A 50,154-nucleotide genomic window follows, 5' to 3' on the forward strand; every position below is an offset into this window, starting at 1 on the left:
CTCGATTTCTTCGATACCCAGATCCTGGCGCAGAACATGCTGTCCGGCGCCAACAGCTTCACGCTGATGGCGGTGCCGCTGTTCATGCTGGCCGGCGAACTGATGAACGCGGGCGGCATTTCGCGCCGCATCGTCAACCTGGCCAGCATGTTCGTCGGCCACATCCAGGGCGGACTGGGCTACGTCGCCATCTTCGCCAGCGTGCTGCTGGCGGCGCTGTCCGGCTCGGCCGTGGCCGACGCGGCCGCGCTCGGCTCGCTGCTGATTCCGATGCTGCGCGAAAAAGGCTACGACGCCGGCCAGGCCTCGGGCCTGATCGCCGCCGGCGGCATCATCGCTCCGATCATCCCGCCGTCGATCTCATTCATCATCTTCGGCGTCGCCACCAACGTCTCGATCACCAAGCTGTTCTTCGCCGGCATCGCGCCCGGCCTGATGATGGGCCTGACGCTGGTGGCGGTCTGGACCTGGGTGGCGCGCAAGCACGGCGCCATCAAGCCGATGCCGCGCCAGCCCTGGCGCGCCCGGCTGCGGGCGCTGCGCGAATCGGCCTGGGCGCTGATGCTGCCGGTCATCATCATCGGCGGCCTGCGCGGCGGCATCTTCACGCCGACCGAGGCGGCGGTGGTCGCCGCCGTCTACGCGCTCATCGTCAGCCTGTTCGTCTACCGCGAGATCGGTCTGCGCCACCTGCTGCCGCTGTTCATCAACGCCGCCCGCACCACCGCCGTGGTCATGTTCCTGGTGGCCGCCGCCATGGTGTCGTCCTACATGATCACGTTGGCCGATATGCCGCAGGACCTGATCGCGCTGCTGGAGCCGGTGCTGGACCAGCCCAAGCTGCTGATGTTCGCGCTGCTGGTGCTGCTGACGCTGGTCGGCACCGTCATGGACCTGACTCCCACCATCCTGATCCTGGCGCCGGTGCTGATGCCGGTGGTCACGCAGGCCGGCATCGACCCCGTCTATTTCGGCGTCATGTTCGTCATGGTGGGCTGCGTCGGGCTGCTGACGCCGCCAGTCGGCACGGTGCTCAACGTGGTCTGCGGCGTCGCCCGCATCAACATGGAAACCATCTGCAAGGGCGTCTGGCGCTATGTCGTGGCCTACACGCTGCTGCTGGTACTGCTGGTGATCTTCCCGGAACTGATCACCGTCCCCGCGAGCTGGATGCACTGAGGCCCGCCAACAGCGGCGTCGGCACGACGCCACACAGAAGAAGCCAAGGAGGAACACCATGAACAAGCCTTTCAAGACCCGCCTCATCCTGCTGGCCGCGGCCCTGTCCTGCGCCTTCGCCGGCGTGGCCGCGGCCGCCGACGTCAAGCCGCGGCTGATCCGCTTCGGCTACGGCCTGAACGACGACAGCGTGCAGGGCCGCGCCGCGCGCCACCTGGCGCAGGAGCTGGAGAAGCTCAGCGGCGGCAAGCTCAAAATGAAGACCTTCGGCTCGGCCAACCTCGGCTCCGACGAGCAGATGCAGAGCGCGCTGGTCGGCGGCGTGCAGGAAATGATGGTCGGGTCCACCGCGCCGCTGGCCGGCATGGTCAAGGAATTCGGCGTCTTCGACCTGCCGTTCCTGTTCAACAGCGAGAAGGAAGCCGACGCCGTGCTCGACGGCCAGCTCGGCCAGGACCTGCTCAAGAAGCTCGAAGCCCGGGGCCTGATCGGCCTGGTGTATTGGGAAAACGGCTTTCGCAACATGACCAACTCCAAGCGCCCCATCGTGCGCGCCGAGGACATGCAGGGCATCAAGCTGCGCGTGATGCAGAACCAGATCGCGCTGGGCGTGTTCAACACCCTGGGCGCGAATGCCGTGCCGATGCCGTTCTCGGAACTGTTCACGGCGCTCGAAACCCGCACCGTTGACGGCCAGGAGAATCCCATCACCACGATCCAGAGCAGCAAGTTCTATGAAGTGCAGCCCTATCTGACCATCACCCGCCACGTCTACACGCCCTGGGTGGTGCTGGCCTCCAAGAAGTGGTGGGACAAGCTCTCGCCCGACGAGCAGAAACTGGTGCGCCAGGCCGCCGAGGCCTCGCGCGACTTCGAACGCAAGGACAGCCGCGCCGACTCGCTCAAGGCCATGGGCACGCTGGAGCAAGCCGGCATGAAGATCAACACCGTCTCGCCCGAAGAGGTCGCCCGCATGCGCGAAAAAGTGCAACCCGTGGTCGACAAGTACACCCGGGAGCTGGGCCCGGAACTCATCCAGCAACTGAACGCCGAGATCGGCAAGGCACGCAATTAGGCCCGGCCAAGGCCGGCGGCGCGCCGCCGGCGGTCGAAGCACCGAGAGCACAGGAAGCACGAGAGGCACCCATGAGCGACACTCCCCGCAAGCTGCGCAGCCAGAAATGGTTCGACGATCCCGCCCACGCCGACATGACGGCGATCTACGTCGAGCGCTATCTCAACTACGGCCTGACGCGGCAGGAACTGCAATCGGGCCGCCCCATCATCGGCATCGCCCAGACCGGCAGCGACCTGGCGCCGTGCAACCGCCACCACCTGGCGCTGGCCGAGCGCATCAAGGCCGGCATCCGCGACGCCGGCGGCATCCCGATGGAGTTCCCGGTGCATCCGCTGGCCGAGCAGGGCCGGCGCCCCACCGCCGCGCTGGACCGCAACCTGGCCTATCTGGGACTGGTCGAGATCCTGCACGGCTATCCGCTGGACGGCGTGGTGCTGACCACCGGCTGTGACAAGACCACGCCCGCCTGCCTGATGGCGGCCGCCACCGTCGACATCCCCGCCATCGTGCTGTCGGGCGGGCCGATGCTGGACGGCTGGCACGACGGCCAGCGGGTCGGGTCGGGCACCGTCATCTGGCATGCCCGCAACCTCATGGCCGCGGGCAAGCTGGACTACGAAGGCTTCATGACGCTGGCCACGGCCTCCTCGCCCTCGGTGGGCCACTGCAACACCATGGGCACGGCGCTGTCCATGAATTCGCTGGCCGAGGCGCTCGGCATGTCGCTGCCCACCTGCGCCAGCATCCCCGCGCCCTACCGCGAGCGCGGACAGATGGCCTACGCCACCGGCATGCGCATCTGCGACATGGTGCGCGAGGACCTGCGACCGTCACGCATCCTGACGCGCGAGGCGTTCGAAAACGCCATCGTCGTCGCCTCGGCGCTGGGGGTCTCCAGCAACTGTCCGCCGCACCTGATCGCCATGGCCCGCCACGCCGGCATCGATCTCAGCCTGGACGATTGGCAGCGGCTGGGCGAGGACGTGCCGCTGCTGGTGAACTGCGTGCCCGCCGGCGAACACCTGGGCGAAGGCTTCCACCGCGCTGGCGGCGTCCCGGCCGTGATGCACGAACTGCTCGTCGCCGGCCGGCTGCACGCCGGCTGCGCCACCGTGTCCGGCAAGACCATCGGCGAGATCGCGGCCACCGCCAAGACCCGCGACGCGGATGTCATCCGCGGCTGCGACGCGCCGCTCAAGCACCGCGCCGGCTTCATCGTGCTGTCGGGCAACTTCTTCGACAGCGCGGTCATCAAGATGTCGGTGGTGGGCGAGGCGTTCCGCCGCGCCTATCTGTCGGCGCCCGGCGACGAGAACGCCTTCGAGGCGCGCGCCATCGTGTTCGAGGGCCCGGAGGACTACCATGCGCGCATCGAGGATCCCGCGCTGAACATCGACGAACACTGCATCCTGGTGATCCGCGGCGCCGGCACCGTCGGTTATCCGGGCAGCGCCGAGGTCGTCAACATGGCGCCGCCGTCGCACCTGATCAAGCGCGGCATCGACTCGCTGCCCTGCCTGGGCGACGGCCGCCAGAGCGGCACCTCGGCCAGCCCGTCGATCCTGAACATGTCGCCCGAGGCCGCGGTGGGCGGCGGCCTGGCGCTGCTGCGCACCGGCGACCGCATCCGCGTCGACCTGAACCAGCGCAGCGTGGTCGCGCTGGTGGACGAGGCCGAATTGGCGCGACGCCGCCTGGACCCGCCCTACCAGCCGCCACCGGCGCAGACCCCGTGGCAGGAACTCTACCGGCAACTGGTCGGACAGCTGTCCACCGGCGGCTGCCTGGAGCCCGCGACGCTGTACCTGAAGGTGGTCGAGACCCGCGGCGACCCGCGCCATTCGCACTGACCGCGAGGGGTCAGGCCTTGAAAAACTGATTGAAGGCGGCCCACTGCGTGAACAGGCCGGGCCACGCATGCACCAGCGAGTCCGGCTTGCCCATGCCCCAGCCATGCTTGCCGGCCGCGAAGATATGCATCTCGGCCGGCACGCCCAGGCGCCGCAGCGCGCCGAACATCAGCAGGCTGTTGTCCACCGGCGCGATCGGATCGTCCTGCGCCTGCGCCAGGAAGGTGGGCGGCATCTGCGCCGTCGCCAGATGGTCGACCGAGAACGCCGCGCTCTCCTCGGCGGAGGGGTGCTCGCCGACGATCGAACGGCGGGCATGGGTGTGATCGAACGGCGGCATGAACGTCAGCACCGGATAGATCAGCCCGGCGAAGTCGGGCCGCGACGACAGCTTGTCGGCCTCATCGACCGGCTGGTAGCGCGCCACGTCCGGGGTCGCGGCGGTCATGCCCGCCAGATGCCCGCCCGCGGAAAACCCCAGCACGCCGATATGCCCGGTGTCCAGGCCGAACGCCTGCGCCGACGCGCGGATCACGCGCATGGCGCGCTGGCCGTCCCGCAGCGGCGCCATCGCGGGCCAGTGCTCGCCCGGCAGGCGATACACCAGTTCGAACGCGGTCACGCCCTGCGACTGCAGCCACAGGCTGGCGGGCGTACTCTCGGTGCCGCGCTCGATATGGGCATAACCGCCGCCGGCGATCACCAGCATCGCGCTGCCGTTGGGACGCTCCGGCCGGTACACCACCAGCCGCGGCCGCGACACCCGCGTGACCGAGCCCTTGGCGCTGACCTTCTCGGCCTCTTGCGGACCGGGGCCGCCGGGCGCGCGATTGTCCGGCCACAGGTCGATGCTCTGCTGGCCGCTGGGCGCGGCGATGGCCATCGCCGGCTCGGTCATCATGCCCAGCGCGGCGCTCGAGAGGCCGGCGAACAGGAGTTCTCGTCGTTTGATATGCATGGTTGTTCCTCGCGGGCCCACAGCGCCGCGCGGGCGATACACCCGCCGGCCCAGCCGCGCTGCAGGCCATTTAAGCAGAGAAAGAGGCCCGCCAAGGCAAGCGGCAGAGTCACGTTGGTTTCGACGCGTTACGCGCGTCGCGGCCTTTCGATCAGGCTTCAGGCGCCTGCCGCCGGATCCTCCCGCTCCGCCCGGGTTTTCGTTTCGGAATCAAGCGGTTGCGGACTGGGACGCGTCAGCACATAAGCCGCGCTTGCAAGGAAAAACAGCCCCACCCCAGATGCAAGCAAAAGCGACGGCTTCGCGCCCCACCAGAACAGGCCATAGCCCACCGCCATGCCAAGCGACGCATAGCACTTGCCCTTGCGCGACACCGCGCCCTGCTCGCGCCAGGCGCGCAGCGACGGCCCGTAGGTCGGACTGTCCAGCAGCCAGCGCTCCAGCCGCGGCGACGAACGCGAAAAGCAGCCCACCGCCAGGATCAGGAAAATCGTCGTCGGCATCACCGGCAGGAAGGCGCCGATCACGCCCAGCGCCAGCATCGCGCAACCCAGGATCAGCCACAGTGCTCTCATCATGATGGGGTGCAGGATAGCAGTTGCGCGCGCGTACCGTGGATCCCACCGACGCGCGGCCCAGGCCGCCTTCCGGATACCAAGGCACCCGGAACATTTGCCGCCGCCTTCGGTCAGATCCCCTCGCGCCACGACCGGCATTGCCCCAGGAGACACCCTTGACCCAAGAAACGCCCCACGCCAAGCCGCCGCGGCCCGGCACCGCGCTCGTCGCCACGCCCGCCGCCCCGGAAATGACGCCGCTGACCCACATGAAAAAAGCCCTGGCCCAATTGCAGGCCGGCCGCCAGACGCCGGAACGCATCCAGGCCGCGGGCCTGCTGGCCAGCGCCATCGCCTGGATCAATATCCTGACCTGCAGCTAACGGCCTTTCCTTGGCGGGATGGAGCGGGACCAACTCACCTCACCTCAGTTCAGTTCGGCTGGCCGCGACGCGACGCAACGCGACACGCCACGACGCAAAGCGCCACAACGCGACGCCGTCAATGCTGCGCGGGCTCCGGCATCTTCGCCCGCAGCATCTCCAGGAATTGCGGACTGCCGCGCCCGCCGGCCTGACGCGCCTTGCCGATCATGGTCCAGGCATCCGCATACTGGCCGTTCCAGTAATACGCCGTGGCCCACGAGTTGTAGAGATAGGCCTTGTCCGGCTCCACCCGCTCGCCATTGCGATAGAGCGCGTCCGAACGCGCGATCATGGCCGCGCGCTCGGGGCCGGTCAGCGTCGCGTCCTGCGCCGCGCAACGCGCGGCGATGCGTCCGGCATCGGCATAGATGCCCTGGAACGACGGCGGCTTCAGGCTCAGCGCCTTCTCCATCATCTTCATCGCATCGCAGAATTTGTCCTGGTCGTGCAGCACCGCCGCGAAGCCCGTATAGACGCTTGGGTTGTCCGGGTTCAGCAGCCACGCCTGGTTGAACCGCCGCGTGGCCATGCCCAGCTGGTCGGCCTGGTAGAACCGGAAGCCCTGCTCCACCCACGCCTGCGCCGCATTGGCGCGCGAACCGAAGGCGCTCGTCGCCTCCGCGATCAGCTTGTCGTCCGCCGCCTGCACGGCCGGCACGGAACGGTCCGCGCCGCCATACATTGGAATCTCGTCCGCGCGCGGCCGCTGCTCGACCGGCGCGGTGGCCAGACATCCCGCCAGCGACAGGCAGGCGCTGACGACGGCAAGCTTGAACGGTAGGACGCGCATCGATTCTCCCAGGTGAGGCCCAAGACTATCACCGAAACCGGCACGCACGGATCGCGCTGAATATGCTCTAGTCATCTAGATGTCACCATGGGGCGATATCGTCGCTGACGGTCCCTGTCCACGAAGGCATCCCATGCTCACCCTGCCCACCATCGAGAACCTGTTCGCCCACCATGGCGCCGCCTACTACGGCGGCGAAGCCATCAGCCAGACCGAGCACGCGCTGCAATGCGCGCAGCTGGCCGAACAGGCCGGCGAGCCGGAAGCCGTGATCGTCGCCGCGCTGCTGCACGACATCGGCCACCTCATGCTCGCCGAAAGCATCACCACCGACATGCGTCACCAGGAAGTCGCCGCCGACGCCCTGGCCCACCTGTTCGGCGACGATGTCACCACCCCGGTGCGCCTGCACGTCGCCGCCAAGCGCTACCTGGGCGCGATCGAACCCGCCTATCTGGACACCTTGTCGCCCGCCTCGGTGCAAAGCCTGGAACTGCAAGGCGGCGTCTTCACGCCGGCGCAGGCCGACGCCTTCGCCACCCAGTCGCACGCGCTGGCGGCGGTGCGGCTGCGCCGCTATGACGACCTGGCCAAGGTGGTCGGTTTGTCGACGCCAGGGTTGGGACACTATATGGAAATGGCGGGGCGCTGCCTGCGGGCGGATTGAGCCCGCCGACTCCCCCGCTCAACGCCCACGTCGCCATCAAGAAGACAGGCAAGGAAAAAGCCACGCACGACGGCGGCCTTCTAGGCTAGTTAGCCCTTCTGGTCATGTCTACCCGCGCAGAAAAATGCGCCATATCTGCCTGTGTGCCCAGAAACTGGGCAAAGGCGTCTATACCGAAATCCGTGAGATGCTGGTTGTCCCAATATATCGGCATCTTGTACGAGTTTTCCTTCCAAAGCGCGCACTCTTGCGCCTTGCAGTAGAAAGACGAAGTGTTTGCAAATGCAACACTATGCCGATCCGCCATTAGCTTTGCTTGTTCGGCGATAGCGCTGTAGTCCCACTCCACCATACTCGCATCGCTTTTGCTGATCGCCCGCGGGACGGGCGTTCCCTTCGGAAGAGACTTGAGGAAACTGGCTACAGGTTGTGTAAAAACGGCCGACACCCCCAGCAGGATGACGTTCGGGCTGATCGTTTTTGCCATATCCAAGCCAGCCTCCACCTCGGCCCAGTCAGAGGGTCGATATCTGAATGCTACGATCACACCATCAATCTGAACCTTGTCACGGACACGGGCCAACAAGTCAGCCGCGCCCGTAAAACAGCCAATGGCATCGCCTGCTCGATGCCAATCACTCGGCGGACATCCGGACTGGTGCAGCATCAGGAAACTCTGTTCTGGATAGGCCCTCCGCAAGGCCCACAACGTATCACGCCCGATGCTGTCCCCAAGCACCAGTACATTATGCGTTTGGGCTTGCCCGACCAGGCAGTCATAGAGGCGTGAGATTGTATTGCCCTCGTCATAACTGCAAGTATGGCGTCCGGCAAATGCTTTGGCGTCGTAGGGTCCCGAACGCCCCGTGTAATTCAGATTGAGATTCTTCTGGTAGAACTCTTCTGCTGCTTTGAGAGTCGAAATGGCGGCCGATCGCCTCGTGTCATACATGGCCCCAAGTGCTTTCTCCGCCACCACAGCTCGTACCGGATTGAGCATTTCGCTGCTGGCGACGACTGCCACAATCGCCATCATGGCGATCGCAGTCGCCGCCGAGGCATAGACCACTCGTCGACTCGTGAAAACGCGCTTGCGACGAATTGGCGTTTCAATCAGGAAATAGGAAGCCGTGGCCAAGAGGAAGGTCGCGCCGAGTGCGATAGCCATCGCTTTCGGTCCCGCCACGGGATTCACAATCCTAAGGAAAACAATAATCGGCCAATGCCAAAGATACAATGCGTAGGAAATCAATCCGACGGCCACTGCGGCGTTCGATTTGAGCAGTGGCGAGACGATATGCCCCCCCGACCCGCGGCAACAATGAGCAGCACCGTACCCACAGTGGGTAACAGAGCAAAAATACCAGGAAAAGGCGTGGTCGGTGCATACAACAGCACTCCGGCGAAAATCATGCTGATGCCAATCAGTTCCAGCAAGTTGGCCAGAAGGCGCCGTGGCTCGGACCACTTTGCCAATGCCACAAAGGCACCCAGCAGCAGCTCCCAGAATCGACCGAAAGAGTTGTAGAACGCGGCATCTTTTTGATTCACGCGCAGCAGCATTTCCGATAGTCCTATGGAAAGCAGCAGCAGCACCCCGCACGCGAGCAACAACCATTGTCTCTTCCAATGACGGCTTAACACCAACAAGCAGGGAAATACCAGGTAGAACTGTTCCTCGATGGATAACGACCACATATGGAGCAACGGCGTGAATTCGCCAGGACCGTCGAAGTAGCCCACGCTCGAAAGAAAATACCAGTTGGAAGCCAGACCAAGAGAAGCCAGCAGGCTCTCGGTCATGTCAACGAACTGCTTACTGCCAAGGAGGATAAAGCCCGCCGTAGTGCTCAGCAGCAATACGGGCACCAGGGGCGGCAACAAGCGTCAAACCCTGCGTTCATAGAACGCCTTGAACGAGAACGCACCCGACCGGGCCTCCTCCGAGAGGATGGACGTTATCAGATAGCCAGACAATACGAAAAATATGTCGACACCGACAAAACCGCCCGGAAAAGCATGAAACCCCGCGTGAAACAGCAGCACGGCAAGTACCGCAATGGCGCGTATGCCATCAAGTTCACGTCTATAGCTAAACATCATCACCGCACGGTTGTCTTCTCAGGGCAGCGATTCTACATTGTGTCGTCAAGTAACGACACTCCCTTGCCGCAACCGTGTCTTGCAACGAATCGCTGATTCGTAGACTGGTGGCGAATGGTGTGCCAGATTCCAGCGTGTCACACATTGCGCGTGACACAAAGCAAAAAGCCGCGAAAGTCATAGACTGTCGCGGCTTTTCAGGTGATGCTTGATTAGCTCGATCAAGCACTCACTTTGCAGGAATTTGGTAGGCGGTATTGGAATCGAACCAACGACCTCCACGATGTCAACGTGGCGCTCTAACCAGCTGAGCTAACCGCCTGCAAAGAAGAAGAATTATATAGTGCTTTTTTAAACTCTGCAAATCGTCTTTTCAGATTTTTTGCTGTTTTTGTTGCGTTCCAGAATTTTGCGAACTTTTATTCACATTATTCTTTTGCCGCAACGACCGGGGCTGAAAACGCATTCCCCACACCGGCCAAGCACCACAAACTTCCCTATCTCTTCGCGTCTGCGGCTTGCACCGCAGCAACGAAGAACGAGATTCTATCAGAACTTTTTATTCCTTGCTCGACCTCGACGCCGCTGCTCACATCGACCGCCCACGGACGCACGGATTGCACCGCGCTGGCAACATTGTCCGGGGTCAGGCCGCCCGACAGGATGAGCGGGCGCGACACGGAATCGGCCTTCACGTCGGCGAGCAGGCTGTAGTCAAAGCCATGACCGCTGCCGCCGTAGCCCGCGCTGTAGCTGTCGAACAGCCAGCCGGCCGCCTCGCCATAGGCGCGGCAATACGAGGCCAGTTCTTCGGCCGTCGCCAGGCCCGGCGCACCCGCGCGGAATGCGCGCAGGTAGCGATGGCCATAGCGGGCGCAGGCCTGCGGCGTCTCATCGCCGTGGAACTGCAGCAACTCGGGACCAACCTCGTCCAGCACGGCCTGCACCTCCGCCGGCTCGGGGTTCACGAACAACGCCACCACGTCGACGAATGCCGGCACCGCGCGGCGCAATTGGGCGGCGCGGGTCGGCGTGACGTAGCGCTTGCTCTTGGGGTAGAAGACGAAGCCGATCGCATCGACGCCGGCCGAGACGGCGGCGTCGATGTCTTCTTCGCGGGTCAGGCCGCAGATCTTGATGCGTGTGCGCATGGAATTCATCGCTTGCGTCGCCCAGCGCGACGGATGCAATCAGTATAAGGCGAGCCCGCCCCGCGCTTGCGCCCCCCGGCGCGCGGCCGGCGAGGGCGACGCGCCAGGCTTCACGCCTGCGGCTGCCCCAGGTTGGCCATGAGCGAATCGAATCCGCCCTCGGCCACGCGGAACCAGGGGATTTCCTTGTCGCGAAAGGCGGTCATGCTCTCGTACAGCTTCTTGAACATGGGGTCTTTCGCGCTCAGTTCCTGGTAGAGCTTGAGCGCGGCCTCGTGCGCGGCCTGCAGCATCGGCCGGGGAAAGGCCTTGAGCTGCGCGCCGCGCTGCACCAGCCGGCGCAGCGCGTCGGGGTTGCCGGCGTCGTACTTGGCGATCATGTTGGCGGTGGCCATGCGCGCGGCCAGCCCGAGCGCCGCCTGGTAGGGCTTGGGCAACTCGTCGTGCGCGGCCTGGTTCACATAGAGCGACAGCTGCAGCGTGCCCGCCCACCAGCCGGGAAAGTAGTAGTTGCGCGCGACCTTGTAGAGCGCCAGGCTCTCATCGTCATGCGGCCCAATCCAGGCCACCGCGTCGACGCCGCCCTGCTCCAGCGCCGCGTAGGTATCGGCGATAGGCAGATCGACGGGCTCGGCGCCCATGCGGGCCAGCACCTGGCGGGCGAAGCCGCCGGCCTTGATCTTCAGGCCACGCAGGTCGTCCAGCGTCTTGACCTCGCCCCGGAACCAGCCGCCCATCTGCGCGCCCGTGAAGCCGCAGGGAAAGTTCAGGATGCCGTATTTGTCGAACAGCACGCGCGTCAGCGCCAGCCCTTCGCCCTGCAGCATCCAGGCATTCATCTGCCGGGTGTTCAGGCCGAACGGCACGCCGGCATCGAAGCACAGCGCGGGATCGGTATCGAAATAGCGCGTCGATGCGGTGTGGCCGCAATCGACGATGCGTTGCTGGACCGCGTCCAGCACCTGGCCGGCATCGACCAGGTCGCCGGCCGAGAAGATCTCGATGCGGAACTTGCCGTCGGTGACGTCGCTGACGTAGCGCGCCACGTCCTCGGCGCCGGCGAACAGGGTCGGCGATTCGTTCGGAAAACTGGAGGCCAGCCGCCATGAGACGGCCGGCGCTTCCTGCGCGTAGACCGGCGCGGCGATCGCGGCGCCGCTCGCGGCCCCCAGGGCGGTTCGTTTCAAAAACGCACGGCGTTGCATGAGACAGGCCTCCAGTGGGCGCCGGCAAGCGTCCGGCTAGGACGGGCTGCCCGGCGCTTGGGTGAAGGGCGCCAGCAGCACGGCCCCGCCATCCAATTCGTCCAGGCCGAATTCGTCCGGATAGTCGATGGCCGACAGATACAGGCCATCGGGAGAAAACGTGGGCGCGCCGCGTCGGCGGTCGCGCCATGACAACAACTGCGCCATCCAGTCCACCGACTCGCGGCCCTGCCCGATCTGCAGCAGCGCCCCCATGATGTTGCGCACCATGTGATGCAGGAACGCGTTGGCGCGCAGCGTGAACACCAGGAACGGGCCGCGCTCTTCGATATCGAGCCGGTGCATGACACGCACCGGATGCTTGGCCTGGCACTGCGAGGAACGGAAACTGGAGAAATCGTGCTCGCCCAGCAGCGCGCCCGCGGCCGCGCGCATCGCCTCGACATCCAGCGGGTGATGGCACCAACCGGCGCGGCCGGCCCACAGCGCGGGTCGCACGCGCCCGCGCCACAGCAGATAGACGTAGGTGCGGGCTCGTGCGGAGAAACGGGCGTGAAAATCGTCCGACACCGCCTTGGCCCATTGTACGGAAATGGTCGGCGGCAGGAACGCGTTGACGCCACGCACCCACGATTCCATGCGGCGTTCGAGGGGCGTGTCCAGATGAATCACCTGCATCGCGCCATGCACGCCGGTATCGGTGCGGCCGGCGCAGATGGTGGGTACCGCCTCCGCGACCCCGCAAAACTGCGCCAGCGCGGCTTCCAGCGTGTCCTGCACCGTCTGCCGGTGCGGCTGGGTCTGCCAACCCTGCCAGGCGGAGCCGTCATAGGCCAGCCCCAATGCAACTCTAGACATCGCTCAAACCCGAGGACCGCCGACCGGGCGCGGTTCGTCCGTGGGCGGTTCATCCAGGTCGAGGCTGATGGAATCGAGCTTGCGATTCAGCGCCGCCGTGTCCAGCGCCGGCTCGTTGTAGGCATAGGTTTCCTCATCGTCGTCGCCGCGCCGCGCGCCCGCGCGCCGCAGCACCCAGGCGATGGCGAAGGCGATCAGCGCCAGGACGGCGGTGACGATGACGAGTAGATTGTCGGCCAGCCAGGCCGGCATGGAAGAAGTCAAATCCTTATCCTTGGTGTTGCTCGCCGCCGCATCCGCGGCGGCCTTGTCTTGTTGCGTGGCGGCCGTCGAGGCGCCGGCGGCGCCGTTGGCACCCGGAGCGCCCGAGGCGCCGGGCATGCCCGCCGCTCCCGGGGCGCCTGCCGCACCCGTGGCACCGGTTGCGCCCGTGGCCCCTGTGGTTCCCGTGGCGCCAGTTGCCCCGGCGGCGCCGGTCGCACCCGCTGCACCCGTAACGCCCGCAGCGCCTGTTGCGCCTGTTGCGCCTGTTGCGCCTGCCGCACCCGAGGCACCTGCTACCCCGCTTGCGCCTGCCGCGCCCGAAGCACCTGCTGCCCCGCCTGCGCCTGCCGCGCCCGGGACGCCTGCCGCACCGCTTGCACCTGCTGCCCCCGGCGCACCGGCGGTACCCGTCGCGCCCGGCGTGCCGGTCGCGCCCGCAGCACCCGCTGCGCCTGTTGCACCCGGCGAACCCGCAGCGCCAGCCGCTCCGGCGCCACCCGCGGCCCCGGAAGCGCCGGTCGCCCCGGCGGCGCCCGATGCACCCGCAGCGCCAGAGGCCCCAGCTGCACCGGCGCCCGACCCGGACGCGCCCTGCCCGCCCACGGCCTTGTTCAATTCATCGACGTTGCTCTGCAACTGGTTCACGCGCCCTTCGGCATCCGCCATGGCGCGCTCGTTGGAGGTGCGTTGATCCGCCTGCGCGTCGGCCCGCGCCGCCGCGCCATCCTGGGCCTGGCCCGAGGACAGGCGCACCCGGTCCTGCGGCTGCGAGGCGCTGGCCACGCCGGCGTCGCCGGGCTTGGTCACCGTGCCGGACGCCGCGTCCTGACCCTTGACCACCGACGGATTGGCGCCGGCCGCCGCGCCGATGCGCGCGCGGTAGCGGGCAAACGCCTCGGCATGTTCGTTGAAGATGCGGCGCGCCTCGGCCGGATCCACCGCGCGGACCGTGGCCGCATCGGGAATCACCAGCTTCTGCCCGGAGCGCACCAGATTCATGTTGTTCTGGATGAAGGCCTCGGGGTTGGCGCGCCACAGCGCCACCAGCATCTGGTAGATCGAGGCGTTCGGCACGGCATTGCGCTGGGCGATGGCGAACAGCGTGTCGCCCGACTTGACGTTGACCGACCCGGCGACGCCTGCCGCGCGGCCGGGCGTGCCCACCGCGGCCGGCGTGACGTCGGCGCCCGCGCCGCGCAGCGGCACCAGGATGCTGACCTGCACCTGGCGCTGGCCCGAACTGGAACTGATATCGAGCAGCAAATCGACCGCGCCGCTGACCGGCGCCTGCGTCGACCGCACCCGCAGGTTCTTGCGGGTCGGATCCATGCCGTCCTCGACCCGCACCACCAGGCTGGCCAGCGGCGCCGGCGGTTTCAAGCCGGCGCGCTGCCAGGCGGCCTCGTCGGCCACCGACACGCGCAGCGACGACACTTCGTCGGGCGTGAGTTCCTGCAGCCCGACCAACGCCTGCAACGGCGTGCCCGGCGCCGACACCACGCGCGAATGCCCCACCCGCATCGCCAACGCCGGACTGCAAGCGCCCGCGCCGATCGCCAGCGCGATCGCCCATTGGAGGGCCTTCAAACGGCGGGCATGCTTCACTTGGCGCGAACGCTGGGTCATAAGCTGGAATTCCGTTCTTATCGTCGATTTTCGGGCGGGGGCCTGTTCGTGGCGATCGCGTGAGAACAAGCCTCAATTCACCGGAAAAGTGTAATGGATCGAGCGCGTTTCACAAACCTGAAAGGCGCATCGGCGTTGGCTGGCGGGCACATTGACGCCCAGTCCGACACGCTGCAAACGACAAAGGCACCCGCGGGTGCCTTTGTCGAACCTGCCTTCGCGACCGGGCGGCCTGCGCCGCCCGCCGGGCCTCAGGCTTCGGCCAGCGCGATGCGCAGCATGCGGCGCAGCGGCTCGGCGGCGCCCCACAGCAGTTGGTCACCGACGGTGAAGGCGCTGAGGTATTGCGGACCCATCGACATCTTGCGCAGGCGGCCCACCGGAATGTCCAGCGTGCCCGTGACCGCGACCGGGGTCAGTTCACGGATGGTCTCTTCCTTGGTGTTGGGGATCACCTTGGCCCATTGCGTGCCCTGCGCGATCAGCGCTTCGATCTCGTCCAGCGGCAGGTCGCGCTTGAGCTTGATGGTCAGCGCCTGGCTGTGGCAGCGCATCGCGCCGATACGCACGCACAGGCCGTCGATCGGGGTGGCGGCGGTGCCGAAGGCGGCGCCACGGCCGAGGATCTTGTTGGTCTCGACCTCGCCCTTCCACTCTTCCTTGGACATGCCGTTGCCCAGGTCCTTGTCGATCCAGGGGATCAGGCTGCCGCCCAGCGGCACGCCGAAGTGCTCGTGGGGCAGCGCCGCGTCCTTCTGCTTGGCCAGGATGCCGCGGTCGATTTCCAGGATGGCCGAGGCCGGATCGTCCAGCAGCGGCTTGACGGCGTGGTTCAGCTCGCCGAACTGGGTCAGCAGTTCGCGCATGTGCTGCGCGCCGCCGCCGGAAGCGGCCTGGTAGGTCATGGTGGTCATCCACTCGACCAGGTCGTTGTTGAACAGGCCGGCCAGGCCCATCAGCATGCAGCTGACCGTGCAATTGCCGCCGATGAAGTTGCGCACGCCGCGCTTGAGCGCCGCGTCGATCACGGGACGGTTGACCGGGTCCAGCACGATGATGGCGTCATCGGCCATGCGCAGCGTGCTGGCGACGTCGATCCAGATGCCGTTCCAGCCCGCGCCGCGCAGCTTCGGGTAGACCTCGGAGGTGTAGTCGCCCCCTTGCGCCGTCACGATGATCGGCAGTTTTTTCAGAGCGTCAATGTTGTAGGCGTCTTGCAGCGGGCCCGCGCCAGTCGCCCAAGTGGGGGCGGCGCCGCCAGCGTTGCTGGTGGAGAAAAACACCGGTTCGATCAGTGCGAAGTCGTTCTCGTCGCGCATGCGTTGCATGAGCACCGAGCCGACCATACCGCGCCAGCCGACAAGGCCTACTGCTTGATTCATTTCAATCGCTCTTTAAAGGTGGGGACAAGGTGTGGTGAAAAAACGTGCAAGAACCCAACAATTTATCAGAATGCACGCATAGATGTTGCGGCGCACCTTGAAAAAACGGGGCCACAATCAAAGCCGCCCCGCTTTCGCGGCGCCGCGGCAACATCGGCATGAAAAAGGGCCGCCCTGCGGGCGCCCCCCTGGAATCGGGACCGCGCCGCAAGGGCGCGTCCCTTGCAGGCATCAGGCCAGGGCTTTGAGGACGGCGTCGCCCATGCCCGAAGTGCTGACCTTGGTGGTGCCGGGTTCGAAGATGTCGGCGGTGCGCAGGCCATCGGCCAGCACGCGGCGCACGGCGGCTTCGATGCGGTCGGCCTGCGGCGCCAAATTCAGCGAGTAGCGCAGCAGCATGGCGGCCGACAGGATGGTCGCCAGCGGATTGGCGATGCCCTGGCCGGCGATGTCGGGAGCCGAACCGTGGCTGGGCTCGTACAGGCCCTGGCCGCCGGCGTTCAGCGAGGCCGACGGCAGCATGCCGATGGAACCCGTCAGCATGGCGGCTTCGTCCGACAGGATGTCGCCGAACAGGTTGCCGGTGACGATCACGTCGAACTGGCGCGGGTTGCGCACCAGCTGCATGGCGGCGTTGTCGACGTACATGTGCGACAGCTCGACGTCCGGGTACTCGCGCGCCACTTCGATGACGATGTCGCGCCAGAACTGCGAGGTCTCGAGCACGTTGGCCTTGTCGACGCTGCACAGCTTCTTGTTGCGCTTCTTGGCGGATTCGAAGCCGATGCGGGCGATGCGGCGCACTTCCGATTCGGCATAGCGCATCGTGTCGTAGCCTTCGCGTTCGCCGCTGAAGGCGCCGTCCGGCGACGAGCGCACGCCGCGCGGCGTGCCGAAATAGATGTCGCCGGTCAGTTCGCGGATGATCAGGATGTCCAGGCCGGACACGATCTCGGGCTTGAGCGACGAGGCGCTGGCCAGCTCGGGATAGAGAATCGCCGGACGCAGGTTGGCGAACAGGCCGAGCGCCTTGCGCAGGCCCAGGATGGCCTGCTCGGGGCGGAATTCGCGCGGCAGGCTGTCGTACTTCCAGTCGCCGACGGCGCCGAACAGCACGGCGTGCGATTCCTTGGCCAGCTTCAGCGTGGCCGGCGGCAGCGGATGCTCGAACGCGTCGAACGCGGCGCCGCCGACGGCGGCCTGCTTGATGTCGAACGGCACGTCCAGCGCCTTCAGGACGCGCACGGCCTGTTCGATGATTTCGGGGCCGATGCCGTCACCCGGCAAGACTGCGATGTTGTGAGTCATGGAAAAAACGGTCCTGTGGTCGATAGGAAAGGTCGGGTCAGGCGATCGGCCGGCTTTCCAGCCAGGGATGGCGGGCCAGGCGCTCGGCTTCAAAGGCGCGGATCTTGTCGGCGTGGCGCAGCGTCAGGCCGATGTCGTCGAAGCCGTTGAGCAGGCAGTACTTGCGGAACGGCTCGATGTCGAACTTCATGGCGCGGCCGTCGGCCGCCACCACCACCTGGCGGTCCAGGTCGATGTTGAGCTTGTAGGCCGGGAAGGCCTTCACTTCGTCGAACAGGCGCGCCACTTCGAGCTCGGACAGCACGATCGGCAGCAGACCGTTCTTGAAGCTGTTGTTGAAGAAGATGTCGGCGTAGGACGGCGCGATGATGGCGCGAAAGCCGAACTGCGTCAGCGCCCAGGGCGCGTGCTCGCGGCTCGAACCGCAGCCGAAGTTCTTGCGCGCCAGCAGCACCGAGGCGCCCTGGTAACGCGGCTGGTTCAGCACGAAATCGGGGTTGAGCGGACGCTTGCTGTTGTCCATGCCCGGTTCGCCGTGATCCAGGTAGCGCAGCTCGTCGAACAGGTTCGGGCCGAAGCCGGTGCGCTTGATGGACTTGAGGAACTGCTTGGGGATGATGAGGTCCGTGTCGACGTTTTCGCGGTCGAGCGGAGCCACCAGGCCTTCGTGAGTGGTGAATGCTTGCATGATGTCGGTACTCGATGGGCGCTTAACGGAACGTGCGGACGTCGACGAAATGGCCGGCCACGGCGGCGGCGGCGGCCATCGCCGGGCTCACCAGGTGGGTGCGGCCACCCTGGCCCTGGCGGCCTTCGAAGTTGCGGTTCGAGGTCGAGGCGCAACGCTCGCCCGGCTCGAGCCGGTCGGCGTTCATGGCCAGGCACATCGAGCAGCCCGGCTCGCGCCATTCGAAACCGGCCTCGATGAAGATCTTGTCCAGGCCTTCGCGCTCGGCCTGCTGCTTGACCAGGCCGGAGCCCGGCACCACCATGGCCTGGCGCACGTTGGAGGCCACGTGCTTGCCGCGCGCCACGACGGCGGCGGCGCGCAGGTCCTCGATGCGCGAGTTGGTGCAGGAGCCGATGAAGACGCGGTCCACGCGGATGTCGGTCAGCGGGGTGTTGGGCTTGAGGCCCATGTATTCCAGCGCGCGTTCCATGCCGCTGCGGCGCACGTCGTCTTTTTCGCGGTCGGGGTCCGGCACGCGCGAGTCGACCGGCAGCACCATTTCGGGCGAGGTGCCCCAGGTGACCTGCGGCTTGATATCGCGGGCATTGACTTCGACCACGGTGTCGAACTTGGCGCCTTCGTCGGTGCGCAGCGTGCGCCAGTAGGCCACGGCGTGGCCCCACAGCACGCCGGACGGCGCGAACGGACGGCCGCGGAAGTATTCGATGGTCTTGTCGTCAACCGCGACCATGCCGGAGCGGGCGCCGGCTTCGATGGCCATGTTGCAGACCGTCATGCGGCCTTCCACGGACAGCGCGCGGATGGTGCTGCCGGCGAATTCGATGGCGTGGCCGGTGCCGCCGGCGGTGCCGATGATGCCGATGATGTGCAGGACGACGTCCTTGGCCGTACAGCCGAACGGCAGTTCGCCTTCGACCTTGATCAGCATGCTCTTGGCTTTCTTCATGAGCAGCGTCTGCGTGGCCAGCACGTGTTCGACTTCCGAGGTGCCGATGCCGAATGCCAGCGCGCCCAGCGCGCCGTGCGTGCTGGTGTGCGAGTCGCCACAGACCACGGTCATGCCCGGCAGGGTCGCGCCCTGTTCCGGTCCGATCACGTGGACGATGCCCTGGCGCAGGTCGTTCATGCGGAATTCGGTGATGCCGTACTTGTCGCAGTTGGCGTCGAGCGTGTCGACCTGCAGGCGCGAGATCGGATCATCGATGCCCTGGGCGCGATTCATCGTCGGCACGTTGTGGTCGGCAACCGCCAGGTTGGCGCCGTTGCGCCACGGCTTGCGCTGGGCGATGGCCAGGCCTTCGAACGCCTGCGGGCTGGTCACTTCGTGCAGCAGGTGGCGGTCGATATAGAGCAGACAGGTGCCGTCTGATTCCTGGTGGACGATGTGGGCGTCCCAGAGTTTGTCGTAAAGGGTTTGGGCCATGGATGCGCTCTGCAAATAGACAATCCGGCTCGTGCCTCGCGTGGGGCGAATCCATCGCTTCCACGCCGGCCGCTGCGGCATGTGAAGGATTATGCCCAGCCTCTGAACCTAGTACAACTACACCCAATATACTAGTACTACCACTACCATGGTGAACGGCTGGAATGGCCGCAAGCGGCCGCGGCATCGAGGCAGGAAGACGGTCTCAAAAAGGGAGCTGCGCCACGGACGGCGTGCGGCTGGACCCGGGGCGGCCCCGCCTAGCGCGCCGCGCGGCCCTTGGATTGCTCGTACAGCGGCAGCACCTGTTGCGCCGCCGCCTGCAGGTCGGTGATGCGCGAGGCGGCCGACGGGTGGGTCGACAGGATCTCGGGCGGCGCGTTGCCGTTGTCGGCGGCCCCCATCTTCTGCCACAGCGTGACCGCGGCGCGCGGATCGAAGCCGGCGCGCGCGGCCAGTTCCACGCCCATGCGGTCGGCCTCGGTTTCGTGGGTGCGGCTGTTGGGCAGCGTGAACATCACGTCGCTGAGCTTGCCGCCCAGGTCCGACGCGGCGCTCGAACCGGTCGCGATCGACAGCACCTGCAGCCCCAGATTGGTGGCCATCTGCTGCGATACGCGTTCACGCGCGTGCTCGCGCAGCGCGTGGGAGATCTCGTGGCCCAGCACCGCCGCCAGCTCGTCATCCGTCGGCTTGATCTTGTTGACCAGGCCGGTGTAGACGGCGATCTTGCCGCCCGGCATGCACCAGGCGTTGACCTCGTCGCTGGTCAGGACGTGCACTTCCCACTTCCAGTTGGACGCGTCGGGGCGGAACACGCCGGTCTGCGCGATCAGGCGCTGCGAGATCGCGCGCACCCGCGACACGAGCTGGGCGTCGCGGTCCAGCAGGTTCTTGGCCTGCGCCTGCTTGAGGATGTCGGCGTACTGCTGGTTCGCTTCCTGCTCCAGCGCCTGCGACGGCACCATGCTGGACATGTACTGCGTCCGGTTGACGCCGATGGCGCCCGACTGGGTGGTGTTCATCCCGGTGCAGCCCGCCAGGGCGGCCAGGGACAGGACGGCCACAACGCGGCGCAAGGGATAGCGATTACGGCTCATGCCAGCCTCCAACAGTCAGGAACAACGGGACGTGCGCGGGTCTCAGGCCGGATCGCCGCACTGGCCGCGGTGGCGCAGGGCATGGTCGATCAGCACCAGGGCCAGCATGGCTTCGGCGATCGGCGTGGCGCGGATGCCGACGCAGGGATCGTGGCGGCCCAACGTCTGCACCATCACCGGCTCGTTGGCGCGGTTCACGGAACGGCGCTCGACCCGGATGCTGGAGGTCGGCTTGATGGCCAGCGACACCGTCACCGGCTGGCCGGTCGAAATGCCGCCCAGCACGCCGCCGGCGTGATTGGTGAGGAAGCCGTCGGGGGTGAGTTCATCGCCATGTTCGGAGCCGCGCTGCGCGATGCAGTCGAAACCGGCGCCGATGGAAACGCCCTTGACCGCGTTCAGGCCCATCATCACGTGCGCGATGTCGGCGTCCAGGCGGTCATAGATGGGCTCGCCCCAGCCGGCCGGCAGGTTCTCGGCCACCACCTCGATGCGCGCGCCGACCGAATCGCCATCGCGGCGCAACTGGTCCATGTAGGCTTCCAGTTCGGGCACGACGTCGGCATTCGGCGCGTAGAACGGGTTGTTCGGCACCTCGTCCCACGAGACGAAGGGAATCGGGATCGGGCCCAGCTGGCTCATGTAGCCGCGCACCTTCACGCCGTACTGCTCGGCCAGCCATTTCTTGGCCACGGCGCCCGCGGCCACCGTTGGCGCGGTCAGGCGCGCCGACGACCGGCCGCCGCCGCGCGGGTCGCGCAGGCCGAACTTGCGCCAGTAGGCGTAGTCGGCGTGGCCCGGCCGGAAGGTGTCGGCAATGTTGGAGTAGTCCTTGCTGCGCGCATCGGTGTTGCGGATCAGCAGCCCGATGGGGGTGCCCGTGGTCAGGCCCTCGTACACGCCGGACAGGATCTCGACCTGGTCGGCTTCCTGGCGCTGGGTGACGTGGCGCGAGGTGCCGGGACGGCGGCGGTCCAGCTCGTGCTGGATGTCGGCCGCTTCCAGCGGCAGCCCGGGCGGACAGCCATCGATGACGCAACCGATGGCCGGCCCGTGGGATTCGCCAAAATTCGTGACGGTGAACAGAGTACCAAGGGTATTGCCGGGCATAGGAAGTCAACAGGTGGGGGTTTGCGAGCAACCCCGATTATGACACCGCCGACGCCAAAGCCTGAATTTCCGCGGCGGGCGCGGGACGTCCCAGCAGGAAACCCTGCATCACGCGGCAGCCCAGCGACTTGAGGATCTCGCGCTGCCCTTCGGTCTCGACGCCTTCGGCCACCACCGGCAGGTGCATCGCCTGGCACAGCCCGAACAGCGCCGACACCACCTCGCGGCTGCCGGCGTCGGACTCGAGCGCGGAAATGAAGCTGCGGTCGATCTTGACCCAGTCGATGGGCAGGTGCCGCAGATGGTTCAGGCTGGAATAGCCGCAGCCGAAATCGTCCAGCGCCACGCCGATGCCCTTGGCCCGCAGGGTGTTCAGGATCTTCACGTGGCGCTCGTAGTGCAGGATGAAGATCGATTCGGTGATCTCCAGCACCAGCTTGCGCGGCGCCAGCTTGGTCGAGGCAAGCACGTCGGAGACCAGTTGCACCAGGCCGTCCTCGTTCATCTGCTTGACCGACAGGTTCACGTGCACGCGCCACGCCGCCGGCCACAAGGCCGCCTGCGAGCAGGCGCGCTCCAGGATCCAGGCGCCCAGCGGCACGATCAGGCCGCTGCGTTCGGCCAGCTCGATGGTCACGGCCGGCGACACGCTGCCCAGTTCGGGATGGTGCCAGCGCAACAGCGCCTCGCAGCCCTGCACCACGCCCGTGCCGCTGTCGCAGACCGGCTGGTAGTACAACTCGAACTGGTCCATCGACGCGGTCGTCAGGGCCAGCCGCAGGTCGTTTTCCAGGCCCTGCTGGTCGCGCTGGCGCGCCAGCATGCGGAAGTCGAACATGTTCCAGCCGGGGCCGCCGCGCTCCTTGAGCGGCACCATGGCCACCTGCACGCAACGCTGCAGTTCCTCGACGCTGCGACCGTGGTCCGGATACAACGCCGCGCCCACGCGGAACACCGCGATCAGGGGCCGGCCGCCCAGTTCGTAGGGCACGGACAGGTCTTCGAGCAGCTTGGCCGAGACCTGGGCGGCGCCCTCCTCGTCCACGTCCGGAATGCACACGGTGAAGGTGTCGGTGCCGGTGCGGGCGACCATGCCGCCCAGCGCGCGGGTCAGCAGGCTGAGGCGGTCGGCCACCATCACCAGCAAGGTCTGGTCTTCGCCGGCCCGCAGCATCGCGCTGATCTCGGCGTACTGGTCAAAACTGACCAGGAAAAACGCGCCAATGCCGCGCGTGCCCGAGCGGGCGCGCGCAATGCCCAGGGATTCCTGGTTATCCTGCACCGGTCCGCCAGGACCGAACGCGCCCCTGCCGGACTGTCGTTCAGCCTGGTTCAACCACGCGCGCGCGCGGCGATGCAGCTCCCGCTGGCTCAGGACGCCGGTCAATTCATCACGCGTCAATCGCCCGCGCAGGACGCGTTCCCGGCGGACGAAAAACAAACTTATCGCTGCAAGTGCGCCCACGAGCGTCAGGCACAGTGCGAGCAGGTAACTCTCACGCACGGAGCCCCCTATCTAGAAACCCTTGGCGTTGTGGTCCGGAAAGAAACCCAAGGGCTGTAACATTTTTTAAATTATGCATTATTTTCGCAAAAAAACGCCACACTTCAGGAGCAACGCGCTCCCTTTCCTTCGATTCCTGCCCTGATCTGGTTGCTCGTTGGGGGTCATGACGGTCCTTGGATAGCAGTCGCTGGCCGGTCCTTTGCGCCATGCCGTGCCCTTACTACGACAGCCGGAACCGGAAAATTAATACGGCCTGTCTCAATAGTTATCATCCGGGCAATTATCACGAACGAAATAATTGCACAGGTTGTCTGATATCGCAGGTGATTTCGTAATATTCTGTATGTTCTGTGACATGCGGAATTACAGCGTACGCGGCGACACTGAGGTATTAGTAACGTGTGTCACGTTTCTTATCCAGCATTTTTCCCGTCAGGGCACTTGCGCTGCCCGACGTCTCCCCTTTCACTGGCAGGCCGGCATTGCACGGCACCGGCAACGGTGCAGGCCACGAAGGGAACCTCTAATCCATGTCCACATTACGCCGGCTGATCCTCTGTACCGCTCTCCTGATTGCCTTCATCTTGCTTGGCGCACAGGCCTTGGGGATGCTGGCCGCCCACCGTTATCTGAACACCCAGCTGGCCCAGCAGGGCCAGGCTGGCGCCAGCGCGCTGGCCTGGGTCCTGTCGCACGACCCGGGCGGCGTGCAGGACAAGCGGCAGTTGGCCGACGATCTGTTCGGGGCCGGCATGTATGCGTTGGTGCGCATCGCCGGTGAAAACGGGGACACGCAGGCCGAACGCCGCGAGCCCGCCCAAAACGGGCAGGCGGGCGCGCCGCGCGACTGGCGTGACGCCTGGCTCTCCATGGACGCGCCGGCCGCCACCCGCCCCTATCTGGGGCCGGATGGGCGGCGGCTGGGCACGGTCACCGTGCAGGCCGACGCCCGGCTGGCGCGCGACACCCTGTGGCAAGGCGGCGTCCGCGTCATCGGCCTGACCCTGGCCGCCGGCGTGTTCTGGACACTGTTCGCCGCCAACCTGATGCGCTGGCTGGAGGCGCGAACCAGCCGCGACGGCCTGGGCCGCGACCGCGCGCGGGCAGAGGACGGCGCGAACGCCCGGCGCGCGCGTGAACCGGACGGCGTCGACGCGGCGCTGGCCGACGCCCAGCGCCAGGCCGCCGCCACGGTACAGCAGCAGAACGCGCGCATCGAGTCGCTCGAAAGCGAAATCCAGCGCGACGCCGTCACCCGGCTGCCCAACCGCAAGTATTTCATCGACCATTTCCGCCAGGCGCTGACCGGCCGGGTGGCCGACACCGGCGGCCACATCCTGATGTTCCGGCAACGCGACCTGGCCCAGATCAACCGGCACCTGTCGCGCGCCTTCACCGACCAGTGGCTGCGCTCGTCCGCCGACCGGCTGCGCAAACTGGTGGACGCCAACGGCGGCGCCGACATGACGCTGGCGCGCATCGGCGGTTCCGACTTTGCCCTGCTGATGCCGCGCACCTCCGCCCCCCAGGCGGGCTTGCTGGCCGAGCGGATCCGGCATGAACTGCGCTCGCTGCGCGTGCCGATGGACAAGCACGGCTGGTGCCGCTGGGCGCTGGCGATGGCGGCCTTCACGCCGGGCGACAACGTCAGCGACACGCTGGCGCGGCTCGACCACGCCCTGATGTGCGCCGAAAGCGCCGACGACGACCAGATCGCGCCGGCCAGCCAGGCGCCCGACAGCACCCGCATCGGCGAATACAGCTGGCACGACGCGCTGTCCACGGCGCTGGAACAACACCGGTTCTCGCTGACGGTGCAGGCGCTGGCGGACGTGCGCGGGGCATTGCTGCATTACGAAGCCAGCCTGACGCTGCACGACAGCCGCGGCGCCGATCCGGTGCCGGCCGCGATCTTCATGCCGCCCGCGGTGCGCCTGGGCCTGTCCGCCGAATGCGACATCCAGGCCATCCGCTTGGGGCTGGACTGGCTGTACACCCACGACGCCGGGCTGACGGTCCACGTGTCGCGCGCTTCCCTGGCGCAGGGCGCGTTCCTGTCGCGGCTGGAACGCATGCTGGCCGACCGGCCGGCCCTGTCCCCGCGCCTGATCGTCGAGATGGACGCGGCCGCGCTGGTCGAGCTTGGCGACGAGATGCGCCAGTTGTGCCGCATCGTCACCGCCGCCGGCGGCCGTGTCGGCCTGTCGCGCCTGTCGCGGCAATTCGGCGCGATGGAACACCTGCACGAATATCCCCTGTCATACGTCAAGCTGTGTGGCGGTTTCATTACCGGCATCCTGCACAGCCCGGGCAGCCAGCACCTGGCCGCGACCGTCGTGGCGACCGCCGCCTCGCTCGGCATGTCGGTGTACGCTGAAGACGTCCCCGACGACGCCACCCGCGCCACCCTGGAGAAGATCGGGGTCCACGCGATTCGCGGCGCTGTCGTAAACTTCGCCCGCGCGCACGACCACGCGCCTGACCAACAATGGGTTCCTAGTTGACGGAAGGATTGTTTCTTCGCACCCTTTGGCGCTCGCGCCAACGCCGCGCCGACCGCGCGGCCGCCCCGCGCGCGGCGCGCCGCGCATGGCCCGGATCGCTGGCAGGCCTGCTGGCGTGGCCCGGCGCCGCACTGGCCGACGCGCCCGGTCACGCATCCGCCGATCTGCTGATCGGCCTCACGGCCGGCATCGCGCTGGCCTGCGCCGTGGCCTGCCTCATCGCCTGGTTCTACACCCGCGCCGCGATCTACGGCGCCGGCCTGGCCTTCGCGCTGGTCGAGGGCATCCTGCGCACCCAACCCACGCTGTTCCCCGCGGGCGCGCTGCAGGCGGGCTCGTACGCGGCGCTGCTGGCCCTTTCCGTGCCCCTCATCACGGCCGGCCAACCGGCCGCGGCGCGGCTGGCCACCGCCTGCCGCTGGGCCTGCATCGGGCTGACCGGCCTGGCCGCGCTGGCGCTGATCTTCGTCTATGACACCGATGGCGGCCTGATGCCCACGCTGATCGCCGGCGCCGGCGCGACCGCCAGCGCGGTGCTGGCGGCCTGGTTCCTGGCCGCCGCCGCCCGCCCCTCCCCGCGCCGCGCCGCGACGCTGGCGCTGGGCGCGGTGCATCTGTCATCGGTCTGGATCCTGGCTCACGACGCCTGGTCGGCCCCCGCCGAGGGCGGTCCGCTGGTGCCGCTGGCGCGGCTGCTGCTGGCGCTGGCCACCCTGCTGCTGGCGGGACTGGAACGGCGGGTTCAGACGGAGCCCGCGCGCCAGGAAGCGGATGACGCCCAGCAACTGGTCCAGGGCGAATTGCGGCTGGTGGAAATGACCGGCGCGCTGGACGCGCAACGCCAGATGAACGCGCTGATCTCACACGAACTGCGCGCCCCGCTCGCCACCATCAGCGCCGCGGCGCAATCGCTCGACATGATCCTGTCCGGCAGCGGCGAGGCCGTCGACAACCGGCTGGCGCGGATCCACCGGTCGGTGACCCGCATGACGGAACTGATGGAACAATTGCTCAACCAGGACCGGCTCGGCGAGCAGGCCTGGACCCCGCGCGGCGAACAGACCGACATGTCCGAGCTGGCCAGCGACGTCGTCGCGGCCATGCAACCCGATACCGCCCACGCGTTGCGGCTGCAGACCAGCGGCGCGGCGCTGCCGGTCTATTGCGACCGCGCGCTGACCAGCGTGGTGGTGCGCAACCTGATCCACAACGCCGTCAAATACTCGCCCGCCAGCGAGCCGATCCGGATCGAAACCGGCCAGGCCGAGGAGCAGGGTGTGCCGATGGCGTGGGTGGCCGTGACCGATCGCGGCCCCGGCATTGGCGTGGAGGAACAGGCGCGCATCTTCGAGCCGCGCTTTCGCCGCGCGGCCCATCGTGAAACCCAGGGCATGGGCATCGGCCTGTATCTGGCGCGGCGCATCTGCCAGAGCCAGGGCGGCTCGCTGGCGATGCACAGCGAAGTGGGCGTGGGGACGCGTTTCGTCATCACCCTGCCCGCCCGGCCTCCCGGGCCGGACACGCAGGCTCAGGCCGCGAACACGTAACCCTGGCCGCGCACTGACAGCACCGGCAGTTTCAGGCCCGCGCTCTGCGCCTTGGCGCGCAGCCGGCTGACCAGCACGTCGATCCGGCGCAATTCGAACCCGCCCGGACTATCCGGCAGGAACAGCTCGGCCAGGGCCTGGCGGCTGACCGCCGAACCGGCCGCGTCCATCAACGCCATGAGGAAGGTCCGTTCCTGGGCGCTCAGGTGCAGCGACGCGCCATCCGGCGCCACCAGGATCCAGCCGCCATCCTGCAACGACCAGGAGGTGTCGGCCGCCGCCGCGCGGGTCTCGGCATCGGCCGGACGCGGCGACTTGGCCAGGCGCATGCGGCGCGCCAGGCTGCGGATGACGGAACTGAGTTCCAGCAGGTCGACGGGCTTGGTCATGTAGACATCGGCGCCGCCTTCCAGGCCGCGCACCCGGTCCTCGAGCGCGCTGCGGCCCGTCAGCATGACGATCCCCACCGGGCTCAGCGCGCGCAGGCGCGTCGCCACGGAAAAACCGTCCTCTCCAGGAAGATGGGCGTCGAGTATGACGATATCGCAGGGTTGTTCCTGCAAGCGGCGGTAGAACGCCGCGGCATTGTCACAGGCGAACGCCACACGGAAACCGTACCCGCCCAGGCCCAACGCCAACTCCTCCCGGAAGTCCGCATCATCCTCAAGCAGGCCGATACACAGCAAACCATCTGCGCCAGGCATATTCAGAGTGCTTTTATATTGAAAATTGTCGACAAATGCCCCAGTGACAGGCATGCCATCCTGAGTGTCCCGCAGGCGACAATCTTACGACTTTTACAATGGAAACGAATGATTGCAGAGAAAAAAACCGCGATTTTTCGTCTCAATGCGCCAATTTTCCGTATTTTCCGCACTCAAAATGCCGCTTTGCCATCAATACGCGCGCACAACGAACATCAGGACGAACAACTGACCTCGATGCCATTGGCCCAGTCCGGCGGCAGGCTGGCGTACTTTTCGTAGCCAGTCCGGGCCGTGAACGGCGCGCGCAGCAACGTCATCAGCGTCTCGATTTCGCTGGCGTCGCCGGCCTTGGCGGCGCGGATCGCCTCCTCGGCCAGGTGGTTGCGCAATACATATAGGGGATTGACCCGGTTCATGGCCTCGGCCACCTCGGCCGCCGGACGTCCGCCCTGCCCCTGGCGCGCCAGCAGGCGGTCGAGCCAGGCCGCGGCGGCCTCGCGGTCGATGAACAGGTCCTGGAACGGCGCGCGGTTGCCCGACACCGCGTCCGCCAGCCGCCGCCAGGTCAGGGTGAAATCGGCCTGATTGGCGTCCATCAGCTTGAGCAGGTCATCCAGCAGCGGTTCATCCGCCGGGAGCCAGGCCGCCAGGCCCATCTTGGCGCCCATGCGGTCATGGAAGGCGCGCGTGAACACACCCTCGAATTCGTCCAGCACCGCGCGCAGGGCATCGACATCCTGCACCAGCGTATGCAGGCTGCCGCCCAGGCGGTAGAGGTTCCACAGCGCCACGGAAGGCTGGCGGTTCCAGGAATAGCGGCCTTCGGAATCGGAATGGTTGCAGACATGGCCGAGCCGGAAACCGTCCATGAAACCATAGGGGCCGTAATCCAGGGTCAGACCCAGGATCGACATGTTGTCGGTGTTCATGACGCCATGGCAGAACCCCACCGCCTGCCAGTCCGCCATCAGCAATGCGGTGCGGCGGGTGACCTCGCGCAGCAGGCGCACGTAGGGCGCGGTGTCGCTCGGCGCTTCGCCGGCGGGCACGGCCCGGCATTCTGGGTAATAGCGGTCGATCACGTAGTCGGCCAGCGTCTTGAGCAGGTCCGGCTGGCGGCGCGAAGACCAGTGTTCGAACGAACCGAAGCGCACGAAGCTGGGCGACATGCGCGTCACGATGGCGGCCGTTTCCACGGTTTCGCGCCACACCGGATCGTCCGAGGCCACCAGCGCGAGCGCGCGGGTCGTCGGGATGCCCAGGCCGTGCATCGCTTCGCTGGCCAGGTATTCGCGCACCGACGAGCGCAGCACCGCGCGGCCGTCTCCCATGCGCGAATACGGCGTCTTGCCGGCGCCCTTGAGCTGCAATTCCCAGGCGCCCGCCGGCCCCTGGATTTCGCCCAGCAGATGGGCGCGGCCATCGCCCAGTTGTCCGGCCCACACGCCGAACTGGTGGCCGCTGTAGACCGCGGCCAGCGTATCGCCGCCGGGCAGCGGCTGCGCGCCGGAAAATACCCGCAGGAATTCCGGCGTCCGCAGCACGGCCGGGTCCAGCCCGATCAAGGCGGCGGCCTCGGCGTTGGCGTGCAACAGCCGCGGCTGGTTCAACGGTTGCGGCTCGAGCCGCGTGTAGAACGCGGCCGGCAGCGCCGCGAACGAATTGACGGCTTGCAGTTCGGACAGGGAATGAGCGCTCATGCGCGTTGGCTCCTGGCGGCCCGCTTGGCCGGCCGCACGTAGAAAATGGCGCTGACGAAGAACACCGTCGACAGCAGGATCTCGCCCCACGCCATCAGCACCGACAGCGGCGCCGGATCCGACATGGCGCGCACCACGCCCTCCATCAGGTAGAGCAGCGACAGCATCGAGGCCCACTGATACGTATAGAGGTTGCCGCGCACGATGCCGCGCAGCGGCAGCGCCAGCGGCAGCGCCTTGAGCAGCATCCAGGAGCCGCCCGGGCGCAGCGGCGCCACCAGCGTTTCCCAGGTGACGCACAGCACGATCAGGGCGAACAGCGACAGCGAGGCCGCCAGGCGCAAGCGGGGGTTGAGTTCAGGGTTCATGCTGCTATTATCGCCTGATGAACCGCCCCGCCGAGCCCGCCGCCGCCGCGACGGCGGCCCCCGAGCCCCCGCCCCCGCGCGCATCGTGGGCGGTGCGGGTCGGGCGTGCCTTTGTCTTCACCGCGCAGCGCGCCGACGAAGAAAAGCTGCTGCAGGTCGCCTCCAGCCTCACCTTCACCACGGTGCTGGCGATCGTGCCGATGCTGGCCGTGGTGCTGTCGCTGTTCACCGCGTTTCCCGTGTTCCAGGAATTCCGGGTCGCGCTCGAGGACTTCCTCGCCAACAGCCTGATGCCACCGTCCGTCTCGGACAACATCATGGAATACCTGAACCAGTTCGCCCGCCAGGCCTCGCGCCTGACCGCGATCGGCGGCGCGTTCCTGCTGGTGACCTCGCTGCTGCTGATCATGACGATCGACACGGCCTTCAATGACATCTGGCATGTCACGCGGCAGCGGCCGCTGCCGCAGCGGGCGCTGGTCTACTGGGCCGTCATCACGCTGGGGCCGGTGGTGGCGGGCGCCAGCCTCTGGGCCACCTCGTTCGTGGCGCGCGAATCGCTGGGACTGGTGCGCGACGTGCCCGAGATCGTCAGTGTCGCCATTTCGTTCATTCCGCTGGTGCTGACCGCCCTGGGCTTCGCCGCCCTGTTCGTGGTGGTCCCGAACCGCCAGGTGCTGTGGCGCGATGCCCTCATCGGCGGCTGCGTGACGGCGCTCGCGCTGGAGGTCATGAAGTCCGCCTTCGCCTACTACCTGACGCGGTTCCCCACCTATACCGTCATCTACGGCGCGTTCGCCACGCTGCCGATCTTCCTCTTGTGGATCTACCTGTCCTGGCTGGCGGTGCTGCTGGGCGCCACCCTGGCCGCCAGCGCCCCGCTGATCCGCCTGGGACGCTGGGAATTCAACCGCTACGCGGGCGCCCCCTTCGTCGACGCGGTGGAGGTCCTGCGCACGTTGCGCCGCGCCCAGTCCCGCACGCCCCCCGGCCTGCCGGCCAGCCAATTGGCCTCGAAGCTGAAACTGCACCAGGATGAATTGAACGACGTCCTGGAAACCCTGTGTGACATGAACCTCGTCACACGCACCCCGGACGACCTCTGGGTCCTGACCTGCGACGCCCGCGAGACCTCGCTGGAGCCGGTGGTCGACCGTTTCCTGCTGGATCGCGGCCAGCCGCGAGTGCGCGACGACGGCGAAATCCTGCGGGTCGCGGCGGCCGTGATTTCCCGGGAAAATACGCCCGTGCTGGAAGAACTCTGCGGAGAAGCGCAAAATACCGGAAATGGCGTCGCCCCGGTATTGCAGCTGGAAGCGAACAAGAAATAGCAATCAGGGCACCACCGCCCAGGAGAAACCGATGTTGAAGGTCAGCGAGATTCTGCGCGTCAAGGGAGACACGCTTTACACGGCATCGCCGGACATGCCCGTGTCCCAGGCCGTGCAAACCATGAGCGAGCAGGATATCGGCTCGCTCGTCATCATGGAATTCGGCACGCTGGTCGGCATGCTGACGTTCCGCGAGATCATCCGCCACATGCACGCGCATGGCGGCGCGGGCGAAACCACCATCCGTTCCATCATGGACGACGCGCCGGTCAGCGTGTCGCCCAACACCAGCGCCGACGAAGTGCAGCGCCTGATGCTCGAAAAGCACGCGCGCTACATCCCCGTCATGGACGGTCCGACGCTGATGGGCGTGATTTCGTTCTACGACATGGCCCAGGCCATCGTGGCGGCACAGCAGTTCGAAAACAACATGCTCAAGGCCTACATCCGCGACTGGCCCGCCGAAAGCGCGGAATCGACCCAGTCCTGAGCCACCGGCGGTTGCCGGGCGGCGGCGTCATCGCCGGGGCCCGGCGGTCGACCAATGGACAACGCCCAGGCGGCCTCGCGGCCGTCTGGGCGTTGTTGCATTCAGGGACGATGCGCGTTCAGGCGCCCGCCGGCGCCGCCGCCAGCGCGGCGCCGCGCTCCGGCGGCGCATGCCGCTGGCTGCGCCAGGCGTCATAGATCAGGGCAGGATCGTTCGCGGCCAGCAGCGCCGGATCCGACAACATGCGGCGCCAGCGCCGCGCGCCCGATTGGCCATTCACCAGGCCCAGCATCGGCCGCGTCATGACCCGCAGCGGCACGCCCTGCGCCACCTGGCGCGCGGCGTATTCCATCATCGCGTCGACCACCTGGGCATCGCTGGGCAGGCGCACCGACGGCCACAGCTGCAGCGACACTTCGGACAGCACCCGGGGCGTATGCCAGGCCGCGCGGCCCAGCATCACGCCGTCGAAATCGGCGGCCGCGCGCACCGACTGCCCGGCATCGGCCAGCCCGCCGTTCAACACGAAGACGCAGTCCGGGAAATCCTGTTTGAGCTGGCGCACCACGTCGTAGCGCAGCGGCGGAATCTCGCGGTTGTCCTTGGGCGACAGGCCCTTGAGCACGGCATTGCGCGCATGGGCGATGAAAACCCGGCAGCCGGTGTCGTAGATCTTGCCGACGAAATCGCGCACGAAGGCGTAGGACTCGTCATAGTCCAGCCCCAGGCGGTGCTTGACCGTCACCGGGATGTCGACCGCGTCCTGCATCGCCTTGATGCAGTCGGCGACCAGGTCGGGCTCGGCCATCAGGCAGGCGCCGAACGCGCCCTTCTGCACCCGTTCCGACGGACAACCGCAGTTCAGGTTGATTTCGTCATAGCCCCACTGCCGCCCCAGCCTGGCCGACTGCGCCAGCGCATCCGGCTCGCTGCCGCCCAGCTGCAACGCGACCGGATGCTCGGCCTCGTCGAAGTCCAGGTGGCGCGCGACGTTGCCGTACAGCAAGGCGCCGGTGGTGATCATTTCGGTATACAGACGCGCGCGCGGCGCCAGCAGCCGGTGGAAATAGCGGCAATGCCGGTCGGTCACATCGATCATCGGGGCGACGCACAGCCGCCAGTCGGGGGAGTCCAAGAATCACTCGTCAAAACAAGGGGATGCGGTATTTTACGGTGCTTGGCGGGATTCTGCCCGGCAAGCTGGCCAACGACGGCGCCACCGCCCCAGGCCATGTGGTCTAAAATTGCGCCGCCGCCGCGCGCAAGCACGCGCCCGCGTCCGTGGCACACGTCCGTCAACTCCCCTCTTCTCGTAGATCAATGGCCGTATTCACCCCCGTATCCGATGACGACGCACGCGCCCTGCTGGCGCATTTCGACCTGGGCGAGTTCGTCTCGCTGCGCGGGATTACGGCCGGTATCGAGAACACCAACTACTTCCTGTACACCAGCCGCGGCGAGTACGTGCTGACGCTGTTCGAAGTGCTGACGCACGCCCAGCTGCCGTTCTACATCGAACTGATGTACCACCTGGCCAGCCGCGGCATCCCCGTGCCGCAACCGCAAACGCTGCGCGACGGCACCCGCCTGACCACGCTGCACGGCAAGCCCTGCGCCATCGTCTCGCGCCTGCCCGGCGGCTACGAACCCGCCCCGGGGGCCGCCCATTGCGCGCTGGCCGGCGCCACCCTGGCCCGCGCCCACCTGGCGGCGCGGGACTTCCCGATCCAGCAGCCCAACCTGCGCGGCCTGTCCTGGTGGACCGAGACCGCGCCCAAGGTCCTGCCCTTCCTCGAAGCCGGCCAGGCGCAGTTGCTGCAATCCGAACTGGCCGCCCAGCAGGCCGCGGCCGCCAGCCCCGCCTGGCAAACGCTGCCCGCCGGTCCGGCCCACTGCGACCTGTTCCGCGACAACGTGCTGTTCGCCGGCACCTTCGAGGATCCGCTCATGGGCGGCATCATCGACTTCTACTTCGCCGGCTGCGACACCTGGCTGTTCGACGTCGCGGTCAGCGTCAACGACTGGTGCATCGAACGCGACACCGGTGAATTCGTCCCCGAACTGGTCGACTCCTGGCTCGACGCCTATGCCCGCGTGCGCCCGTTCACCGACGCCGAGCGCCAGGCCTGGCCGCTGATGCTGCGCGCGGCCGCCCTGCGCTTCTGGCTGTCGCGCCTGTACGACTTTTTCCTGCCGCGCCCGGCCCAGACGCTCAAGCCGCACGACCCCCGCCATTTCGAAAGAGTGTTGCAAGCGCGCCACCGCCCGGGCCTGCCGGTATTGCCGTAATCGTTACGCCCCCCATAATTGGGGGTAGCACGTCCCTTATTGAGAGATCACTCCCCAAGAGAGCCATGCAAGCAGCATTCCTACCCGCGTCTTCCGGCTGGCAATGGGTCCGAGACGGCTTCCGTCTGTTCCGCAAGCAACCCCTGGCCATGTACACCTGGGCGCTGGTCAACAGTCTCCTGGTCATTTTCGCCTTCGCCGCACAGATCGTCGGCCCGATCCTGTTCATCGCGCTGATGCCGTCGATCACGTTGATGAGCCTGGCGGCCTGCAAGCATGTCGAGGCGGACCGGGTCATGCTGCCCTCCATGTGGGCCAAGCCACTCAAGCAGCCTGGGGTGTTCCGCAAACTGTTCCTGATGGGCCTGTTGTACGCGGCCGTCAGCCTGGCGGCCGGGCTCGCCACCTTCCTGCCGTTCTCGGCCGCGTTCACCGAAGGCATGCGCATCGCGTCCATCGAGAACAGCATGGAACCCATCCTGATGGCCTTGCGCGCGCCGCTCATCATTTTCACGATTCTCTATATCGTGATCGCGGCGCTGTTCTGGTATGCGCCGGTGCTGGTCGCCTGGCATGGCTTGCGGCTGACGCAGGCGCTGTTCTTTTCCGGCATCGCCTGCTGGCGCAACAAGTGGGCGTTCCTGGTCTACGCCGCCACCTGGGTCCTGATCGCCCTGTTCCTGGACCTGTGCTCCGGGCTGCTGGTCGCTCTCGGCCTGTCGCCGCAATTGGCCAGCACGCTGCAGATCCCGTTCACGATCGCCGCGGCAGGCGTGTTCTATTGCAGCTTCTATCCGTCGTATACCTCCGTGTTCGGCATCAACAGCCCCAGCCCGAACCTCGACAACGGCCACGGCGCCCAGGCATAACGCCACCCGGCAGGGCGCCAGCGCCCTGCACACCTTCACCACCCGCCGGTCGCGCGCCACGAACACCACGTCGATGGCATGGCGCATGCCAAAGGTATGCACCGCCCGGCAAGGCGCCAGCAACAGGCCCGAACGCGGTCCCGGCGGCCGGCGTCCCAGCAATCCGCGCATCCGGCCCGGCCAGCTCCGGACCCGCAGCAGCCGCAGTCGCGCCCGCGGCAAAGGCAGGCGGGCGCTCACCAGCCCCCCCTGCAGCAATCGCACGGCAATCGGAAACGCCAGCACGATGAAAGTGCATGGGAAGATGCAGCCGATCAACGGCAACAGCATCTTCACCGGCGCCTGCAACGCCAGCCGTTCGGCGCGCCACGCGCGTTCGCTGCGGCATAGCCTGCCCTGCTCCCGCAATACCGGCCCCAGGCTGATACCCAGGGCGTCCGCCTGGGCCAGGGCCGCGGTCCACTGACGCACCAGAGGACTGCCGCAACGATCCGCCAGGGCCTGCAGGGCGGCGGCCCTGGACAGGCCGGCCCGCATGTCCGCCAGCGCCTCGCCCAGAACGTCGCGCAACGGTCCGGGAGGGCCATTCGTGGCGGCCATTCGCAGGGCGCCATGCGTGCTCAGGCCAGCCTCGACGCACAAGGTCATCAGATCGAGGACGAACGGCAAGCCCTGTTCGATCCGCCGCCGACGTTTCCGTATCCGGCCTCGCAGCCATATTCCCGGCAAAGCGCCCGCCATCAGCGCGCCGACGACGCCCCACGCGACGTAGCCAGCGGCCCCTGAATCCGTCGGCGATGGCCCGGTCAACATGCCGCTGCCTCGCAACAACGACACGGCCAGGCCCGCGAGTGCGGTGCCCGCCATCGCGGCCAACAGACTCAGTATCACGATGCCCTCGCCGAGCATGGTCGCGGGCAACCCCGCCCTGGCGGCCGTCGCCGCAAGACGCATGCGCCAGGCTTGCGGATACAGCCCCATCGCCGTCCTCCCTCAGAAATCGATCCGGACGATGCGCCGGATCAGCAGGATGCCGGCGATTTCCAGCGTTGCCAGCAACGCCAGCACCATCCAGCCTTGCCTCGTATGCCACAGCAACGCCATGCCGTCCGGCTCCAGGCGGCTCAGCACCGCCAGCAGCAACACCGGCAGCCCGCCAACGATCCAGGCCTGCATGCGGCCCTGCGAGGTCAGGGCCTGCACCTTCGCCTGCCACTGCAGCCGCGCCCGCACCGCCCGCGCGATGCCGTCGAGCGCCTCGGCCAGACCGCCGCCCGATTGCGCGGCGACACGCATCGCCACCACCACGAGCGTGGTCGAGTCGGCCGCCATCCGCGTGTTCAGATGCTCCAGCGCCTCGTCCCAGGGCACCCCCAGCCGCTGCTCGCGCAGCACCAGTTCAAATTCCTGCGCCAGCGGCGAATCGCCCTGCGCCACCACCTGCCGCAGCGCGGGCATCAGGGCGATGCCCGCGCGCAGGGCTGACGCCAGCATCAGCAAAGCCATCGGCAGCTGGCGCTCGAAGCGCCGGATGCGCCGTCGCCGCCAGGCGTTCATCAGCACGCGTGGCGTCCGCAGAGCCAAGGCGACCGCCAGTACCGCGCCAGCGGCGCTGGATGTGGCGATAAAGGCCAACGCCGCCGCGAGGACCGACAGCGCCATCGGCCCCGCCCACAGCCATGCCGGATCGACAAACAGGAACAACTCTCCGAGGCGCCCCTCCGCCTCGTGCGTGTAATGCTCGCGGTAGCGCCGCAGCGCGGGCGCGAGCCAGCTTTGCGCGCCCCAGGCCAATGCCGTGACGCACACCGTGGCGGCAAGCGCGGCGAGCCAGATCACGCCGGCCTCGCCGCACAACCGGCGCCCGCGGCCACGTGATCAACGGCGAACCAGGACACATCCAGGCCCTGGCCCGCCTCCTGCCATGCCTGCGCGAAGCTGGGCACGACGCCGCACCCGGCGAATCCGCCATGGCGCTCATGCCGGAACAGCTCCTGCAGCTGGATGCGCCCGCTCTCCATGCCGGTGACTTCCGCGACGGACACCACCACGCGCCGCCCGTCGGACAATCGCGCCTGCTGCACGATGATGTCGATACTGGCCGCGATGTGCTCGCGCACGACGGCCAGCGGCAGGTCCAGCCCCGCCATCAGCACCATCGACTCCAGGCGCGCCAGCGCATCCCTGGCGGAGTTGGCATGCAACGTGGTCAATGAACCTTCGTGCCCGGTATTCATGGCCGTCAACATGTCGAAGGCCTCGGCGCCGCGGCATTCCCCCACCACGATCCGGTCCGGCCGCATGCGCAGCGCATTGCGCACCAATTCGCGGATATCGATCCGCCCGCGCCCCTCCTGGTTGGACGGCCTGGCCTCGAGCGACACCAGATGCTCGTGGCTCAACCGTAGTTCCGCCGCATCCTCGATGGTGACGATGCGCTCGCCTTCCGGGATTTCGTTGGACAGGACGTTCAGCAACGTGGTCTTGCCCGTCCCCGTGCCGCCCGAGATCACCAGGTTCTTGCGCAGGCGCACGCATCGGGTCAGGAACCGCGCCATGGCATCGCTGAGCACGCCCGTCGCCAATAGATCCGGCATCCCGGGCCGGCGCGTCGGAAATTTGCGGATGGTCAGGCTCGCGCCTTTCAACGCGATCGGGGGAATGATGGCGTGCACCCGGGAACCGTCGGGCAGCCGCGCGTCCACCATGGGCGAGCTTTCATCGATGCGGCGTCCCAGCGGGGTGACGATGCGCTCGATGACCCGGCGCACCGACTGTTCACCGGTGAAGGCGCCGGCATGGCGCCACAGCCGGCCGTCGCGCTCGACGTAGATTTCGTCATGCCGGTTGACCATGATCTCGCTGACGTCCGCCGCCGCCAGCAACGGTTCCAACGGCCCCAGCCCGACCGCTTCGTCCAGCACCTCGCGGCACAGGGCCTCCCGGTCGACGGCCAGCGGTAAGCCAGCATCGTCGGCCACGATCAGCGACAACAGGCGCGCGGCCTCGGCGCGCAGCATCGCGTCGCTCATGCCCGCCACGTCGCGCCGGCGCAGGTCCAGCGCGCCCAGCAGCGCGGCATGCAGCCGGCGACGCCATTGCAGGGAGGGCAACGACGAGACAGGCTGCGAGGTCGCCGCCACCTCCTGCACGGGAAACGACGGTGGCGCGGCCGGCAGCGCCGCGTTGCTCCCGCCGTCCCGCCGCGCGGGCGCCACCTTCAGGCGGCAGGGACCGATCAGGATCTCGTCATCCGGCCCCACCGGCACATGGCGCGCCACCCGCAAGCCGTTGACAAAGGTGCCGCCAAGCGCGCCGAGGTCCTCGAGCACGATCGCCGACGCCTCGCGCCGCAGCCGCGCATGCTGGCGGCCCACGCGCCAATTGGCGATACGCAGGTCGCAATGGACGCCGCGGCCGATCAACACCGGCATCGCAGCCACAATGGTCCGCACGGCGGCATCTTCAAGGGTCATCTGGATTTCAAGCATGGCGCTACTCCTGGGTGGCCGGCGCGGACGCCGGCCTGTCGTTGTCCCATTGCGAACCCGCCCCGGCGCGGGAGCTCCAACCCGCGTCCATGAGTGGCGAGGTTCCCAACCGGGACGGTTGCGGAAATGCGGCGTCGACCACGGCGCGCGCGCGCCGCACCCGATCCGCCATCGCGGACTCGTTACGCGACACGATCCGCGGGGTCACGAAGATGGCCAGCTCGGTCTCACGCAGCTGGTAGCGCCGCGACGAGAACAGCGCGCCGAGAATGGGGATGTCTTTCAAGCCGGGAATGCCGCTGGCATCGTCGGCGCGCTCACGCGACAGGAAGCCGCCGATGACCAGCGTGTCACCGGAGCGCACGTTGAATTCGGTGGATGCCCGGCGCGTGCGCAGCGCCGGCCCGCCGGCCGCGGTCAGCGCCATGTCGACGGAACTGGCCTCGACCTCGATCAGCGAGCGGATGACGCCGTTGCGATCGATGCGCGGCGTGATCCGCAGCGATACGCCGTAGGGCTTGAACAGCGTCGTGGGATTGCCGCGCGAATCGGTCGAGACATAGGGCACTTCTCCGCCAGCCAGGAACGTCGCGCTGGCGCCGCTGCGGGCCAGCAGTTGCGGCTGCGCCAGCATGACGGCCTCGCCGCTCTGGGCCAGCGCGGCAATGCGGGCGGACAACAGGGCATTGACGCCGAAATAGCCGGCGGCGGACGACAGCGCCCCCCGGCGCATCGACCACCTGTTCACCCGGCCGCGCGATGCGGCCAAGCGACCCGGCATCCCATGCCAGCGCCGCATTGAGGCCGCCCTGCGTCATGCCATCCCACCGCACCCCGATCTCGCGCAACCTCGACGAGGGGATTTCCACCACCTGCACATCCAGCAGCACCATGCTGTCCCAGCCCACCTGGCCCGTGAAATCGACGACCTCGGGATAACGTTGCGCCAGCGCGGCGATCCGGTCGCGGTCGTCATCGGACAGGTCATCGCCCTCGATCACGATGCGTCCGCCCACCGCCGAACTGCGCGCCCCGGGAATGCGCGCCAGCAAGGATTCGATTTCCGCCCGCAACCGCGGGGCGCCCGCCGGCGCCACTTCGACCGAGTAGGTCCTGACGCCGCCGTCGGCCCACACCTGCACCGACGACATGCCTTCGGCGCGCGCGAAGACCACGACCTCGCGGCCCTCGGCGGCGACGGCGCTGAGCACCTCGCCGTTGCCGATGGCCACCTGCGTCACGCCCGGCGCCGCCAACACGCGGCTCTCTCCGACCTGCATGTCGAGCGTCTGCCCCGCGGACCATGCGGGTAACGCGGCTGCCCCCAGGCACATTGCGGACCACGCCGCGATCATTCCGATGTTCATGGAAACTCCGATTCAGGATCCGTCGGGGGCAGGCTCGATGCCTGCGCCTGATCACCCAGCCGGTCGCCGTACAGGATGACCACCCGTGGCGCGGGCCGGGACTGGCGATCGCCATTCAGCAACGACATCAATTCAGCGGGCGCCAGGGCAGCGCTATCCGAGACGTCTGCAGCATCACGCAACACGGCGGTCAACGCGCCTGCCCGCCTGGCCATGAGATAGCTGGTGATCTGATCCACCGATGCCGCCAATGTGATCGGAAGGAGCCCATCGGCCGCGGTCAACACCCGCACGCCTCGCAACACGGGCACAACAGCTTCCTGGCCATGACGCGGCAGCGTCAGATAGACATCAATGACATCTCCCACCCGCAACGCCGCGGCCAGGCTCCCAAGGTCGGCGGCCGGCACCACGAAGGCGCGCTGTCCCGCCTCGAGCCGCGACGCCAACGACGGCTTGGCCATGGGATCAGGGGCCGCGAGGCAGGCATTGAGCACCAGTTCGCCGCCAGGCAGCGCCGCCGCCAGTCGCATGCCCAACACACTGTCGACGGCCCCCGGCTCGAGACTGCTCGCCGGCGCCCATTGCGCGGGCATGTCGCGCACCGCCAAATGCCGGTCTTCCAGCACCGTACCGGCCGCCAGGTCGTGAGCGGCGACCAGACGGCTGACCAGCGGCACACGCCCCTCGGCTTCCAGGGTCTCGACACGCTGCCGCACATGCTCACGCACCGCCCATGCGGACAACAGGCCGGCCGCCAGAGCCAGCAGGAAGACGGCAATCTGCCGTGGGCCGGGGACGAGCCTGCGCGTCATGGCGTCCACCGCCGGATCCACAGGCCACTGCCGGCATCGAGCGGCGTCAACATCCATTGCAGGCGCTCGTCGCGCCGCCGCCATGATTGCCAGGCCACGGCCCGATCACTGCCGAGATCCCGCCAACCCGCGCGCAGCAATCCTTGCCGCAACAACGGCGCCAACCGCGACGGCGCAAGAAGATGCCACCAGATCGACTCGGCCACGGTCCCGCTTGCCTGCTCGACCGCGAAGTCCAGCATCAGCCGCGCATCGGCCGGCAACCAGGCGGACATGTCAGTAACAGCTTTGGCCGCTGGCGTGATCGACGACACGCTGCCGACGCTACGACCGCCCCCGGGGCTGGCCATGCGCGCCACCCACAAGGCATCGCCAACCCAACCGGACAGGATCGCCTGCCCCGGCAATATCAGGAGATCGCTGAACGCGGACTGCTGGCGCGACAGAACCCGGATCAGTTCCGGCACATCGACGGGCGCATCGAACATCAATGCCTGCATCGCGGCGCCATTCAGCCACATGCGATCCGCCAAGGGTTCGACCCGAGAGCCGGGAGGAAACCGCAAACCGGCCGGAGATACCGGGCTCGACGATGCGCGGGAGGCCTGCGTGGCGGCTCCAGCCAAGGCCGCCGGCCAGGCCAGCGCCACCCACACGGTCAATGCCGAAGCGGCCAGCACGCGCGATGCAGAGCCCCGCTGCGCCGCGCGCGGCTGTCCGTGGACTGAGGGGCTCTGCCGCAGCCCGCCGAAGAATGACCGCGCATTCATCGCGTCGCCCTCCCGTTTCGCGCCAATCCTTGCTCTGGCGCCACGTCGGCCCATGAAGACAACCAGTCCTGAGAAAGCGCCGGCCGACTCCAGGGTCTATCCGCAACCATCACCTGACCACTGATCTCGCGCGCCAGCGACAAGGAACGTTGCGCCGTTTGCGCCCAGGAAATCGCCGCCGCCCCGATACGGCGGCTCACATCCTCATCGCCATCCGCGTTACCGGCGCCGGCCGCGACGCGGGTGCGCCGCTCGATACGCAATGCCCCCCAAGGTCCGGCGCCCGCCACCTCGGCATGCGCCGTGACCGACACCAGACGGACATCGGCGCCCAGCCACTCCGCCAGCCGGGGCGCCAGGCGAGAGTCCTCCGCATCGACGGACGACCGAGCCAACACCAGCGCGCCAGATCGTGCGGGGATGCCCCCACCCGCAGCAGCGACCATCGCGGCCGAGCGGCTGGCCACGCCGGCCGCCTGCGCGATGAACAGCAACTGGCCCAGCCACGCCACAGCCATGCAGGACAAGATCAACAAGGGCAATAGCACCAACGCCTCGACCAGCGCCTGGCCGCGTTGCCATGCACGGAGGATGCTCATGGCGCCTCCCAGGCCCGCAGGGCTTCCTCTGGCCTTACCGCGGCCAGCCGGGCCTGCCAGTACGGACGAAACAACGTCGGCAGTTCCTCGCGACCGTCGGCACGCGGCTCGGGCCGCGCGTAGTAGGTCTCGGCAGCACTGGTGACCACCAACGGCCCGCCCAGACCCGCTTCCCCGCCGCGAGGCCCGCGTACAGACGCGGCAGCGCCCGCAGCCACCGTATCGCCAAGCCCATCGTGCGCCACGCTGACCGCCAAGGCGAATCGCAGCGGATCGGCGCCATGCACGCTCGCCACGTCGTAGTAGCCGGGCAAGCCCAAGCCGGGCCAAGGCTGCACCTGCGCCATGGCGTAGGAATTGGCCAGAGGATTGCCCGTGCCGTCACGGACATCCCAGGCGGTGGACCGCCGCACCCACTGCCAGAAGTCCTGGGAAGTGAAATCACCAGGGGGATTCTCGACATATTCCAGGCCATCCGGGCCTGCGGATCCCGGCCCCGACACCACGCCCCAACCCATCGCATATTCCCGGTAGTAGCATCCCGCCCAACGGTTGAAGCGCTGGGAATGGAACGACTGCGTATCCAGCGCCCCCCCAACGCCCGTCCGCGCCGAGCCAGGTCGCGCCACGGCGACGCAGTCGATGCCGCGCGAGCGGACACTGCGCATTGACGGTCGTGGGATTGGCGCGCGTCCCATCACGGTTGCCGAGAAAGCCGTAGCGCCCGGCGGCCCGCTCGACGGCCAGGCGCAGGGCGCTACCGGGCAACGCCGCACGGTGCAGGAGGAATTCCGGCCAGCCATCGCTCAGCAGACGGATCGTCGGCGCGTTGGCCGCCGCGGCCGCTGAATCTGTCCGCCTCGACGCGCCGGTGGCCGGATAGTTTGCCCGCAACACTGCCCGCATGAGACGCTCCCGCGCGGCCGGCAACCCCGCCACCGCGGAATCCGCACCCGCCTCGAGCACCTCATGCACGACACGATCATGTTCCGCGTAGGCGCGCATCAACTCGACCTGCGCTCCGGGCTCGGTGCGCGCCGCGCCATAGGCCAGCGCGACGTCACGGCCAAACAGCGAGGACAGCAAGCGCGCGGGCGGATTGCTGCGTCGGCGCTGGCCGGCGAGTGTGCGCTCGAACGACAACGACGCCCCCAGCGTGACCAGATGCGCCATCGCGATCTGATGGGCGATCTGCGTGCGATTCGCATAAGCCAGGAAATTCAACTGACGGGCCTGCTCCAGCGCACCGCTGTGGGCCGCGGCATCCGCCGCGTGGATCAGCCGCGCCCGCGCTTCGACCGTGCGCCCCAGCGCGTACAGCATGGCCAGCGCCGCCGAGACCGTGGCCGCCAGCATCATGCCCAGCACCAGCGCCCGGCCGCGTTGGGTGATGCGCGGCCGGGCGCGCGTTACCGGGCCCGTCATTGATCGGCCGCCGCGTTGCCGGTAAAGGACTTGAGCGAACGCGCCTTGGTCTGGCCCGCTGCCTTCTGCACCGCCAGTCTCGCGGCGTTCGACTGGGCGCTGCCATCCTCGCCCGCCAGCTCGCGCGCCATGGCCGCCGTCTGCGACCGCACCACCTGGCCAAGGGCCTGGTAGACGGCGATCGCCGCAACCGCCACCAGCGCCACGACCACGATGTATTCCGTCATGCCTTGTCCGGCTTGACGCTTCAGGTATCCCAACACTGCCGATCTCCGCTCGCGATGAAATGAGGGATCCAGTGTCAGCGCACGGGAAAAACGCCACAATTCGCAGATGCCGAGCTGGATGAATTCATCCCAAGGCCTTGACGATGCGCCTGGCAGCGGTCATCGCCGCGCCGCCCCCAGCGGGAGCGGCACGCTGGAAAATGTTGTAACCCCCTAATTTCTATCGGGTTTTCCCTATTGCCGACCCTCTGGGGCGGCAGTAGATTGGACTTGCCGGGCTGTCTGACACCCATCGCGTGCGAAGCCGGGCAGGAGCGCCCCAGACTCATCTCGAGCTGGGGCGCTCTTCCATTTGCGGGCCGCGGCGGGCCGGATGGATTTCGCCCCTGGCATTACAAAATCTATACACAGTCGCCCAATCCCCTAACAGGGCGCTGGCTAGCATGGCGTCTTTCCATACCCGGACTGACCGATGCCTGCTTTCGCCCCACCACCCAGGGCCGCGCGCCCCGTGCAGGGCGCCCACCGCAACCCCGCCATCGATGCCCTGCGCGGCATCTCGATCCTGTGTGTCGTGCTGCTGCACGTGCAGATCCACATTCCGCAGGAGCAAAGCCTGCTGGGCAAGGTGCTGCCCGCCGCCCTCTTCAATATCGTCTATCGCAGCGGCTACTACGGCGTCATCATCTTCTTCGTGATCTCGGGCTTTCTCATCACCCGCGCGGCCATCGAGCGCTGGGGCAGCCTAGAGGCCGTGCCCTGGGGCCAGTTCCTGCGCCGCCGTTTCGCCCGCATCTATCCCTGCCTGCTGTTGCTGCTGGCGATCCTGGCCACGCTGCACGCGATCGAGATGCCCGGCTTCGTCCTCGAGAACACCAGCCTGGCGCACGCCACCATCAGCGCGCTGACGCTGCATCTGAACTGGCTGGAAGCCCAGGTCGGTTATCTGCCGGCGGCCTGGAACGTGCTGTGGTCGCTGTCCATCGAGGAAGCCTTCTACCTGGCATTCCCCCTGATCTGCCTGTTGTCGCTGGCAGCCGGCCAGCGCGCGCTGCTCCTGGCCCTGCTGCTGTTCGTCGCGCTCGGGCCGTTCGCCCGCGTCGCTTTCACCCGCAACGAGATCTGGGCCGACCACGCCTACCTGGCCGGCATGGACGGCATCGCCATCGGTTGTCTGGCCGCGCTGTATGCCGCGCTGTATGCCGCGCGGCCCGCCTGCGGCCAGGCAGGCCGCAAGCTGCTGCTGGTCGGCGCCGCGCTGTTCGTGCTGGTGTTCTTCCTGCGCAAGGCCACCAGCATGCTGGGGCTGACCGCGCTGGGACTGAACGTGACGGTGCTGGAAATCGGCGTGGCCTGCCTGCTGATCGGCTGGAGCCGCCACCCTCGCCCGGCCCGCCCCAACCCGCTGCTCGCCGCGTTGCGATGGGCCGGCCACAACAGCTACGAGATCTACCTGACGCACATGTTCCCGGTCCTGCTGCTGGCCGCCGCGTCCTGCCGCAATTCCGGCGGCGTCGTCTCGACCTGGTGGCGCGCCGGCGCGCTGACCGCCGCCAGCGTGCTGGCGATCCTGCTGTCGGCCATGCTGGGCGGACTGGTGGCGCGTTATTACTCGACGCCCCTGCGCCGTTGGCTGATAGGAGCCGGGGCGCGATGAACGGCCTGGCCGCGCTAGCCAACCGCGCGCCGGCCGGCGCCGTTCAAGCTCTCGGCGTCCAGGCGCCGGAACACCAGCGCCGACAGCAGTGTGATGGCGCCCACGCACAGGAACGTCAGCATGAACGCGCGCCCCAGCATGGCATTGTCCGCGCCCGAGAACACGCCGACCAGCCCGCCGCCGATGGTCACCCCCAACCCGATGGCCAGCATCTGCACCATCGAGAACAAGCTATTGCCGCTGCCCGCATCGCGCGTGCTCAGGCCTTTGAGGGTGACGCTGTTCATGGCCGCGAACTGCATGGAATTGGCCGCGCCGAACAGCGCCAGCTGCGCGATCTGCAGCGGCAATGGCCAATCATGCGAGATCGCGGCGAATGACATGATGGCGGCGCCCACCAGCACGGTGTTGGCCAGCAGGAAGGTGTCGTAGCCGAAGCGCCGCACCAGCGGCGCGATCCAGGGTTTCGAGATGGTGCCCGCGATGGCGGCCGGCAGCATCATCAGGCCGGACTGCAACGGCGTATAGCCCAGCTGCAACTGCAACAGCAGCGGCAGCAGGAAAGGCACCGCGCTGCTGCCGACCCGGCACACCAGGTTGCCGACCAGCCCGACGCTGAAATTGGGCTCGCGGAACAGGCGCAGCTGAAACAGCGGGTTGTCGCGCCGCCGGGCATGCGCCACATACAGCAGCACGGTCAGCGCGCTCAACGCGAACAGCGCCGACGACCAGGCCATGCGGCCCTCGCCGGCGGGCAGGTCCAGCGCCAGGGAAAAGGACACCATGCACAACGACAGCAGCCCGCAACCGAGCACGTCGAACGGCGCCACATCGGCCAGCGCATCCTCGGGCAGGTAGCGGCGCACCGCAATCAATCCCAACAGGCCGATCGGCACGTTGATCATGAAGATCCAGTGCCAACTGGCCACCTGCACCAACAGTCCGCCCAGCGTCGGCCCGAAGATCGGCCCGACCTGCCCCGCGATCGAGACGAACGCCAGGGCCGAGATGTACTGGTCGCCCGGCACCCGCCGCAGCACCGCCAGGCGTCCGATCGGCAGCAGCATCGAGCCGCCCACGCCCTGCACCACGCGCGCGATCGTCAATTGCGTCAGGGTCTGCGCCAGCCCGCAGAACACGGAGCCGACCGCGAACACCAGGATCGCGGCCAGGTAGACGCGGCGCGTGCCATACCGGTCCGCCAGCCAGCCCGACGCGGGCGTCAGCATCGCCATCGTCAACGTATAGGCCACCACCACGGGCTTGAGGGCCAGCACGTCTTCGCCCAGGCTGCGCGCCATCGCGGGCAAGGCGGTATTGACGATGGTGGTGTCCAGCGTCTGCATGAAGAAACAGGCGGCGACGACCCAGAGCAGGGCTCGCTGAGAAGGTGGCGTAGGCATGCCGAAATCGTACTCCCGGCCAGCCCACGCGCCGCTGACAGGCCTGCCAGCAGGCGGCCTCCGAAAACCGGAGAAACAATCGGTTATTCTCCGCTGCAAAAGCTACGAGGATGAATCGAACGTGAGCACCGCTCATTCCTTCCAGACCGGCAAAGTGGCGCTGGTCCTCTCCAACCGTCTTGGCGACTCGCTGTACCAGATGACGCTCGCCAACAATCTGCGCAAGGCCGGCCGCGACATCACCGTGTACGGCGTGCATGGCTACGCCCTGCGCGAATGGTTTCCCGATTTCGACATCCAGCCCCTGCCGGCGGACACGGCCAGCCTGGCGGGATACGACACCATCGTGCAGATGGATCCGGACAGCCCCTTCGACGGCCTCACCCGCGTCTGCCCACGTTTCCTGAGCACCAAGGAGTGGGGCCAGATCCACGCGGCGCCACGCAGGCACGCTTCGCCCAACGGCATCCTGGACGAATTCCGCCGTTTCTCGGTCGACGCCTTCGGCCTGACCGAATGGAGCAACGACAACGGCCTGCGGGCCCCTGCCCGCTTCAAAGCCCGCCGCCATGACAAGCGCGTGATCCTGCATCCGACCTCGAGCGAAGCCGAGCGCTGCTGGACGCCCGGCAAATACGTGATCGTCGCCCGCCGCCTGCGCGCCATGGGCTACGAGCCGGTCTTCGTGCTGGCGCCCGCTGAACGCGCCCACTGGCTGCCGCTGCTGGAACAGGCCCATGTCGGCCTGGTCGAGGCGCCATCCATCGATGGCGTCGCCGCCGAGGTCTACGAGTCCGGCTGGTTCATCGGCACCGACTCCGGCATCGGCCACCTGGCCTCCTGCTGCGGCCTGTCGACGGTCACCATCGTCGACCGCCCCCGCAACATGCCCCGCTGGCGCCCGGCCTGGGCCGACAACGTGGTGGTCCAGCCCTGGTGGCTGCCGCTGCGCTCGCTGCGCCGCAAATACTGGCGCGAAGCCACCACGGTCGCGGCGGTCATGCGCTGCTTCAGCCGCATGGTGCGGCGACGCGATCGCTGACCGGAATATCCCCGGACTGGAAACGACGCGGGCCGGCTACCGACCTATCGGCAACCGGCCCGTCCACAGGAAACGGCGGTGGCGGCCGGGGCCGCCCTCCCGACGCGCGTGATCGCGCGCAATATCAGGCCATCGCTTCCACGTTCCCGGCCGAGCGCGCATCCTCCATCGCTGCCTGGTACGCGCTGAGCGTCTCCGCCATTTTCTGGGACAGCATCAAGTGCCGGTCGGCGAACATGCGAGCCCGCTCGGCGATCCTGGCAGCCTGCTCGGGATGCGACCAGATCCAGGCCAGGTGATCGGCGAAACTCGCGACATCCTGCGCCGGCGCCAGCCAGCCGGTGTTGCCCGGCTGCACGATCTCGGGCAGCCCGCCGACCGCGCTGGCCACCACCGGGCAACGCGACGCGTAGGCTTCCGGCACAACGCGCGACCAAGCCTCGTTGATCGACGGCACCAGCACCGCATCGGCGGCGTGGATGATGTTCGAGATATCTTCCCGGTGCCCGGCAAAGGTCACGTAGTCGCCAATCCCCAGTTCCGCGACCAGGTCATGCAGCTTCTGGCCATAGGCGGCCGTCGCGCGCGTTGGCATGCCGACCACCAGCGCGTGCGCGGGCACGCCACGCTGGCGCAGCACCTGCACCACGCGCAACAGATCCTCCTGCCGCTTGTCGGGCCGCAGCATACCGATGGTGGCCACCACGAACGCGGCCGGATCCAGCCTCAGCTCCTGCCGCATGGCATGGCGTATCGCCTGCTTGTCCACGTCGGCGAAGAATCCGTGGTCGGCCCACTCGCCCACCACGCTGATACGCTTCTGCCCGGCAAAACCCGCCGTGACGATATCCTGGGCGCCGCCCTGGCTGGTGGTGATGACGCGATGGCAACCCAGGCGCCACTCCAGCCGCCGCCGCCACGACGTGCGCAGGGGCCTGGAGAAGTGCCAGGTCCGCACCAGCGAACACAGATCGCGGCAAAGCGCGCTGGCTTTCGCGTCAGGCGTGCCGTGCGCGTCAATGACCTGGATGCGCAGATCCTTCACGAGTTGCCGCAGCGTGAGCACGCCCGACCACGAGTAGGGGGAACTGAAATCCATGCCGATCGTGGCCAACCCCCAACTACGCGCCAGCTTCAGGGTGTCGCTCCCGGGCGGTGCGGCAATTGCCACGGAATGGCCTTGTTTCTGGAGCCATCGCGACTGATCCAGGACGCGAAACTCCAATCCGCCCAGATTGAGGCCAGAAAGCGTGTGCAGAATTTGCATGGGAATCAGGTACTGAGAAGCACAAACCGGCCCGCCAGGCAGGCGACAACGGCATGCATGGGAAGCCGGATCCGAGTCATATCGGGAGCGGCGCGCAGCGGCAGGAGCGGCGAGGAAACAAAAATGGGCAGCATCGCAGGGGCGGCGGCTTAATAGATGGGTTCTAATTGTTTGCCGGACGAGGCTGTTGCATCGTCGAAACCGACTGAAACGCCATTTTTGTGAATTTTAGCTACGAGTCAGAAATATAGGCGTGCGGTACGACCAGAGTTGGAGAAATCTTTTAACCATTGTTAATTTCTTTACTATTTATGTAACTAAATAAGTCAAGCCAATGACGCCAGCCCACCCCCCATCGAAACGGCACTCGCGCCAGCGCCTCGAAGGCGCTTCAGAAGCCGCTTTCATGTCACGGACAAACAACGGGCGCGCCGACGCCTGACCGACCGACAGGACGCCGACGCGCGCGAACGACCGCCCACCGTCGGATGGTGCGAAATGAAGAAAGGGAAATGGGCGGCTCGGATGCGCGCGCCGGAAGCGCCGGATCAGATCATCCGGCGGAACAGCAAACCTGGCTCAGAAAATGCAGGCCTTGCGCGAACACTCGATCAAGAAGTATCCCACCATGACCGCCGGATAGAGCACGACCAGCGCGGTCACCAGCACCCACCAGCGTCGCTGCCGCCGGATGACGAGCACGACGCAGACGAGCCAGACCAGCACGGCGGTCCAATACGCCGGGAAATACGGTCCCAGCCCCACCGTCAGCCAGTCAACCCGCATCAGCAACAGCACAACTGCCGCGAGAATCACGAAGATGAGGATCGTCAGGCGATTGCCGGGCTTGATGGAGGGGGAGCCGGTCATGGATGTCGTTTTCCGGGAAACAGGGATCCGCAGTAAGGGAGATGGCCTCCCCAGCCCCGATCGCGATCGGCGCTTGAGGAGCGCATTCTGCATCATTGCCGATGGAAGCAGAATGAACGACGCCCGCCACGCAAACGACACGCAAAACAAAGCGGGCCTCGGATTGCTCCGAGACCCGCGAGAG

Annotated in this window: 45 protein-coding genes, 1 tRNA gene and 3 pseudogenes; 15 read left to right on the top strand and 34 right to left on the bottom strand. The window is 67.3% G+C overall.

Annotation, left to right across the window (positions count from 1 at the left end; translation table 11 throughout):
- The 3 genes from AOZ49_RS32930 to AOZ49_RS07695 all read left to right on the top strand — a co-directional run.
- Positions 1-1,179, top strand: a 1,179-nt coding sequence (locus AOZ49_RS32930; protein WP_054474777.1) for a TRAP transporter large permease, incomplete at its 5' end; no start/stop codon positions are given.
- Between the two features lie 58 nt (positions 1,180-1,237).
- Positions 1,238-2,254: a TRAP transporter substrate-binding protein gene (locus AOZ49_RS07690; RefSeq protein WP_054474778.1), complete on the top strand. Its 1,017-nt coding sequence runs from the start codon at positions 1,238-1,240 to the stop codon at positions 2,252-2,254.
- 71 nt (positions 2,255-2,325) lie between these two features.
- Positions 2,326-4,107, top strand: a complete 1,782-nt coding sequence (locus tag AOZ49_RS07695) for an IlvD/Edd family dehydratase (protein ID WP_054474779.1) — start codon at positions 2,326-2,328, stop codon at positions 4,105-4,107.
- A 10-nt stretch (positions 4,108-4,117) separates the two neighbouring features.
- Here AOZ49_RS07695 and AOZ49_RS07700 read toward each other — a convergent pair whose 3' ends face one another.
- Positions 4,118-5,065: an alpha/beta hydrolase gene (locus tag AOZ49_RS07700; protein WP_054474780.1), complete on the bottom strand. Its 948-nt coding sequence runs from the start codon at positions 5,063-5,065 to the stop codon at positions 4,118-4,120.
- Positions 5,066-5,223: 158 nt separating this feature from the next.
- Complete coding sequence (locus tag AOZ49_RS07705; protein ID WP_231690268.1) at positions 5,224-5,607, bottom strand: YbaN family protein; 384 nt, start codon at positions 5,605-5,607, stop codon at positions 5,224-5,226.
- A 191-nt stretch (positions 5,608-5,798) separates the two neighbouring features.
- On the opposite strand from AOZ49_RS07705, the gene AOZ49_RS07710 reads away from it, so the two are divergent.
- The gene (locus tag AOZ49_RS07710) at positions 5,799-6,005 is read left to right on the top strand and encodes a hypothetical protein (RefSeq protein ID WP_054432380.1); all 207 of its coding nucleotides are present in this window, start codon (positions 5,799-5,801) and stop codon (positions 6,003-6,005) included.
- Positions 6,006-6,123: 118 nt separating this feature from the next.
- Here the strand turns inward: AOZ49_RS07710 and AOZ49_RS07715 are convergent, their stop codons facing one another.
- Positions 6,124-6,885, bottom strand: a complete 762-nt coding sequence (locus AOZ49_RS07715; RefSeq protein ID WP_231690269.1) for a tetratricopeptide repeat protein — start codon at positions 6,883-6,885, stop codon at positions 6,124-6,126.
- Positions 6,886-6,970: 85 nt separating this feature from the next.
- Here AOZ49_RS07715 and AOZ49_RS07720 point away from each other — a divergent pair, with 85 nt between their 5' ends.
- Entirely contained in the window at positions 6,971-7,504 is a 534-nt protein-coding gene (locus tag AOZ49_RS07720) for a phosphonate degradation HD-domain oxygenase (RefSeq protein ID WP_054474782.1), read from the top strand.
- Between the two features lie 85 nt (positions 7,505-7,589).
- Here the strand turns inward: AOZ49_RS07720 and AOZ49_RS32400 are convergent, their stop codons facing one another.
- From AOZ49_RS32400 to AOZ49_RS07795, 14 genes and pseudogenes are all read right to left on the bottom strand, one after another.
- Entirely contained in the window at positions 7,590-8,768 is a 1,179-nt protein-coding gene (locus AOZ49_RS32400; protein ID WP_156355613.1) for an acyltransferase family protein, read from the bottom strand.
- Positions 8,753-9,607, bottom strand: a pseudogene (locus AOZ49_RS07730) (acyltransferase family protein). The gene AOZ49_RS32400 and the pseudogene AOZ49_RS07730 overlap by 16 nt, the downstream one beginning before the upstream one ends.
- A 245-nt stretch (positions 9,608-9,852) precedes the next feature.
- Positions 9,853-9,929 (bottom strand) — tRNA-Val (locus AOZ49_RS07740).
- A gap of 175 nt (positions 9,930-10,104) precedes the next feature.
- On the bottom strand, positions 10,105-10,767 hold the full coding sequence (locus tag AOZ49_RS07745) for a phosphoribosylanthranilate isomerase (RefSeq protein ID WP_082380352.1): 663 nt from the start codon (positions 10,765-10,767) through the stop codon (positions 10,105-10,107).
- Between the two features lie 101 nt (positions 10,768-10,868).
- A complete protein-coding gene (locus AOZ49_RS07750; protein ID WP_054474786.1) occupies positions 10,869-11,963 on the bottom strand; it encodes a TRAP transporter substrate-binding protein in 1,095 nt (364 codons plus the stop codon).
- 36 nt (positions 11,964-11,999) lie between these two features.
- Positions 12,000-12,821, bottom strand: coding sequence for a tRNA pseudouridine(38-40) synthase TruA (truA, locus tag AOZ49_RS07755; RefSeq protein ID WP_054432448.1), 822 nt, complete (start codon positions 12,819-12,821; stop codon positions 12,000-12,002).
- A gap of 3 nt (positions 12,822-12,824) precedes the next feature.
- Positions 12,825-14,711, bottom strand: a complete 1,887-nt coding sequence (locus AOZ49_RS07760) for a type IV pilus assembly protein FimV (RefSeq protein ID WP_054474787.1) — start codon at positions 14,709-14,711, stop codon at positions 12,825-12,827.
- Positions 14,712-14,962: 251 nt separating this feature from the next.
- Positions 14,963-16,093: an aspartate-semialdehyde dehydrogenase gene (gene asd, locus AOZ49_RS07765; RefSeq protein ID WP_054474788.1), complete on the bottom strand. Its 1,131-nt coding sequence runs from the start codon at positions 16,091-16,093 to the stop codon at positions 14,963-14,965.
- Positions 16,094-16,324: 231 nt separating this feature from the next.
- Positions 16,325-17,401 (bottom strand): 3-isopropylmalate dehydrogenase, encoded by a 1,077-nt coding sequence (gene leuB / locus AOZ49_RS07770; RefSeq protein ID WP_054474789.1) that lies wholly within the window; start codon positions 17,399-17,401, stop codon positions 16,325-16,327.
- Between the two features lie 37 nt (positions 17,402-17,438).
- Complete coding sequence (leuD, locus tag AOZ49_RS07775) at positions 17,439-18,089, bottom strand: 3-isopropylmalate dehydratase small subunit (protein WP_006394018.1); 651 nt, start codon at positions 18,087-18,089, stop codon at positions 17,439-17,441.
- A 22-nt stretch (positions 18,090-18,111) separates the two neighbouring features.
- On the bottom strand, positions 18,112-19,515 hold the full coding sequence (gene leuC / locus AOZ49_RS07780) for a 3-isopropylmalate dehydratase large subunit (protein ID WP_054474790.1): 1,404 nt from the start codon (positions 19,513-19,515) through the stop codon (positions 18,112-18,114).
- Positions 19,516-19,775: 260 nt separating this feature from the next.
- Complete coding sequence (locus tag AOZ49_RS07785; protein WP_054432452.1) at positions 19,776-20,615, bottom strand: M48 family metallopeptidase; 840 nt, start codon at positions 20,613-20,615, stop codon at positions 19,776-19,778.
- A gap of 42 nt (positions 20,616-20,657) precedes the next feature.
- On the bottom strand, positions 20,658-21,725 hold the full coding sequence (gene aroC, locus AOZ49_RS07790) for a chorismate synthase (RefSeq protein ID WP_054432453.1): 1,068 nt from the start codon (positions 21,723-21,725) through the stop codon (positions 20,658-20,660).
- Between the two features lie 37 nt (positions 21,726-21,762).
- Entirely contained in the window at positions 21,763-23,229 is a 1,467-nt protein-coding gene (locus AOZ49_RS07795; RefSeq protein ID WP_054432454.1) for a putative bifunctional diguanylate cyclase/phosphodiesterase, read from the bottom strand.
- 611 nt (positions 23,230-23,840) lie between these two features.
- On the opposite strand from AOZ49_RS07795, the gene AOZ49_RS07800 reads away from it, so the two are divergent.
- Complete coding sequence (locus AOZ49_RS07800) at positions 23,841-25,736, top strand: EAL domain-containing protein (RefSeq protein ID WP_054474791.1); 1,896 nt, start codon at positions 23,841-23,843, stop codon at positions 25,734-25,736.
- Positions 25,737-25,744: 8 nt separating this feature from the next.
- Positions 25,745-27,283 (top strand): sensor histidine kinase, encoded by a 1,539-nt coding sequence (locus tag AOZ49_RS07805; protein WP_054474792.1) that lies wholly within the window; start codon positions 25,745-25,747, stop codon positions 27,281-27,283.
- Here AOZ49_RS07805 and AOZ49_RS07810 read toward each other — a convergent pair.
- Entirely contained in the window at positions 27,265-27,921 is a 657-nt protein-coding gene (locus tag AOZ49_RS07810) for a response regulator transcription factor (RefSeq protein ID WP_225856727.1), read from the bottom strand. The genes AOZ49_RS07805 and AOZ49_RS07810 overlap by 19 nt on opposite strands.
- On the opposite strand from AOZ49_RS07810, the gene AOZ49_RS33385 reads away from it, so the two are divergent.
- Positions 27,835-28,269 carry a hypothetical protein gene (locus AOZ49_RS33385; protein WP_231689970.1) on the top strand — a complete coding sequence of 145 codons (435 nt, stop codon included), beginning with the start codon at positions 27,835-27,837 and terminating at the stop codon, positions 28,267-28,269. The two genes, AOZ49_RS07810 and AOZ49_RS33385, sit on opposite strands and share 87 nt — an antisense overlap.
- Here the strand turns inward: AOZ49_RS33385 and AOZ49_RS07815 are convergent.
- Together AOZ49_RS07815 and AOZ49_RS07820 are read right to left on the bottom strand one after the other, a co-directional pair.
- On the bottom strand, positions 28,203-29,690 hold the full coding sequence (locus AOZ49_RS07815; protein ID WP_054474793.1) for a protein adenylyltransferase SelO: 1,488 nt from the start codon (positions 29,688-29,690) through the stop codon (positions 28,203-28,205). The genes AOZ49_RS33385 and AOZ49_RS07815 overlap by 67 nt on opposite strands.
- Complete coding sequence (locus AOZ49_RS07820) at positions 29,687-30,058, bottom strand: DUF2069 domain-containing protein (protein WP_054432458.1); 372 nt, start codon at positions 30,056-30,058, stop codon at positions 29,687-29,689. Before AOZ49_RS07820 ends, AOZ49_RS07815 begins: the two co-directional genes overlap by 4 nt.
- A gap of 17 nt (positions 30,059-30,075) precedes the next feature.
- Here AOZ49_RS07820 and AOZ49_RS07825 point away from each other — a divergent pair, with 17 nt between their 5' ends.
- Both AOZ49_RS07825 and AOZ49_RS07830 read left to right on the top strand, forming a co-directional pair.
- The gene (locus AOZ49_RS07825; protein WP_054474794.1) at positions 30,076-31,389 is read left to right on the top strand and encodes a YihY family inner membrane protein; all 1,314 of its coding nucleotides are present in this window, start codon (positions 30,076-30,078) and stop codon (positions 31,387-31,389) included.
- 31 nt (positions 31,390-31,420) lie between these two features.
- Positions 31,421-31,879: a CBS domain-containing protein gene (locus AOZ49_RS07830; RefSeq protein ID WP_006387928.1), complete on the top strand. Its 459-nt coding sequence runs from the start codon at positions 31,421-31,423 to the stop codon at positions 31,877-31,879.
- A gap of 118 nt (positions 31,880-31,997) precedes the next feature.
- Here the strand turns inward: AOZ49_RS07830 and dusA are convergent, their stop codons facing one another.
- Positions 31,998-33,014: a tRNA dihydrouridine(20/20a) synthase DusA gene (dusA, locus tag AOZ49_RS07835; RefSeq protein WP_082380353.1), complete on the bottom strand. Its 1,017-nt coding sequence runs from the start codon at positions 33,012-33,014 to the stop codon at positions 31,998-32,000.
- A 185-nt stretch (positions 33,015-33,199) separates the two neighbouring features.
- On the opposite strand from dusA, the gene AOZ49_RS07840 reads away from it, so the two are divergent.
- Both AOZ49_RS07840 and AOZ49_RS33390 read left to right on the top strand, forming a co-directional pair.
- The gene (locus tag AOZ49_RS07840; protein ID WP_054474796.1) at positions 33,200-34,168 is read left to right on the top strand and encodes a homoserine kinase; all 969 of its coding nucleotides are present in this window, start codon (positions 33,200-33,202) and stop codon (positions 34,166-34,168) included.
- Positions 34,169-34,233: 65 nt separating this feature from the next.
- Complete coding sequence (locus AOZ49_RS33390) at positions 34,234-35,037, top strand: BPSS1780 family membrane protein (protein WP_054474797.1); 804 nt, start codon at positions 34,234-34,236, stop codon at positions 35,035-35,037.
- 6 nt (positions 35,038-35,043) lie between these two features.
- Here AOZ49_RS33390 and AOZ49_RS33395 read toward each other — a convergent pair.
- From AOZ49_RS33395 to AOZ49_RS07885, 10 genes and pseudogenes are all read right to left on the bottom strand, one after another.
- Positions 35,044-36,018 (bottom strand): annotated as a pseudogene (locus tag AOZ49_RS33395) (type II secretion system F family protein); the annotation flags it as partial.
- Between the two features lie 12 nt (positions 36,019-36,030).
- The gene (locus AOZ49_RS07850) at positions 36,031-36,876 is read right to left on the bottom strand and encodes a type II secretion system F family protein (protein WP_054474817.1); all 846 of its coding nucleotides are present in this window, start codon (positions 36,874-36,876) and stop codon (positions 36,031-36,033) included.
- Positions 36,873-38,528, bottom strand: a complete 1,656-nt coding sequence (locus AOZ49_RS07855; RefSeq protein WP_054474798.1) for an ATPase, T2SS/T4P/T4SS family — start codon at positions 38,526-38,528, stop codon at positions 36,873-36,875. The genes AOZ49_RS07850 and AOZ49_RS07855 overlap by 4 nt, the downstream gene beginning before the upstream one ends.
- Positions 38,529-38,532: 4 nt before the next feature.
- Positions 38,533-39,895: pseudogene (locus AOZ49_RS07860) on the bottom strand (type II and III secretion system protein family protein).
- Positions 39,892-40,767 (bottom strand): Flp pilus assembly protein CpaB, encoded by an 876-nt coding sequence (gene cpaB, locus AOZ49_RS07865; RefSeq protein WP_231690270.1) that lies wholly within the window; start codon positions 40,765-40,767, stop codon positions 39,892-39,894. The pseudogene AOZ49_RS07860 and the gene cpaB overlap by 4 nt, the downstream one beginning before the upstream one ends.
- Positions 40,707-41,390, bottom strand: a complete 684-nt coding sequence (locus AOZ49_RS07870) for a hypothetical protein (RefSeq protein WP_231690271.1) — start codon at positions 41,388-41,390, stop codon at positions 40,707-40,709. Before AOZ49_RS07870 ends, cpaB begins: the two co-directional genes overlap by 61 nt.
- Before the next feature lie 86 nt (positions 41,391-41,476).
- Positions 41,477-42,079, bottom strand: a complete 603-nt coding sequence (locus AOZ49_RS07875; protein ID WP_054474800.1) for a hypothetical protein — start codon at positions 42,077-42,079, stop codon at positions 41,477-41,479.
- Positions 42,076-42,393 carry a hypothetical protein gene (locus AOZ49_RS33400; protein WP_231690272.1) on the bottom strand — a complete coding sequence of 106 codons (318 nt, stop codon included), beginning with the start codon at positions 42,391-42,393 and terminating at the stop codon, positions 42,076-42,078. Before AOZ49_RS33400 ends, AOZ49_RS07875 begins: the two co-directional genes overlap by 4 nt.
- Before the next feature lie 127 nt (positions 42,394-42,520).
- Positions 42,521-43,504: a hypothetical protein gene (locus AOZ49_RS07880; protein WP_231690273.1), complete on the bottom strand. Its 984-nt coding sequence runs from the start codon at positions 43,502-43,504 to the stop codon at positions 42,521-42,523.
- The gene (locus AOZ49_RS07885) at positions 43,501-43,731 is read right to left on the bottom strand and encodes a hypothetical protein (protein WP_054432468.1); all 231 of its coding nucleotides are present in this window, start codon (positions 43,729-43,731) and stop codon (positions 43,501-43,503) included. Before AOZ49_RS07885 ends, AOZ49_RS07880 begins: the two co-directional genes overlap by 4 nt.
- Positions 43,732-44,203: 472 nt before the next feature.
- Between AOZ49_RS07885 and AOZ49_RS07890 the strand changes: the two genes are divergently transcribed.
- A complete protein-coding gene (locus tag AOZ49_RS07890; protein WP_054432469.1) occupies positions 44,204-45,388 on the top strand; it encodes an acyltransferase family protein in 1,185 nt (394 codons plus the stop codon).
- A gap of 14 nt (positions 45,389-45,402) precedes the next feature.
- Here AOZ49_RS07890 and mdtD read toward each other — a convergent pair whose 3' ends face one another.
- Entirely contained in the window at positions 45,403-46,791 is a 1,389-nt protein-coding gene (gene mdtD / locus AOZ49_RS07895) for a multidrug transporter subunit MdtD (protein WP_054432470.1), read from the bottom strand.
- Between the two features lie 121 nt (positions 46,792-46,912).
- On the opposite strand from mdtD, the gene AOZ49_RS07900 reads away from it, so the two are divergent.
- Positions 46,913-47,833: a glycosyltransferase family 9 protein gene (locus AOZ49_RS07900; RefSeq protein ID WP_054432471.1), complete on the top strand. Its 921-nt coding sequence runs from the start codon at positions 46,913-46,915 to the stop codon at positions 47,831-47,833.
- A 124-nt stretch (positions 47,834-47,957) separates the two neighbouring features.
- Here the strand turns inward: AOZ49_RS07900 and AOZ49_RS07905 are convergent, their stop codons facing one another.
- Together AOZ49_RS07905 and AOZ49_RS07910 are read right to left on the bottom strand one after the other, a co-directional pair.
- Positions 47,958-49,100, bottom strand: a complete 1,143-nt coding sequence (locus AOZ49_RS07905) for a glycosyltransferase family 4 protein (protein WP_054474801.1) — start codon at positions 49,098-49,100, stop codon at positions 47,958-47,960.
- A gap of 579 nt (positions 49,101-49,679) precedes the next feature.
- Positions 49,680-49,970, bottom strand: a complete 291-nt coding sequence (locus AOZ49_RS07910; RefSeq protein ID WP_054432473.1) for a hypothetical protein — start codon at positions 49,968-49,970, stop codon at positions 49,680-49,682.
- Between AOZ49_RS07910 and AOZ49_RS33405 the strand changes: the two genes are divergently transcribed.
- On the top strand, positions 49,969-50,154 hold a 186-nt coding region (locus AOZ49_RS33405; protein ID WP_231690274.1), incomplete at its 3' end, for a hypothetical protein. The two genes, AOZ49_RS07910 and AOZ49_RS33405, sit on opposite strands and share 2 nt — an antisense overlap.

Source organism: Achromobacter sp. 2789STDY5608615, from assembly GCF_001298995.1.
Lineage (GTDB): Bacteria > Pseudomonadota > Gammaproteobacteria > Burkholderiales > Burkholderiaceae_B > Achromobacter > Achromobacter insuavis.

What these genes read in the sequence shown, in the direction of transcription:
- leuC (WP_054474790.1), bottom strand. Translation starts at nt 19,515, where the DNA reads ATGGCCCAAACCCTTTACGACAAACTCTGGGACGCCCACATCGTCCAC.
- AOZ49_RS07855 (WP_054474798.1), bottom strand. Translation starts at nt 38,528, where the DNA reads ATGCTTGAAATCCAGATGACCCTTGAAGATGCCGCCGTGCGGACCATT.
- AOZ49_RS07705 (WP_231690268.1), bottom strand. Translation starts at nt 5,607, where the DNA reads ATGCTGGCGCTGGGCGTGATCGGCGCCTTCCTGCCGGTGATGCCGACG.
- AOZ49_RS07840 (WP_054474796.1), top strand. Translation starts at nt 33,200, where the DNA reads ATGGCCGTATTCACCCCCGTATCCGATGACGACGCACGCGCCCTGCTG.
- AOZ49_RS07815 (WP_054474793.1), bottom strand. Translation starts at nt 29,690, where the DNA reads ATGAGCGCTCATTCCCTGTCCGAACTGCAAGCCGTCAATTCGTTCGCG.
- leuD (WP_006394018.1), bottom strand. Translation starts at nt 18,089, where the DNA reads ATGCAAGCATTCACCACTCACGAAGGCCTGGTGGCTCCGCTCGACCGC.
- AOZ49_RS07875 (WP_054474800.1), bottom strand. Translation starts at nt 42,079, where the DNA reads ATGAGCATCCTCCGTGCATGGCAACGCGGCCAGGCGCTGGTCGAGGCG.
- AOZ49_RS07800 (WP_054474791.1), top strand. Translation starts at nt 23,841, where the DNA reads ATGCTGGCCGCCCACCGTTATCTGAACACCCAGCTGGCCCAGCAGGGC.
- AOZ49_RS33390 (WP_054474797.1), top strand. Translation starts at nt 34,234, where the DNA reads ATGCAAGCAGCATTCCTACCCGCGTCTTCCGGCTGGCAATGGGTCCGA.
- AOZ49_RS07700 (WP_054474780.1), bottom strand. Translation starts at nt 5,065, where the DNA reads ATGCATATCAAACGACGAGAACTCCTGTTCGCCGGCCTCTCGAGCGCC.
- AOZ49_RS07830 (WP_006387928.1), top strand. Translation starts at nt 31,421, where the DNA reads ATGTTGAAGGTCAGCGAGATTCTGCGCGTCAAGGGAGACACGCTTTAC.
- AOZ49_RS07745 (WP_082380352.1), bottom strand. Translation starts at nt 10,767, where the DNA reads ATGAATTCCATGCGCACACGCATCAAGATCTGCGGCCTGACCCGCGAA.
- AOZ49_RS07785 (WP_054432452.1), bottom strand. Translation starts at nt 20,615, where the DNA reads ATGAGCCGTAATCGCTATCCCTTGCGCCGCGTTGTGGCCGTCCTGTCC.
- AOZ49_RS07760 (WP_054474787.1), bottom strand. Translation starts at nt 14,711, where the DNA reads ATGACCCAGCGTTCGCGCCAAGTGAAGCATGCCCGCCGTTTGAAGGCC.
- AOZ49_RS07885 (WP_054432468.1), bottom strand. Translation starts at nt 43,731, where the DNA reads ATGACGGAATACATCGTGGTCGTGGCGCTGGTGGCGGTTGCGGCGATC.
- AOZ49_RS07880 (WP_231690273.1), bottom strand. Translation starts at nt 43,504, where the DNA reads ATGACGGGCCCGGTAACGCGCGCCCGGCCGCGCATCACCCAACGCGGC.
- cpaB (WP_231690270.1), bottom strand. Translation starts at nt 40,767, where the DNA reads ATGGATGTTGACGCCGCTCGATGCCGGCAGTGGCCTGTGGATCCGGCG.
- asd (WP_054474788.1), bottom strand. Translation starts at nt 16,093, where the DNA reads ATGAATCAAGCAGTAGGCCTTGTCGGCTGGCGCGGTATGGTCGGCTCG.
- AOZ49_RS07820 (WP_054432458.1), bottom strand. Translation starts at nt 30,058, where the DNA reads ATGAACCCTGAACTCAACCCCCGCTTGCGCCTGGCGGCCTCGCTGTCG.
- AOZ49_RS07750 (WP_054474786.1), bottom strand. Translation starts at nt 11,963, where the DNA reads ATGCAACGCCGTGCGTTTTTGAAACGAACCGCCCTGGGGGCCGCGAGC.
- aroC (WP_054432453.1), bottom strand. Translation starts at nt 21,725, where the DNA reads ATGCCCGGCAATACCCTTGGTACTCTGTTCACCGTCACGAATTTTGGC.
- AOZ49_RS07695 (WP_054474779.1), top strand. Translation starts at nt 2,326, where the DNA reads ATGAGCGACACTCCCCGCAAGCTGCGCAGCCAGAAATGGTTCGACGAT.
- AOZ49_RS07890 (WP_054432469.1), top strand. Translation starts at nt 44,204, where the DNA reads ATGCCTGCTTTCGCCCCACCACCCAGGGCCGCGCGCCCCGTGCAGGGC.
- AOZ49_RS07720 (WP_054474782.1), top strand. Translation starts at nt 6,971, where the DNA reads ATGCTCACCCTGCCCACCATCGAGAACCTGTTCGCCCACCATGGCGCC.
- truA (WP_054432448.1), bottom strand. Translation starts at nt 12,821, where the DNA reads ATGTCTAGAGTTGCATTGGGGCTGGCCTATGACGGCTCCGCCTGGCAG.
- AOZ49_RS07910 (WP_054432473.1), bottom strand. Translation starts at nt 49,970, where the DNA reads ATGACCGGCTCCCCCTCCATCAAGCCCGGCAATCGCCTGACGATCCTC.
- mdtD (WP_054432470.1), bottom strand. Translation starts at nt 46,791, where the DNA reads ATGCCTACGCCACCTTCTCAGCGAGCCCTGCTCTGGGTCGTCGCCGCC.
- AOZ49_RS07905 (WP_054474801.1), bottom strand. Translation starts at nt 49,100, where the DNA reads ATGCAAATTCTGCACACGCTTTCTGGCCTCAATCTGGGCGGATTGGAG.
- AOZ49_RS07690 (WP_054474778.1), top strand. Translation starts at nt 1,238, where the DNA reads ATGAACAAGCCTTTCAAGACCCGCCTCATCCTGCTGGCCGCGGCCCTG.
- leuB (WP_054474789.1), bottom strand. Translation starts at nt 17,401, where the DNA reads ATGACTCACAACATCGCAGTCTTGCCGGGTGACGGCATCGGCCCCGAA.
- AOZ49_RS07825 (WP_054474794.1), top strand. Translation starts at nt 30,076, where the DNA reads ATGAACCGCCCCGCCGAGCCCGCCGCCGCCGCGACGGCGGCCCCCGAG.